52 protein-coding genes and 1 tRNA gene (1 of these 53 running past the window's edge) are annotated in these 56,040 nt (G+C 72.0%); 27 read left to right on the top strand and 26 right to left on the bottom strand.

Going from position 1 to position 56,040, the window contains the following annotated elements; all coding sequences use genetic code 11:
• Positions 1–789 precede the first annotated feature (789 nt).
• A complete protein-coding gene (locus tag O7626_RS17145) occupies positions 790–1,854 on the top strand; it encodes a site-specific integrase (RefSeq protein WP_278062170.1) in 1,065 nt (354 codons plus the stop codon).
• Positions 1,855–1,950: 96 nt separating this feature from the next.
• On the opposite strand, the gene O7626_RS17140 is transcribed toward O7626_RS17145, so the two are convergent.
• The 3 genes from O7626_RS17140 to O7626_RS17130 all read right to left on the bottom strand — a co-directional run bounded on the left by O7626_RS17140 (position 1,951) and on the right by O7626_RS17130 (position 3,649).
• Positions 1,951–2,979, bottom strand: a complete 1,029-nt coding sequence (locus O7626_RS17140) for a site-specific integrase (RefSeq protein ID WP_278062169.1) — start codon at positions 2,977–2,979, stop codon at positions 1,951–1,953.
• Positions 2,976–3,302, bottom strand: a complete 327-nt coding sequence (locus O7626_RS17135; protein WP_278062168.1) for an AbrB/MazE/SpoVT family DNA-binding domain-containing protein — start codon at positions 3,300–3,302, stop codon at positions 2,976–2,978. Before O7626_RS17135 ends, O7626_RS17140 begins: the two co-directional genes overlap by 4 nt.
• 263 nt (positions 3,303–3,565) lie before the next feature.
• Positions 3,566–3,649 (bottom strand) — tRNA-Leu (locus tag O7626_RS17130).
• Between the two features lie 153 nt (positions 3,650–3,802).
• On the opposite strand from O7626_RS17130, the gene O7626_RS17125 reads away from it, so the two are divergent.
• From O7626_RS17125 to O7626_RS17115, 3 genes are all read left to right on the top strand, one after another.
• Positions 3,803–4,207 (top strand): RidA family protein, encoded by a 405-nt coding sequence (locus O7626_RS17125; RefSeq protein WP_278062167.1) that lies wholly within the window; start codon positions 3,803–3,805, stop codon positions 4,205–4,207.
• A gap of 296 nt (positions 4,208–4,503) precedes the next feature.
• On the top strand, positions 4,504–5,238 hold the full coding sequence (locus tag O7626_RS17120; RefSeq protein ID WP_278062166.1) for a PIG-L deacetylase family protein: 735 nt from the start codon (positions 4,504–4,506) through the stop codon (positions 5,236–5,238).
• Positions 5,235–6,044: a 4-carboxy-4-hydroxy-2-oxoadipate aldolase/oxaloacetate decarboxylase gene (locus O7626_RS17115; protein WP_278062165.1), complete on the top strand. Its 810-nt coding sequence runs from the start codon at positions 5,235–5,237 to the stop codon at positions 6,042–6,044. Before O7626_RS17120 ends, O7626_RS17115 begins: the two co-directional genes overlap by 4 nt.
• Position 6,045: 1 nt before the next feature.
• Here the strand turns inward: O7626_RS17115 and O7626_RS17110 are convergent, their stop codons facing one another.
• Genes O7626_RS17110 through O7626_RS17085 form a run of 6 tightly spaced genes read right to left on the bottom strand, consistent with a single transcriptional unit; the run spans position 6,046 to position 12,585 of the window.
• Positions 6,046–7,179 carry an endonuclease/exonuclease/phosphatase family protein gene (locus O7626_RS17110; protein ID WP_278062164.1) on the bottom strand — a complete coding sequence of 378 codons (1,134 nt, stop codon included), beginning with the start codon at positions 7,177–7,179 and terminating at the stop codon, positions 6,046–6,048.
• The gene (locus O7626_RS17105; protein WP_278062163.1) at positions 7,176–8,234 is read right to left on the bottom strand and encodes a glycosyltransferase family A protein; all 1,059 of its coding nucleotides are present in this window, start codon (positions 8,232–8,234) and stop codon (positions 7,176–7,178) included. Before O7626_RS17105 ends, O7626_RS17110 begins: the two co-directional genes overlap by 4 nt.
• Positions 8,231–9,244, bottom strand: a complete 1,014-nt coding sequence (locus O7626_RS17100) for a glycosyltransferase family 2 protein (protein WP_278062162.1) — start codon at positions 9,242–9,244, stop codon at positions 8,231–8,233. The genes O7626_RS17105 and O7626_RS17100 overlap by 4 nt, the downstream gene beginning before the upstream one ends.
• Positions 9,241–10,224: a UbiA prenyltransferase family protein gene (locus tag O7626_RS17095; protein WP_278062161.1), complete on the bottom strand. Its 984-nt coding sequence runs from the start codon at positions 10,222–10,224 to the stop codon at positions 9,241–9,243. The genes O7626_RS17100 and O7626_RS17095 overlap by 4 nt, the downstream gene beginning before the upstream one ends.
• A gap of 37 nt (positions 10,225–10,261) precedes the next feature.
• A complete protein-coding gene (locus O7626_RS17090) occupies positions 10,262–11,281 on the bottom strand; it encodes an NAD-dependent epimerase/dehydratase family protein (RefSeq protein WP_278062160.1) in 1,020 nt (339 codons plus the stop codon).
• Entirely contained in the window at positions 11,275–12,585 is a 1,311-nt protein-coding gene (locus O7626_RS17085) for an aspartate aminotransferase family protein (RefSeq protein ID WP_278066193.1), read from the bottom strand. Before O7626_RS17085 ends, O7626_RS17090 begins: the two co-directional genes overlap by 7 nt.
• A gap of 270 nt (positions 12,586–12,855) precedes the next feature.
• On the opposite strand from O7626_RS17085, the gene O7626_RS17080 reads away from it, so the two are divergent.
• The 3 genes from O7626_RS17080 (at position 12,856) to O7626_RS17070 (ending at position 15,486) form a co-directional block, all read left to right on the top strand.
• Positions 12,856–13,857 (top strand): glycosyltransferase family 2 protein, encoded by a 1,002-nt coding sequence (locus tag O7626_RS17080; protein WP_278062159.1) that lies wholly within the window; start codon positions 12,856–12,858, stop codon positions 13,855–13,857.
• Positions 13,854–14,585, top strand: coding sequence for a polysaccharide deacetylase family protein (locus tag O7626_RS17075; RefSeq protein WP_278062158.1), 732 nt, complete (start codon positions 13,854–13,856; stop codon positions 14,583–14,585). The genes O7626_RS17080 and O7626_RS17075 overlap by 4 nt, the downstream gene beginning before the upstream one ends.
• Positions 14,586–14,679: 94 nt before the next feature.
• Positions 14,680–15,486 (top strand): AfsR/SARP family transcriptional regulator, encoded by an 807-nt coding sequence (locus O7626_RS17070; RefSeq protein ID WP_278062157.1) that lies wholly within the window; start codon positions 14,680–14,682, stop codon positions 15,484–15,486.
• On the opposite strand, the gene O7626_RS17065 is transcribed toward O7626_RS17070, so the two are convergent.
• From O7626_RS17065 to O7626_RS17055, 3 genes are all read right to left on the bottom strand, one after another.
• A complete protein-coding gene (locus O7626_RS17065) occupies positions 15,446–16,300 on the bottom strand; it encodes a class I SAM-dependent methyltransferase (RefSeq protein WP_278062156.1) in 855 nt (284 codons plus the stop codon). The two genes, O7626_RS17070 and O7626_RS17065, sit on opposite strands and share 41 nt — an antisense overlap.
• A gap of 82 nt (positions 16,301–16,382) precedes the next feature.
• A complete protein-coding gene (locus O7626_RS17060) occupies positions 16,383–17,411 on the bottom strand; it encodes a lysylphosphatidylglycerol synthase domain-containing protein (RefSeq protein WP_347404794.1) in 1,029 nt (342 codons plus the stop codon).
• Positions 17,405–18,517 (bottom strand): glycosyltransferase family 2 protein, encoded by a 1,113-nt coding sequence (locus tag O7626_RS17055; RefSeq protein WP_278062155.1) that lies wholly within the window; start codon positions 18,515–18,517, stop codon positions 17,405–17,407. The genes O7626_RS17060 and O7626_RS17055 overlap by 7 nt, the downstream gene beginning before the upstream one ends.
• A 219-nt stretch (positions 18,518–18,736) precedes the next feature.
• Here O7626_RS17055 and O7626_RS17050 point away from each other — a divergent pair, with 219 nt between their 5' ends.
• The gene (locus O7626_RS17050) at positions 18,737–19,195 is read left to right on the top strand and encodes an SAM-dependent methyltransferase (protein ID WP_278062154.1); all 459 of its coding nucleotides are present in this window, start codon (positions 18,737–18,739) and stop codon (positions 19,193–19,195) included.
• Positions 19,196–19,263: 68 nt separating this feature from the next.
• Here O7626_RS17050 and O7626_RS17045 read toward each other — a convergent pair whose 3' ends face one another.
• Positions 19,264–20,679 (bottom strand): glycoside hydrolase family 6 protein, encoded by a 1,416-nt coding sequence (locus O7626_RS17045; protein WP_278062153.1) that lies wholly within the window; start codon positions 20,677–20,679, stop codon positions 19,264–19,266.
• Positions 20,680–21,027: 348 nt separating this feature from the next.
• Here O7626_RS17045 and O7626_RS17040 point away from each other — a divergent pair, with 348 nt between their 5' ends.
• Positions 21,028–21,468 (top strand): hypothetical protein, encoded by a 441-nt coding sequence (locus tag O7626_RS17040; protein ID WP_278062152.1) that lies wholly within the window; start codon positions 21,028–21,030, stop codon positions 21,466–21,468.
• A 20-nt stretch (positions 21,469–21,488) separates the two neighbouring features.
• Here the strand turns inward: O7626_RS17040 and O7626_RS17035 are convergent, their stop codons facing one another.
• Positions 21,489–23,240, bottom strand: a complete 1,752-nt coding sequence (locus tag O7626_RS17035; RefSeq protein ID WP_278062151.1) for a DEAD/DEAH box helicase — start codon at positions 23,238–23,240, stop codon at positions 21,489–21,491.
• 284 nt (positions 23,241–23,524) lie between these two features.
• Here O7626_RS17035 and O7626_RS17030 point away from each other — a divergent pair, with 284 nt between their 5' ends.
• Positions 23,525–24,325 carry an SDR family NAD(P)-dependent oxidoreductase gene (locus O7626_RS17030; protein ID WP_278062150.1) on the top strand — a complete coding sequence of 267 codons (801 nt, stop codon included), beginning with the start codon at positions 23,525–23,527 and terminating at the stop codon, positions 24,323–24,325.
• A 15-nt stretch (positions 24,326–24,340) separates the two neighbouring features.
• Here O7626_RS17030 and O7626_RS17025 read toward each other — a convergent pair whose 3' ends face one another.
• Positions 24,341–24,847, bottom strand: a complete 507-nt coding sequence (locus O7626_RS17025; RefSeq protein WP_278062149.1) for a DinB family protein — start codon at positions 24,845–24,847, stop codon at positions 24,341–24,343.
• Positions 24,848–25,111: 264 nt separating this feature from the next.
• Between O7626_RS17025 and O7626_RS17020 the strand changes: the two genes are divergently transcribed.
• The 8 genes from O7626_RS17020 to ptsP all read left to right on the top strand — a co-directional run bounded on the left by O7626_RS17020 (position 25,112) and on the right by ptsP (position 31,979).
• Positions 25,112–25,873, top strand: coding sequence for a DeoR/GlpR family DNA-binding transcription regulator (locus O7626_RS17020; protein WP_278062148.1), 762 nt, complete (start codon positions 25,112–25,114; stop codon positions 25,871–25,873).
• Complete coding sequence (gene pfkB, locus O7626_RS17015; RefSeq protein ID WP_278062147.1) at positions 25,870–26,814, top strand: 1-phosphofructokinase; 945 nt, start codon at positions 25,870–25,872, stop codon at positions 26,812–26,814. Before O7626_RS17020 ends, pfkB begins: the two co-directional genes overlap by 4 nt.
• 123 nt (positions 26,815–26,937) lie before the next feature.
• Positions 26,938–28,152, top strand: coding sequence for a PTS mannitol transporter subunit IICB (locus O7626_RS17010; RefSeq protein WP_278062146.1), 1,215 nt, complete (start codon positions 26,938–26,940; stop codon positions 28,150–28,152).
• Between the two features lie 69 nt (positions 28,153–28,221).
• Entirely contained in the window at positions 28,222–28,530 is a 309-nt protein-coding gene (locus tag O7626_RS17005) for a PTS lactose transporter subunit IIB (protein WP_278062145.1), read from the top strand.
• 1 nt (position 28,531) lies between these two features.
• Positions 28,532–28,981 carry a PTS sugar transporter subunit IIA gene (locus tag O7626_RS17000; RefSeq protein WP_278066191.1) on the top strand — a complete coding sequence of 150 codons (450 nt, stop codon included), beginning with the start codon at positions 28,532–28,534 and terminating at the stop codon, positions 28,979–28,981.
• Positions 28,978–30,018: a zinc-dependent dehydrogenase gene (locus O7626_RS16995; RefSeq protein ID WP_278062144.1), complete on the top strand. Its 1,041-nt coding sequence runs from the start codon at positions 28,978–28,980 to the stop codon at positions 30,016–30,018. The genes O7626_RS17000 and O7626_RS16995 overlap by 4 nt, the downstream gene beginning before the upstream one ends.
• Positions 30,019–30,049: 31 nt before the next feature.
• On the top strand, positions 30,050–30,334 hold the full coding sequence (locus O7626_RS16990; RefSeq protein ID WP_278062143.1) for an HPr family phosphocarrier protein: 285 nt from the start codon (positions 30,050–30,052) through the stop codon (positions 30,332–30,334).
• The gene (gene ptsP, locus O7626_RS16985) at positions 30,327–31,979 is read left to right on the top strand and encodes a phosphoenolpyruvate--protein phosphotransferase (protein ID WP_278062142.1); all 1,653 of its coding nucleotides are present in this window, start codon (positions 30,327–30,329) and stop codon (positions 31,977–31,979) included. Before O7626_RS16990 ends, ptsP begins: the two co-directional genes overlap by 8 nt.
• Positions 31,980–32,585: 606 nt before the next feature.
• Here the strand turns inward: ptsP and O7626_RS16980 are convergent.
• On the bottom strand, positions 32,586–32,810 hold the full coding sequence (locus O7626_RS16980; protein WP_278062141.1) for a DUF2188 domain-containing protein: 225 nt from the start codon (positions 32,808–32,810) through the stop codon (positions 32,586–32,588).
• A 175-nt stretch (positions 32,811–32,985) separates the two neighbouring features.
• Between O7626_RS16980 and O7626_RS16975 the strand changes: the two genes are divergently transcribed.
• Both O7626_RS16975 and O7626_RS16970 read left to right on the top strand, forming a co-directional pair.
• Entirely contained in the window at positions 32,986–33,804 is an 819-nt protein-coding gene (locus tag O7626_RS16975) for an SRPBCC domain-containing protein (RefSeq protein WP_278062140.1), read from the top strand.
• A 185-nt stretch (positions 33,805–33,989) separates the two neighbouring features.
• On the top strand, positions 33,990–34,862 hold the full coding sequence (locus O7626_RS16970; protein WP_278066190.1) for a pentapeptide repeat-containing protein: 873 nt from the start codon (positions 33,990–33,992) through the stop codon (positions 34,860–34,862).
• A 57-nt stretch (positions 34,863–34,919) separates the two neighbouring features.
• Here O7626_RS16970 and O7626_RS16965 read toward each other — a convergent pair whose 3' ends face one another.
• Positions 34,920–36,206: a multidrug effflux MFS transporter gene (locus O7626_RS16965; protein WP_278062139.1), complete on the bottom strand. Its 1,287-nt coding sequence runs from the start codon at positions 36,204–36,206 to the stop codon at positions 34,920–34,922.
• Between the two features lie 212 nt (positions 36,207–36,418).
• Here O7626_RS16965 and O7626_RS16960 point away from each other — a divergent pair, with 212 nt between their 5' ends.
• Together O7626_RS16960 and O7626_RS16955 are read left to right on the top strand one after the other, a co-directional pair.
• Positions 36,419–37,516 carry a DUF2332 domain-containing protein gene (locus O7626_RS16960; protein ID WP_278062138.1) on the top strand — a complete coding sequence of 366 codons (1,098 nt, stop codon included), beginning with the start codon at positions 36,419–36,421 and terminating at the stop codon, positions 37,514–37,516.
• Between the two features lie 5 nt (positions 37,517–37,521).
• Positions 37,522–37,878, top strand: coding sequence for a metalloregulator ArsR/SmtB family transcription factor (locus tag O7626_RS16955; protein ID WP_278062137.1), 357 nt, complete (start codon positions 37,522–37,524; stop codon positions 37,876–37,878).
• 229 nt (positions 37,879–38,107) lie between these two features.
• On the opposite strand, the gene O7626_RS16950 is transcribed toward O7626_RS16955, so the two are convergent.
• The 3 genes from O7626_RS16950 to O7626_RS16940 all read right to left on the bottom strand — a co-directional run bounded on the left by O7626_RS16950 (position 38,108) and on the right by O7626_RS16940 (position 42,497).
• Entirely contained in the window at positions 38,108–39,145 is a 1,038-nt protein-coding gene (locus tag O7626_RS16950; protein ID WP_278062136.1) for a hypothetical protein, read from the bottom strand.
• A 96-nt stretch (positions 39,146–39,241) separates the two neighbouring features.
• Positions 39,242–39,781, bottom strand: a complete 540-nt coding sequence (locus O7626_RS16945; protein WP_278062135.1) for a suppressor of fused domain protein — start codon at positions 39,779–39,781, stop codon at positions 39,242–39,244.
• Positions 39,771–42,497 carry a polymorphic toxin-type HINT domain-containing protein gene (locus O7626_RS16940; RefSeq protein ID WP_278062134.1) on the bottom strand — a complete coding sequence of 909 codons (2,727 nt, stop codon included), beginning with the start codon at positions 42,495–42,497 and terminating at the stop codon, positions 39,771–39,773. Before O7626_RS16940 ends, O7626_RS16945 begins: the two co-directional genes overlap by 11 nt.
• Positions 42,498–42,776: 279 nt before the next feature.
• On the opposite strand from O7626_RS16940, the gene O7626_RS16935 reads away from it, so the two are divergent.
• Entirely contained in the window at positions 42,777–43,889 is a 1,113-nt protein-coding gene (locus O7626_RS16935) for an ISAs1 family transposase (protein ID WP_278060713.1), read from the top strand.
• On the opposite strand, the gene O7626_RS16930 is transcribed toward O7626_RS16935, so the two are convergent.
• Complete coding sequence (locus tag O7626_RS16930; protein WP_278066189.1) at positions 43,852–46,527, bottom strand: hypothetical protein; 2,676 nt, start codon at positions 46,525–46,527, stop codon at positions 43,852–43,854. The genes O7626_RS16935 and O7626_RS16930 overlap by 38 nt on opposite strands.
• On the bottom strand, positions 46,467–47,303 hold the full coding sequence (locus tag O7626_RS16925; protein ID WP_278062133.1) for a DUF6531 domain-containing protein: 837 nt from the start codon (positions 47,301–47,303) through the stop codon (positions 46,467–46,469). The genes O7626_RS16930 and O7626_RS16925 overlap by 61 nt, the downstream gene beginning before the upstream one ends.
• Positions 47,304–48,292: 989 nt before the next feature.
• Between O7626_RS16925 and O7626_RS16920 the strand changes: the two genes are divergently transcribed.
• The 4 genes from O7626_RS16920 (at position 48,293) to O7626_RS16905 (ending at position 51,977) form a co-directional block, all read left to right on the top strand.
• Positions 48,293–49,405 (top strand): sugar kinase, encoded by a 1,113-nt coding sequence (locus O7626_RS16920; RefSeq protein ID WP_278062132.1) that lies wholly within the window; start codon positions 48,293–48,295, stop codon positions 49,403–49,405.
• Positions 49,390–50,142, top strand: a complete 753-nt coding sequence (locus O7626_RS16915; protein WP_278062131.1) for an IclR family transcriptional regulator — start codon at positions 49,390–49,392, stop codon at positions 50,140–50,142. The genes O7626_RS16920 and O7626_RS16915 overlap by 16 nt, the downstream gene beginning before the upstream one ends.
• Positions 50,139–50,765 (top strand): bifunctional 4-hydroxy-2-oxoglutarate aldolase/2-dehydro-3-deoxy-phosphogluconate aldolase, encoded by a 627-nt coding sequence (locus O7626_RS16910; protein WP_278062130.1) that lies wholly within the window; start codon positions 50,139–50,141, stop codon positions 50,763–50,765. The genes O7626_RS16915 and O7626_RS16910 overlap by 4 nt, the downstream gene beginning before the upstream one ends.
• Positions 50,766–50,876: 111 nt before the next feature.
• Positions 50,877–51,977: a CapA family protein gene (locus tag O7626_RS16905; protein WP_278062129.1), complete on the top strand. Its 1,101-nt coding sequence runs from the start codon at positions 50,877–50,879 to the stop codon at positions 51,975–51,977.
• Positions 51,978–52,011: 34 nt separating this feature from the next.
• On the opposite strand, the gene O7626_RS16900 is transcribed toward O7626_RS16905, so the two are convergent.
• The 4 genes from O7626_RS16900 to O7626_RS16885 all read right to left on the bottom strand — a co-directional run.
• The gene (locus O7626_RS16900; RefSeq protein WP_278066188.1) at positions 52,012–53,091 is read right to left on the bottom strand and encodes an ABC transporter permease; all 1,080 of its coding nucleotides are present in this window, start codon (positions 53,089–53,091) and stop codon (positions 52,012–52,014) included.
• Between the two features lie 56 nt (positions 53,092–53,147).
• The gene (locus tag O7626_RS16895) at positions 53,148–54,032 is read right to left on the bottom strand and encodes an ATP-binding cassette domain-containing protein (protein WP_278062128.1); all 885 of its coding nucleotides are present in this window, start codon (positions 54,030–54,032) and stop codon (positions 53,148–53,150) included.
• A gap of 158 nt (positions 54,033–54,190) precedes the next feature.
• On the bottom strand, positions 54,191–54,961 hold the full coding sequence (locus tag O7626_RS16890; RefSeq protein WP_278066187.1) for a response regulator transcription factor: 771 nt from the start codon (positions 54,959–54,961) through the stop codon (positions 54,191–54,193).
• 10 nt (positions 54,962–54,971) lie between these two features.
• Positions 54,972–56,040 carry the 3' portion of a sensor histidine kinase gene (locus O7626_RS16885; protein ID WP_278062127.1) on the bottom strand. Its footprint extends 308 nt past the window's final position, so 1,069 of the gene's 1,377 nt are visible here — the last part of the coding sequence; its start codon lies beyond the right edge, outside the window; its stop codon occupies positions 54,972–54,974.

Below are 56,040 nucleotides of genomic sequence, written 5' to 3'. Positions count from 1 at the left end.
CAAAACCCCGCTCCACGCCGAACGGCGTGGCCCGTCCGAACCCGTTTCACCACGAGGCACGACAGCACGACAACGCCATTCTCGTCGGTGTCGACGTCCCGATCGCCGTCTGGCGGCTCGAACGGGTCTGCCACATCGACCGCCCGCAGAGCCCCGGGAGGTCATCATGACCGACCGAGACTCACGACAGGTCGGGAGCGGCGGGTCACGGCGTGCCGTCCCCCGCTGCGGCCACGGCAGCGACCCAGCACAGATCCCGGGCCTCGGCCCTACCGCTCCGGCAAGAGACAGGACCACCGTTTGGCGCGATGTCGGGGACGTATCGTTCGAAGGCATCAGGCCGACCTCCCTGCGGCAGCCGGGCACGGGCCCGGGAATGCGGGCCATGCTGGGACTGCCGATCCCCGAGCCGCCAGGCGCCGCGGACAGCGCTGGAATCCGCTGCGTGGTCACGCCCGTCGACCGCGATGGGAGGCTGGCCGATCGATCAGCGCTCAGGTTTATGGGTTGGGCTGCCGGACATCCGGTCGAGTTGGCGATTGAGCCTGGCCCGAACGGCTCGATTGTGGTGGCCCGCACCGGTCGTACAGTCCGCATTAACCCGCGTGGCCATTTACGGCTTTCCCTGACGGTACGGCGCGCGTGTCGCATCGCCGCCAAAGATCGGGTGCTCCTATTCGCGAACCCGCGACGAGACGAGCTGCTGGTAGTTCCGATGGCCGCCGTGCACGACATGGTCGTCCGCTACCGCCAGCTAGACGACAGCCGGGCCAGCCGATGACCGGGCCAATGGAACTGCGCGCCGCGCTGAAGACGCTACGCAGCCTGCTGAAGCAGCTTGGTATCACCCCTGAACAACTGCTCGCCGAAACGACGGCAGCGCCCGTGGCGGTGCCGACGTTCGACGAGTACGTATGGCAGGTCGCCGAGGCGGTCTCGCCCGGTACCCGTCGGGTATACCACTCGTACTGGCAACGGATCTGTCAGCACTGGGGCGCCCGGCGGATTACCGAGCCGACGCCGTTGGAGATCAAGCGGCTCGCCGAGGAGATCCGCAGCGGGGTGGTCGTGCGCCGCAACGCCCGCGGTGGCCGTACCGCCGCCGAACACCTGATAGCCGCTATGCGCTGCCTCTACCGGCACGCGGTCATGGATGGACTGATCCGAGAGGTCGATAACCCTGCGGCCAAGGTCGCCAAGCCCCGCCGCCTGGCCAGCACCCGACGCGCCATCCCAGAGGCGCAACTGGCCGCGATCATCCACATCGCGGCAACCACCGGCAACGACCCACACCTGGACAGCCTGCTGATCCGGCTGCACCTGGAGACCGCCTGCCGCCGCGGTGGGGCGTTGGCGCTGCGTCCACGAGATCTGGATCCAGACCAATGCCTGATCTATCTACAGGAGAAGGGTGGTACTTCCCGCTGGCAGCCGGTCTCACCGACCCTGATGCGGCACCTGCGGGCCCACCACGCCGAGCGGGGCGACGGCGACCGCAACGGCAGCTTGCTGCGCTACCGCAACGGCCGGCCGCTGACCTCCCGCCGCTACGACCACCTGTGGCACCGCATCGGTACCCATCTGCCCTGGGTAGCGGCACAGCAGGTCAGCACCCACTGGCTGCGCCACACCACTCTGACCTGGGTCGAACGCGCCTGCAGCTACGCTGTGGCCCGCGCCTACGCCGGCCACAGCGGCAGGAACGATATCGGCACGACCATGACCTACGTGCGCGCCGAGGTCCAGGACATTGCCGCTGCTCTGGCCCAGCTCAGCGGCGAGCCGCATCCTCTGGCCGGATCCGAGGGCAGCGCACACGATCGTCGAGCCACGGACGGCTCCGCTTCCGTTTGACCATTCGCACGGCTCGCTGGCGGCTTGCAGCGGTGCCGGTTCCTCACGACGAGCGGGTGGCCTCCCTCGTGCGATCGAGGGAGGCCACCGGAGGATCTACGCTTCTGTGGCGAGCGGATGGTCCTCGCCGGTCAACCCAGCCAACGCGATCGCGACCTCCTGCAACGTCGCCCGTACATAAGTGGCCGTCGCGCCGCTTCCGCCGCCGTCGGTGTGGCCCGCGTAGGCGCGGGCCACGGCATGACCGTACGTGCGCTCCACCCACGTCAGCGTGGTGTGCCGCAGCCAGTGTGTACTGATTTGCTGGGTGTGCACCCACCGCAGATGCTGCCCGATCCGCGCCCAGAGAGAGTCGTACCGCCGGTAGGTCAGCGGCCGACCATCGCGGTAGCGCAGCAGGCTGCCGTCCCGGTTGCCGTCACCTCGTTCCGCGTGGTGCGCCAGCAGGTGCCGCGTCAGCGTCGGTGAGACCGGCTGCCACCGGGACGTGCCGCCCTTCTCCCGTAGGAAGATCAGACACTCGTCGGTGTCCAGGTCCCGTGGGCGCAGCGCCAGCGCCCCGGCGCGGCGGCAGGCGGTCTCGGTGTGCAGCCGGATCAGCAAACTGTCCAGCCCCGGGTCATCACCCGTGCGGATCGCCACCTCGTTGATTTCCGCCAGGCGGGCATCGCCGATCGCCCGCCGTGTACTGGGCAGGCGGCGCGGCTTGCTCACCTTCAACGCCGGGTTGTCGGCCGCGTCCAGATACCCGTCCGCCACCGCCCGCCGGTACAGGCAGCGCAGCGCGGCCACCACGTGCTCCGCCGCGGATCGCCCGCCCCGGTTGTTGCGTCGCGCCACCACGTTGGCCTGCACCTGGGCGCGTAATTGCTCGATCTCGGAAGGGAGAGGTTCGTCGATGCGGCGGTCACCCCATGCCTGCACCACCTTCTTCCAGTAGGTGCCGTACGCCCGGCGGGTGCCGGGCGACACCGCGGCGGCGACGACCGGCACGTACTCGGCGAACGTCGGAGCCGGCGGACGGGCCGGCCGTACCTCCAGCAGATCGGCGGGGGAGATGCCCATCCGCTCAAGCAGCAGCCGGGCGGCCTCCAACTCGGGCCGGCCGGCGATGCTCTGACTCACGCCCCCTCACCCCCTGCCACGGCTTCGTGTGCGCCCGCCAGCAGCCGGTCAAGCGTCGCCAGGGGATGCGCCGCCAACACACTGTTGATGGGGTCGGCGGCAAGCAGAACCCGGTCCCTGGCCGTGAGCCGGCACCACCGACGCACCGCCAACGGCAGGACCAGGTAGCCGCGAATGTCGATGCGGTGGACGCCGTCGAGGGCCGCGCGGACCATGATGATCCCGGCCCGTTCGCGAATGTCCAGGCGAGTTCCCGGCGCCCAACCAAGTACCTGGACGATGCTGCGATCACCGATCCGACCGCGCTTGTCGACCGCGCTCAAGGCGTAGACGGTGTCGGTCGCTCGTGTGAACTGGGCATCCGAGGCTGGCACGGGAAGTGGCTGTCGAGTGCGGCCCGGTGTCTCCGGGTCGGCAGTAGCACCTCGGGGAATCGATTTGGGAAGCACCGGCGGCACGGACGTGGTCATCGCGACCACCTTCGCCCCTGCGCGGCGGTTACCGACAGTGATGAAATGCAGTGAACTGGGTGTTCAAGGGGACTTGAACACCCACACGAGGATTGCGCACCGATGCGTAAAATCTGTGTCCGAGGGGGGACTTGAACCCCCACGCCCTATACGGGCACTAGCACCTCAAGCTAGCGCGTCTGCCATTCCGCCACCCGGACCTGCATTACGTCGCCACCTTCGGCCGAGGACGATTACTCGCCCGTCGGCCGCTCGTGGCGCCGCACGGGGGACAACTGTACACGGCCCCGCTAGATCACGCACAGCGGCCTACCCGGTGCCGATCGGGTCGCCTCGTCCGGAGAATCGGAGCCATGATGATCTCCCGCAGCAGTCCGGACGACCTGCATGTCACCCCGGGCTACCACCACGTCACGGTGGTCTCCGCCGGGCGGACGGCCTATATTGCCGGGCAGTGTCCGTTGGACGCCGAAGGTGTCCTGGTCGGCCCGGGGGACTTCGACGCGCAGGTGGACCGGGTTGCCGCGAACCCCGTGATCGCGCTCGGCTCGGTAGGCGCGGATCCCGAGCACGTGGTCCGGACGGTGATTTACGTCGTCAGCGCGGACCGGGGCGTGCTCGCCAGCGTGTGGCGGCGTTTCCTGGAGTCCCCGCTCGCCCCGGCGTTCACCACTGCCAGCACCCTGCTCGGAGTTGCCCAGCTCGGCTTCCCGGGCCAGTTGGTCGAACTCGACGTCACGGCAGCCCTGCCGGCGTGACCCGGCAACGGCGCCCAGCGTCGGTGTGAGCTGAGCGCCGTCGTTGCCGACGGGTCGTGGCTGCCAGCCGGGCGGAGGCGCCGCCCGCCGTCCGCCAGCCGGGGGAGGCAGCCACCCGCCGTTGGTGGTACCGAGCGTCGTCCCGGTGGCGGTGCCCGCGGGCGCATCGAGATTGTTGACAATGTTATTGGCAATCACATTGGTGCACACCTATGATCGGTCTGCCTTCGACGAGCATGGCGGCCTCCGCCGGGACGTACGGACGCACTCGCGGAACCGCCCGGAAAGGATTGTCGATGACAGCGTCTCCGGTCGGTCGTGGCCCGATCCTCGTGGTGAGCGCCCATGCCGCCGACTTCGTCTGGCGGGCCGGTGGCGCCATCGCCCTGGGTGCCTCCCGGGGCCAGCAGGTGCACGTGCTGTGCCTGACCTTCGGCGAGAAGGGCGAGTCGCAGGGGCTCTGGAAGCAGCCCGGGATGACCCTGGAACGGGTCAAGGAGGCCAGATGCGACGAGGCGGGCCGGGCGGCGAAGGTGCTCGGCGCCGAGATCGAGTTCCTCGACGCGGGGGACTATCCGCTGCGGGCCACCGACGAACTGCACGACCGGGTGGTCGCGACCATCCGCCGGATCGATCCGGCAGTGATCCTCACCCATCCGGCGAGGGACCCGTACAACCTGGACCACTCGCTGACCCACGAGATCGTGTTGCGGGCCCGAATGGTCGCCGAGGCCGCCGGGCACGATCCGCAGAACCCGCCGATCGGGGCGCCGAACGTGTTGCAGTTCGAGCCGCACCAGCCCGAGCAGTGCGGCTTCGTGCCGAACCTGCTGCTGGACGTCAGCCCGGTCTTCGACCGCAAGGTCGAGGCGATGCGGATCATGGGAGCCCAGGGGCACCTGGTCGGGTACTACACGGATCTCGGCGTACGGCGCGGGGTGCAGGCGGTGCGCAACGGCGGCGACCGGTCGATCACGCACGCCGAGGCGTACCAGCGGGTCTTTCCGGTGGTCGGCGGAGAGTTGCTGTGACCGGCCACGTCATCGTCCGGACCGACGTCGGGCCACCCGCCGACGCCGTGGCGCTGCTCGCCCGGCAGGGCGTGTCGACGGTGCACGAGGCACAGGGCCGGACCGGTCTGCTCGGGCACCTGCTCCGGCCGATCTACCCGGGCGCCCGGATCGCCGGCCGGGCGGTCACCGTCTCGGCCCAGCCCGGCGACAACCTGATGATCCACGCGGCGGTCGAGCAGACCCGGCCCGGCGACGTACTCGTGGTCGGTTTCACCTCGCCCAGCACGGACGGGGCCTTCGGTGAACTGCTGGCCACCTCGCTGCGGGCCCGTGGCGTCCTCGGCCTGGTCATCGACGCCGGCTGCCGCGACGTCGCCGCGCTGACCCGGATGGGGTTTCCGGTCTGGTCCCGGGCGGTCTGCGCGCAGGGCACGGTGAAGGCCAGCCCGGGATCGGTGAACGTGCCGGTCGTGCTCGGCGGCGCCTACCTGCGGCCCGGCGACGTGGTGGTGGCCGACGACGACGGGGTAGTGGTGGTGCCGCGCGAGCGGGCCCGGGAGGTCGCGGCGGCCGGGGTCGAACGCGAGGCCGCCGAGGAGGAGAAGCGCCGGCTGCTCGCCGACGGCGTACTCGGGCTGGACATGTACCAGCTCCGCCCGCTGCTGGCCCAGCTCGGCGTCCGGTACGTCGACGCGCCCGAAACGGCCAACCCGACCGACGCGCCGCCCAACCCGACCGCAACGGCCGAGACGCCCGAGACGCCCGACGGGACCGGAACGACCGGCGCGCCCGACCAGGGTGACGCCTCGACCCCCGAACGCTGAGTCATCGCAGCGAGAGCAGCAGTTGTTGCGGGCGGTGATCCGAGACGCCGTTCGTCGGGCCGCCGAACCGGTAGGAGTGCACCCGGACCCCGGCCGAGACGAAGGCCCAGTCCAGCCGCCACCAGCGCGGCCAGCCGGGCGCGTCCGACCAGGTTGCCGGATAGCGCGCCGAGGAGGCGTAGCCGGCGTCCCGCAGGCGCTCGGGCACCTTCGCCAGGTCGCCCATCGCCGGGCTGGTGTTCAGGTCACCGGCGACCAGGACCGGGTGCGGATTGGCCGCCACGTCCCGGTCCAGCGCCCGCCACTGCGGCTCACGCTGCGCGTGCTGCTCGCGGACGACCCGGTAGAACTCGCCGCCCAGCGGGCTGTGGTCCGGCACCAACTGGACCGGCAGGTGCAGGTTGTAGACCGACAGCACGCGTCCCGACCCGAGGTCGAGATCGGTACGCAGCACCTTGTACCGCCAGTGGTCCGGGCTGCCCCACCGGGGCGGCGGCATGTCCGGGGCGTCCAGCGGCAGGGCGCGCAGCACGGGATGGCGGGAGAGCGTCACCAGCTCGCCGGCCACCGCGACCTGGAAGCCCGGGAACTCGGCACGCAGTCGGGCCAGCTCCGCCTCGCCCGGCCCGGCCGAGTGCTCGTACCAGTATTCCTGGAGCAGGTAGACGTCCGCGTCCGCGGCCCGGAGGAGGGCGTACATCTGGTCGGTCTGGCCGCCCTCGTCCCAGTACCCGGTGTTCCAGCTGAAGACCCGGACGGCGTCGGCCGGCGGCGGGCCGTCGCCGCCGGCCAGGCCGCGCAGGTTCAGCCCCGCCAGCGGGCCGCCGAGGAGCAGCGCGGCGGCGGCCAGCAGCGCCACCGGCCGGCGCGACCGGCGGCACGGCGCGGCGGCGGCGGCCAGCAGCAGCGGTACGCCGAGGAAGGCCGGCGGCGGCACGGCGTCGACGGCCAGCCAGAACCACCACCGGCCGCTGACCACCAGATGCGCCACGGTGAAGGCCAGCCAGACCGCCGCCGCGCCGACCAGCCCGGTGTAGAGCCACCACCGCCACCCACGCCGCCCCCGAGCCCTCCGCGGACCGTCCGACGGCTCCGCGTCGGTGCCCGGCCGTGCAGCGGAAACGGCGACGGTCACGCCGGGCCTCGCAGCGGGGTCGGGTCGACCGGGAACGAGGCGTCGTAGAGCCGCCGGAAGGTGCCGGAGGCGAGCCACTGCACCGCACCGGTGGCCACCCCGGCGGTGATGGTCACGTTGACCAGGAAGTGCATGCCGGCGAAGAAGACCAGGAAGGGTACGCCGTGCCGGCGCCGGACGAAGCCGTACATGCCGGCGTCGCAGCCGAGCGAGGCGGCCAGCAGCCCGGCCGGGACCACCAGCCCCCACGGGCCGAGCAGCAGCGGCACCGCCAGCGCCGGCAGTACGCCGAACGCGGCCAGGCTGCCCCAGGCCCGGGCGGCGGTCTCGAAGCCCTGCCCGAAGCGGCGTGCCCGGGCGTAGAGCGGGATGCGTAGCCGGCCCCGGTGGAACAGCTTGCGGAGCAGCCCGCGCAGTTCGTGGTCGTGGTCGTGCCGGCCCCGGACCAGCGAGGTGAGCACCAGCCGGTAGCGGCGGCTCAACCGGTAGCCGTAGTCGACCTCCTCGGTGTGCCGCAGCCCGGGGTTGAACGGGCCGATCTCCTCGAAGACGTGCCGGCGCAGCACGCAGACGGCGGGGAAGAGGAACGACACGTCACCTTCCGAGCTGATCGACCAGTAGTGATATTGCAGGCCACGGTACCGGGCCACCGCCGTGTCGTGCAGCAGCGGCTCGGGGTCCTCGATCCCGCAGACCGCACCGATCCGGGGGTTGCCGAGGAGCAGCCGGACGGCGTTCGCGACCGCGTCCGGGGCCAGTACCAGGTCCGAGTCGACGTAGCAGATCAGCTCGCCGCTGCTGTGCGCGGCGCCGATGTTGCGGGCCCGGCCGCAGCCGCCGTTGCGCCCGGTGCTCACCACCCGGACGCCGAGTGCCTCGGCCACCGCCACCGAGTGGTCGGTCGAGCAGTCGTCGACGAGCAGGATCTCGATGTCCGGGTACGTCTGGTCCAGGATCGACCGCAGGCAGAGGTCCAGCGACTCGGCGTAGTTGTAGTTCGGCACGATCACCGAGACCAGCGGGCCGTCGCCCGGCGGCACACCGTGCACCGTCATCGGGTGGCCACCTCCGGCCGGTCGTAGAGGCCGCGGAACCGGCCCGAGACGAGCCAGGCGGTCGCGCCGGCCAGCGCCGCGACCGCGATCACCAGGTTCAGCAGGAAGTGCATCGCGACGAAGTAGCCGAGGAAGAGCGGGCCGCGTTCCCGGTGCACGAACCGGTACATCGGCAGGTCACCGGCGAGGCAGGCGGCGAGCGCGGCCAGCGGCACCGCCAGGAACGCCGGGCCGAGGAGGGCCGGCAGCGCGCACGTCAGCACGGTCAGCAGCGCGGCCACGCTCACCCAGGCGCGCGGGCCGCTGCTCAGCCCGCCGGGGAACTCCGGCTTGCGGGCGTACATCGGGATGTGCAGGGCGGTGCGGGTGAAGACCTTGCGGACCAGTACCCCCAGGTCGGCGTCGTGGTCGTGCACGCCGCGCACCCGGGGGGAGAGCCAGATCTGGTACCGCTGGGCGAGCCGCATCCCGTAGTCGGCGTTCTCGGTCTCCCGCAGCCGGGGGTTGAACGGCCCGATCTCGGCGAAGACCCGGGCCGGGATCGCCAGCAGCGCCGTGTAGAGGGTGAAGATCCGTCCCTCGTCGGCGATCAGCCAGTACGACTGCTGGAGGCAGCGGTACTCCTCCAGCAGGCTGTCCCGGACCAGCGGCACCGGGTCGTAGTTGCCGCAGATCGCCCCGATCTCCGGGTCGGCGGTGAGCAGTTCGACGGCGTTCGCCACCGCGTCCGGCTTGGCGGCCACGTCCGAGTCGACGAAGAACAGGATCTCGCCGTGCGCGTTCGCCGCGCCGAGGTTGCGGGCCGCCGCCGGTCCGGAGTTGACCGGGGTACGCAGCACGCGCGCCCCGTACGCCTGGGCGACCGCGACCGAGTCGTCGGTGGAGCAGTCGTCCACCACGATCAGTTCCAGGTTCGGATAGCTCTGCGCCCGCAGCGCCCCGAGGCAGAGCCCGAGTGCCCCGGCGTAGTTGTAGTTCGGCACGATGACCGAGACGAGCGGTGTGTTCATTGTTCCATCCAGTTCAGCAGGTTGGGATAGCGGGCACCGAGTTCCGCCAGGGTCAGCGTGGTGCCGATCAGGACGGCGCTGGCCACGATCATCCGGTCCCGCAGCAGGGCCCGGATCGGGTCCCCGCCGGACTGCCGGACCAGTACCGCCTGGAGGTAGCGGAACGCGGCGAGCAGGCCGAGCGGCACCACCACGGCGAGGGTGACCGGGCGCCACGGCCCGAGCGGGGCGTCGGTGTTCAGGTAGAGCAGGAAGGTGGTGGCGGCCAGCGCGGTGTTCAGCCCGAGCAGGTGGTCGGCGAGCAGCACGTTGTAGCCGGCCAGCGCCGGCCGGTGCGCCGGGCCGGCGGCGGCCAGTTCGTGCCGGCGCTTGCCGAGGATCAGCACCAGGCAGCCGGCGAAGACGGCGGTGAGCAGCAGCCCGGACGGTGCCGCCCCGGTGGCGGCGTACCCCTGGAGGACCCGCAGCACGAAGCCGGCGGCGACGACGCAGATGTCCAGCATCGGCAGGTGCTTGAGCCACCTGCTGTAGGCGACGCTGAGGCAGAGGTAGCCGGCCAGCGGCCACCACGGCAGGGCGGGGCCGGCGACGACCATCCCGAGCAGCAGCCCGGCCAGCCCGGCCGCGAGCAGCCAGGCCAGCGGCACCGGCACCAGGCCGGCGGCGACCGGGCGGTCCCGCTTGACCGGATGGGTACGGTCCAGCCGCCGGTCGACGATGTCGTTGACGACGTAGATGCTCGACGCGGCGACCGTGAAGACCAGCACCGCCCAGCCGGTACGCAGCAGCGCCGCCATGGTCCACAGTGGTGTGTCGAGCAGCGCCAGCGGTACGGCCAGCAGATTCTTGACCGCGTGGCCGGGCCGGGTCAGCACCAGCAGGTGCCGGGCGAGCCGGGGCACCCGGAGGCTGCCACGGCCCGGCACGGCGGCCGGTGCGGCCGGTACGGCGGCTTCGATGGCGGTCTCGACGGCGGTCACCGTCGACTCCGCTGGGGTGGGAACACGTCGACTCCGATCAGAACAAGATCTTCGCGAGGGAGAGCGCGCCCTGCCGCCACGGGTCGCGGCTGGTCCGCCCGTCCCGGGACGGGCGCGCCAGGTGGCGTTGCCCCCGCCACCACTCGTAGGTGCGCAGGATCGCGTCCTCGTTGGAGAGCTTGGGGCTGAAGCCGAGCCGCTCGACGGCCTTGTCGATGCTCACGTACGAGTCGTGCCGGAGTTTGTGCAGCAGCCGCCCGTACACCGGGGAGAGGCCGGTCCGTTCCAGCAGTTCCAGGGCGAACAGTGCGGGCCGGGCGGGGATCCCGACCACCCGCCTGCCGTGTCCGGCGGCGTCCAGCACCGCCTGGAAGTCCTCCCGCAGGGTGCGGAACCGCTCGGCGGCGAGGTTGTAGGTGTCGTTCGCCAGCTCGTCCGGCGCGGCAAGTACGGTGAGCACCGCCTCGACCAGGTCGTCCACGGCGAACATCTGGATCCGCACGTCGCCGGAGCCGAGCACCGGGAAGTTCCGGCCCTCCTCGGCCCACTCGAAGAGCATCGCGAACAGCCCCATCCGGCCCGGCCCGAGGAAGGTCTTCGGCCGCAGGATCGCCACCGGCAGGCCACCGGCCCGGTACCGTTCGGCGATCTCCTCGGCCGCCACCTTCGCCGCGCTGTACGTGTCGACCGGCTCCCGGGGGTGCTCCTCCGGCGTCGGCACCTGACGGGGCAGCCCGTACACGGCGGTCGACGAGACGTGCAGCACCCGGCGTACCCCGGCCTGTCGGGCGGCCCGGAGCACGTTCTCGGTGCCGTCGGCGATTATCGAGCGGATCTCGGCGGCCGGATAGCTGGGCAGCGCCGCCGCGCAGTGCAGCACCGCCGTCGCGCCGTCGGTGGCCCGGTCCATCACCCGCCGGTCCCGGACGTCACCGACCACCTCCACCCCGGGCCCGGCCCGCAGGTCCACCCCGCACACCTGGTGCCCGTCGGCGGCCAGCCGCTCGACCAGCCGGGAGCCGAGCATCCCGGCCGCGCCGGTCACCGTGATCACCACAGCGAACCGACCTTCTGCGCGACGAACCGGGTGACCAGCCTGGCCAGGCCCTGCTCCAGCACCTCGCCGAGCGCGTCGGCGGCCCGCTGCACGTCGGCCGGGTCGGTCACCAGGGACGGCCCGAGGATCAGCGGGTTGCGGCCGTTGAGGGTGTAGTAGGTGAAGATGTCGTGGTCCCGGTAGAGCGCCTGGATCACCGCGCAGGTCACGAGCTTCGCCTTGAACCTCGGGTCCCGGGCCATCCCGGCGGGGGCGAGCCGGGCCACCAGGTCGAGGATCTTCGGGCCGCCGTCGATCTGCACCCCCCAGAGCGCGCCCGCCCCGGCGACCCGGCCGACCGCCTCCGGGTACTCCTTAGCCAGCCGGTTCAGCGCCGGTTCGAGTACCCGTTCCAGCTCGCGGGCCCGGGCCGGATAGTCGTCCTCGACGACGATGTTGAGCGCCTCCAGCGCGGTGACGCACTCCTCGCCCATGCCGTAGTACGTGGTGCTGGTGCTCTGCAGCAGCGCGTCGGTGAGGTTGTCGTACGCCTTCCGGAACACCTTTTCCCGGGCGACGAATGCAGAAATCGATGACTTCCCCCCGCCGAATGACTTCGATGTGGTAAGGACGTCCGGCACCAGGCCCGGATACCGCATGAAGTAGAAGAGGCTGCCGGTCTTACCCCAGCCGGTGTAGATCTCGTCGAAGATGAGCACGATGTCGTGCCGGTCGCACAGCTCGCGAATCCCGCGGAGGAAGTCTTCGTCGCACCATGTCACGGTGGAGGCGCTGAACGGCTCCACGACAAGAGCGTAGACATCGCCGGGGTGCGCCTCGACGGCCTGCCGGACGGAATCCAGATTCCCATAGGTAAATGGAACTATGCCGGGAATGGTGGGAAAGCTGAACGACGGTTGTCCGGTCAGCCCGCCCGATCCGAGCAGCTTCCCGTGGAACCCGCAGTCGGCCCGCAGGATCGTCCCCCGCCGGCCACCGTGGTACTTGTAGGCCAGCTTCACCGCCCCCTCGACCGCCTCGGCACCCGAGTTGGGCAGGAAGGACATTCGCAGGTCACCGGGGAGGAGTTGGGCCAGGTTGTGTCCCAGCGCCGCCAGGTACGGCGAGAAGTACGTCTTGTGCACCTCCATCCGCCGCTCGGACGCGAACCGTTGCCGGGCGGCCAGGATGCGCGGATGGTTGTGCCCGTGGTTGAGTACGCCCACGCCTCCGGTGAGGTCGAGGACGCGGCGGCCGTCGCGGAGCACCAGGTGTGCGCCTTCGGCGTGGTCGACCAATTCCCGGCCGAACCCGAACGAGGTCATCAGGTTGACCTGGCTCGCGTTGACGTAACGGCGATAGAGGTCGTGCACCTCGCGAACGGTGAGCCGCTCGCAATCGGACAGGCTGACCAGATTGGGCATGTCGGAACGCTATCGATTGGTACGGGATCTTCTCTGGATCGGTGCTGTACGCAACCTTGACTACGTAAGGCAACGCTTGCCAGTCGACAAGCGACTGGATAGCTTGGTCGCGACGGAGTAGATCTCGGAATGTCAATGTCCCGCACGTTGATCCCGCTGAGGTGGGTGAACATGTCGCCGACGGTGTCGGTCATCATCCCCGTACACAACGGGTCGAAGACCCTCCGCGCGTGCCTGACGGCCGTCTACGCGCAGCGACGCCCGGTCACCGAGGTGATCGTCGTCGACGACGCCAGCACCGACGACACCCGCCGGATCGCCGCCGAGTTCCCGTGCCGGCTGCTTGTCACCGACCGCAACACCGGGCCGGCCGCCGCCCGGAACCGGGGCATCCGGGCCAGCAGCGGCGAGCTGCTCCTCTTCGTCGACTCCGACTGCGCGCCCGAGCCGGACGCTCTCGGCAACGCCCTGGCGATCCTCGCCGCGCAGCCGGACGTCGCCTGCGTGCACGGGATCTACGCGCTCCGACCGCTCTTCGACGACGGGCCGGTCGAGGCGTACCGGCTGCTGCACGGGCACTGGTGGCGGCTGCGCCACGTCGGTCGGGTCCGCACCACCCTCTTCGCGGTCTGCCTGATCCGCCGGTCGGTCTTCGCCGACGTCGGCGGATTCGACGAGCGGCTGCGCGCCTCCGAGGACGTCGAACTCGGTGACCGGATGGGGGACCGGTACGGCATCGTGCTCACCGACACCGTGGTCTGCCGGCACGACGACGACGACCACCTGGGCCGGCTGCTGCGCAAGCAGTTCAGCCGTTCCCAGCTGCTCGTCCCGGTCGCCAGGACCGAACGCGGACCGGCCGGCATCCGGGCCAACACCCCGGCCGGGCTGCTCGGCGCCGCCCTGGTGCCGCTGACCCTGCCGCTCGCCCTGTACACACCCGGGCTGCTGACCGTCCCACTCGCCGCACTCGTGCTCTTCGTCGCCGCCGACCCCGGACTGCTGCGCTTCGTACTGCGTCGGCGCGGCCCCGGCTTCACCGCCTTCTTCTACGCGGTCCACCTGCTCGTCCAGCTGACCGTCGTGGCCGGTGCCGTCGTCGGCGGACTGCGGCACCTGGTGGACCGGAACTTCGGGCCGGCCGGGCCGGCCACCGCGAAATCGCCGCGATGACCGGCCCGGTCCCTCCGCGAGTCCGGTACTCCGGGCGGATCCGGCTGCCGTACCTGTCAGCCCAGGCGCTGCACTACCTGCTGTTCGCACTCCGCGCCCAGCAGTTCCGGGCCCGCCGGCCGATGCTCGGCGACGGGCACCGGCCGGTCTTCGGGGTGGCCGGGCACAGCGTGGCGCTGACCATCGATGACGGCCCGCACCCCGAGTGGACGCCCCGGATGCTCGACCTGCTGGACCGGCACCGGGTGCGGGCCACGTTCTTCCTGATCGGCGCCCGGGTCGCCGAGCATCCCGAGCTGGCCCGTCGGATCCGCGACGCCGGACACCTGATCGGCAACCACTCGATGTCGCATCCACAGCCGTTCGCGGCGTTGCCGGCCGCGCGGCTGCGTACCGAGATCGAGGCGGCGCAGCGGCGGATCTCCGACGCCGTCGGCTGCGCACCCCGGCTGTTCCGGGCGCCCGGCGGCAACTGGTCGCCGACGGTGCTGCGGACCACCGCCGACCTCGGCCTGCTGCCGGTGGACTGGACGGTCAACCCGAGCGACTGGCGTCGCCCGGGAGTGGACCGGATCGTCCGGCGGCTCTCCCGGAGCCGGGCCGGGCACGTCCTGCTCTGCCACGACGGCGGCGGCGACCGGTCGCAGACCGTGGCTGCCCTGGAAACCGTACTTCCCCGGTTGCTCGACCGGGGGCTGCGGTTCGTCGTACCCGGTGCCGACCGGTAGGTGACGACGTGCCGTGTTGTCGTACGACGACGCCGGGCAGTGCCGCCCGGCCGTGCGGGGGGAAGCTGCGATGCCTGTCTAGGGGGAAGCGAAGATGTCGGAAGACGAGCTGAAAATCCTGCTGCTCGGCCCGATCCGGGCCGAGCGGGGCGACACCAACCTCTACCTGGGTACTCCCCGGCAGCGGGAGGTGCTCGCCGTACTGGCGCTGCGCTGCGGGATGGTGATGTCGGTACCGCAGATCGTCGACGCGATCTGGAACGGGCGCCGGCCCGACTCGGTGGAGAACATGGTGCACACCTACATCGGCCGGCTGCGCCGGGTGCTGGAACATCCGGGCCGGCCGCCGGCGCTGGCCCGGGTGCTCCGCTCCACCCGGCCGGGGTACACCCTCGACATCCCGCCGGTCGCGGTCGACGTCACCCTGTTCGAGCACGACGTCAGGGTGGCCCGGTCGGCGCGGGCGCAGGGCGAACTCTCCCGGGCGCTCGGCCTCTTCCAGCAGGCGCTGGCCCGCTGGTCCGGGCTGGCGCTCCAGGAGGCGGCCGGACCGCTCGCCGAGGCGGAACGGATCCGCCTCACCGAGCTGCGTCAGGACGCGGTGGAGGAGGCCACCGGGGTACGGCTGCTCCTCGGCGACGTGGAGAACCTCGTCTCCGAGCTGCGCTGCATGCTCGCCGAGCAGCCGATGCGGGAACGTCTCTGGGAGTTGCTGCTTGTCGTCCTCGGCCAGACCTCGCGGCGGGCCGAGGCGCTCACCGCCTTCGAGGACGCCCGGATAACCCTGGCCGACCGGCTCGGGGTGGAGCCGGGGCACCGGCTCCAGGACCTGCACCGGCGGTTGCTGCGCAGCGAACCGGTCAGCGTGCGGCCGTGGTGGGAGCGGCGGGTCCCGGTCTGACCCCGGCGCCCGGTTCGACGCGACCCGGCGGGACAGCCGGCGTGGTGTGAACCGGCCCGGTCCCTGGCGCGACACGGCCCTGGGCCTGCTCGGTGGGATCCATCCCGGCGGATCCGCCGCGCACCCGGCTCTCGGCGCCACCGGTCGTCCCGGTCGTCGACCGGCCCGAGCGGCTCCCGGCCCGCCCGGTCCCCGGCCGGCCGGTGAGGACGAAGAAGGCGCCACCGGCAACACCGTCCCCGAGGCGCGCGGGGGCCTCCTCGGCGACGGAGAGTCCACAGTCGCGGACCACCCTGGCGAACTCCTCGGCCGGGGTCTCGGCGTAGATCTGCACCACGATCCGGCCCCGCGGTGTCAGCATCGCCGGCAGCCGACGGAGCAGGTCGGCGGCCTCGGCCGGGCTCAGGTAGTAGACCACCTCGCGGAGCAGGATCGCGTCGTACCGCCGGTCGGTGTGGAAGCCGCGGATGTCGGCCACCTCGAACGACGTGTCCGGCCTGCCGAGCGCGCGGGCCGCCTCGATCGCCCGGGAACTCAGGTCCACCCCGTGGTAGTGGCGGTAGCGGCCCGGCACCAGCGGCAGGTTGGCACTCGTGCCGCAGCCCAGGTCCAGGATCGTCGGCCGGGGCGCCCAGGTCTCGATCAACGACAGCGGCAGCTCCCCGTCGGACATGTCGTCGAGATAGCGCCAGAACCCCAACGCGTACTGCGCGTTCCACCAGGCCGTGTTGATCCGCCTGTTGGACCGGACCAGCACCCGGACGGGAAATCGGATCAGCCGTGCCACCGAGGTACGGACGAACGAACTCGACATGCTGTCACCGACATTCTTCGACTAGGGACAGGATCGGAGCTGTGCGGCGCCGTTCCGGCGCTGTGTGGCGATCGGGCCCGGGTCAGCCGGTCAGCGCGGGGTCGGCGTTCCGGTGGGGGCCGGGCCGCCGTCGGTGCAGGTACTGGGCGAGCAGCAGGCCGCCGGCACCGACCGCCACCTCGCTCAGTGCGCAGACCAGCCGGCTGGTCAGCACCACCGGAGCGGCGACCGGGACCGGTAGCACGGTGGCCAGCCCGACCATCAGCACGGCTTCCCGGACACCGAGCCCGTCCGGCACGACCATCACCAGCAGGCCGGCCACGGTCGCGGCGGCGAAGCCGGCCACACAGACCAGGTAGGAGCGGGCCGGCGGGGCACCGGCGGTCACCGCGAGCAGCCAGAGGTGGTGGCCGGACACCACCCAGGACAGCGACTGGGCGGTGATCGCCCGGCGTACCCCGGCCCGGGAGGCGGCGACCTGTGGCGGTGGCCGACGCAGCAGACGCGCCGTAACGGCGAGCCCCCGGTTGAGCAGGTCCGGACGGACGAAGAGCGCCACCAGCGGCAGTACGGCGAGCAGCATCCACCCGGTCGCGCCACCGAGCACCGCCGGGCCGGCCGCGAGACCGACGGTCATCCCGGTCAGCGCCACCACCACCCAGCTGAGCAGGAAGACACCGGCCAGCCGGACGGCCCCGACGTCGATCTCCCGGCCCATCCGCAGCAGCACTGGCAGCGCCACGAACCGGCCCGGCACGAACTTGGCGAGGAACCCGACGAAGAAGAGCCGGGCGGCGGTCCACCGGTTCACCGCCGCGCCGAGGTCGATGAAGAGCGCCTGCCAGGAGTGGTATCCGAGCAGCAGCCCGACCGAGTTGACCAGCAGCGCACCGCCGACCACCAGCCCGACCTGGACCGGGTCGAGCCGTCGGGCCAGTTCGCGGACCGGCGCCCAGTCCTGGTCCCGCAGGAACAGCGTCAGGCCGACGGCCAGTGCCGCCACGAAGACCACCACGAGCAGTTGGTTGGCCCGCCGCCACCAGCCGGGCCGCCGCCGCACCGCCGCCCGCACCGCCTCGACCGCCGCGCCGGCCCACCGCGGCATCACCACCGGGTCGATCCCGGGGTCAGCGGGGCGACCCGGCCGGGCCGGGGGCGCCGGAGCAGCGCCCGGGTCAGCCCGAGCGCCAGCCCGGCGAACTCGCTCAGGTGGGTCAGGAACCGCATCCCGACGGCGAAGAGCAGGAAGCCCGGCCCGCGTTGCCGGAACGCGAACCCGAGCAGCGCCCGGTCCGCCCCGAGGAAGCCGACCAGCCCAGCCAGCGGCACCGCCAGCAGCCACGGCGACCGGGCGGTCAGCGGCAGCCCGGCGACCGCGACCGCGCTGCCCAGCAGCCCGACCACCGAACCGACGTCGATCCGGTGCGGCGCCCGCCGACCGCTGTTGGCGCGGCCCGGGGCGCCGACCGTCGACCCCGGGGTGCCGGCCGACGGTCCCGGGACCCAGCGCGCCGCGACGACCGCCCCGGCGTACGTGCGGGCCCGGCGGAAGTGCTCCGACAGGTACGGCCCCAACCGGTCCACGTCGTCGTGCCGGCCCAGCACCCGGTCGCTGGTACGGATCTCGTACGCCGTCGGCAGCCGGGTGCCGAACTCGATGTCCTCGGCGTCGCGCAGCCCTTCGTCGAAGCCCCCGACCAGCTCGAACACGGGGCGGGGGAGTGCGGTCAGCGCGAACATCGTGGTCGCGGTGACCCCGACGTCACGGCGCCGCCAGAAGTGCTCGAAGAGCGTCTTGTAGGACTCCACCGGCCCGTCGGCGAAGAGCGGGGTCATCTCGTAGATCCCCTGCACCACGCCGCATTCCGGATGGGCCCGCAGTTCCGCGAGGGCTTCGGCCAGTGCGTCGGGGGCGAGCGCGATGTCCGAGTCGACGAAGAAGAGCACGTCCCCGCCGGCCCGGGCCGCTCCGGCGTTCCGGGCCGCCGAGACGCCCCGGTTCACCGGGAACGCCAGCAGGGTGCAGGGGAACTCGGCGGCGATCCGCGGCGAACGGTCGGTGCTCGCGTCGTCGACGACGATCACCTCGGCCGGCGGGAAGCTCTGCGCGTAGATCGCGGCGAGACAGGCCCGGAGGGTCTTCTCCTTGTTGTAGTTCGGGACGATTACCGACACCCGCGCCGGTCGCGGGTCGACGGTGTGGTCGAGTGGAGACAATGTGCCTGGTCACCCCCCTTTTCCACGGGCCGGTAAACGGTAGCAACCGGCGTACCGCGGTTTCTGGAACCGGCCTGGATTACCGAGTGCGACGGCGTTGCCGCACCGGTCGGCGCTGTCCTGGACGGCTCCTCGGGCGGCACTGTGGAACCCTCGCCACGAGCCCGGCGGTGGCTCCTCGGAGAATGGTGCGGCAGTGCGGAGCCGGGGAAGGTGGAGATGAGCTATCAGGTGGAACCCGTGGCCCGGGTGGTCGGCGGCCGGGGCGAGGCGTTCGAGGACAACTGGCAGGACGTCCGGTCCGTGATCCGGATCGGCGGGCACCTGCCCGCCGACGCGGCGCTCGGGCTGGCCGACTTCTCCCACCTGGAGGTGGTGTTCCTGTTCGACCGGATCGCTCCCGAGCGGGTGAACCCGGCGGCCCGGCACCCGCGCGCCGACTCCCGGTTCCCGGTGCTGGGCATCTTCGCCTCCCGAGGCCCGAACCGGCCGAACCGGCTCGCCGTCTCCCGCTGCCGGCTGATCCGGGTCGACGGGCGGGATCTGCACGTCGCCGACCTGGACGCCCTGGACGGCACACCGGTGCTCGACATCAAGCCCTACCTGCGGGAGTTCGCCCCCCGTACCCCGGTGGTGCAGCCGAGCTGGGCGGACGAGCTGATGCGCGACTACTACTGACCGACGTTCGTCTCCGCCTGTGCGGAGGCGCTGCCGCAGCTGTCGGGACCCGACGACCGACGGGTTCTCTACAGCGGCGGCCAGGCGTTCTGCAGCAACTGCCGGAAGTGCGGCGGGAACCACTCGCCGAACATCGGGGCGTTCGGCATCGCCCCGCTGGTCACCGTGGGGAACGGGGCCGGGCGGTAGGTCGGGTCGCACATCGGCTCGTACCGGCGGTCGGGGTTGAGTACGCTGCTGCCCCCGTCGGACTCGCCCGGCGGCTTGATCCAGGCGTACGCGTGGACACCGGGCGCCGGTGCCGCGACCGGGCGCTCGCCGAGCCCGGCGCCCACCTGGTTGCACCAGTTGCCGAGGTAGCCGCGCCGGTCGGTCCGGCCCGCCTCGACGTACTCCTCGGCGGTTGTCGACGGTCCGGGGCCGGTGGGCCGGTCCGGGCCGCCCCAGCCGTTGCGGGAGGTGTCGACGACCATGCCGACCCGGGAGGAGAAGCCGGCGGCGACCAGCAGCTGCCGCAACCGCTGGGCGTACGGCAGCTCGTCGACGTAGCCGTTGCCGGCGATCCAGGAGGTGTCCCGGACCGGCTGGCCGTCGACCACGTCGTCGACGTCGAGGTAGGGCTCGCGCAGCACGGAGTAGTTGGCGACGTTGACGGTGAAGCCCTGTACGGCCCACTGGGTGCTGCCGGCGGTGTTTGCCGCCTGGTGGAGCAGCGAGGCGGCGGCGGCGCCGTCAGTGGACCAGCCGAGCTGGCCGTGGTGGCTGGCGTCCAGGTAGGCGTAGACGTTCGGCACGGTGGCCAGCCGGGCCAGCGCGTACCCGATGGCGGTGAGGTAGCTGCCCCGGGCCTTGGCCTGGTCGCAGCCAGCGGTCGCGGCGGGTCGGGGCGAGGTGTGGGTGACCAGGTTAGGCAGCGAGTTCGGCTCCACGACGACGACGATCCGCAGGTTCTGGTAGCGCGGGTCGGCGAGGATCTCGACGATCGGGTCGACGAACTCGGTCCGGTACCGGTCGACCTCGTCGACGGCCAGTTCGCCGAAGCTCACCCGGCGTTCGCAGTCCCGTCCCGGCAGGTTGTAGAGGGTCAGCTGCACCAGGCCGGCGCCCTGGTCCAGGGCCGCGCCCAGGTGGGCGTCCAGCCCCATCCGGTCCGGCGTGCCGGCGATGGCGGCGATCTGGTCCAGCCACACCGCGGTCGGCTGGTTGGCGACGGCCGCCCCGCCCGGTTCGGCGGCAGCTCGGGCGGACCACTCCGGATTCACGTACGCCCGGGTGCCGAGGTAGGGGTTGGCGACCCGGATCGACTGCCGGGTGCCGTCCGCGTCCCGGCCCGCCGCCGGTGCGCCGGTCGGGTCGCTTCCGGCGGCGGCCCGGCCCGGCGCGACGACCGGCCCGGCCAGCAGGGCGAGCAGGGTCAGCGCGGTCGTCGTGGTCCGGGCACGACGTGCTCCCGCCGACCCGGGCACGGGTAGCCGTAACGTCATTCCACTCACCCCGCGAGATCCGGCCGTCCAGGGACAGTAATCGATGAACGTGAATAGATAGTACCTCTCCGGAGCCGCCTCGCGCGGCGCTCCGTCAGCCCGGTCGGCGAGGGCGCCGGGGGTCGTCCGGTCGGGGCGGCCGGCGGGTCGACGGCGGATGCCCGGGCCGCCGGCGAGTCCATACCGGACGGTCGGGCTCGGGGCACGCCGGACGGCCGGTGAGCAGGCCGCTCGATCGGCTCCGGCCCGCGCACGGAAGACGCGCAGGACGATCCGAGCGTACGACGAGCCGGCTGCCGTACCCGGGAATGATGGCGGCAAGAGCCGGCGGACCCCAGGGTGGCGACGATGACGAAGCAGTGGGAAGGCACTACCCAGCCGCCCCGGGCCGCCGCGGTGGCCCGGTTCCTCGGCGTGCTCAGCGCGGTCGGGGTGTTCGTCATCTACCTGGCCGGCCTGGCCGTCTCCTACCGGGCCGCGGGCGGGTTGAACGTCGAGGTCTCCGACTCGCCGGCCTGGCTCTATCCGGTGGTGGTGGTCGGCCTGGTGATCGTCGGCAGTCTCGGACTCGTCGCGGCCACCATCGACCCGAGGCGGACGTCCCGGGTCTACCCCTGGATCCTGGTCGGCATCGGCACGATCACCCAGATCGTCTTCGGCCTGGTACTGACCGAGCAGGCGCTCGACCCCCGCAACATCGCGGTGATCGTGCTGCCGCCGTTCACCGCCGCACTCTCCATCGCGGAGTTCGCCCGGGAACTGCGCAACCTGCTCCGCCAGCAGAACTGAGCCCAGGCGCAGGCGCCCGCTCAGCGGTCGTGCTGCCCGGGGCCGGGTTCGCGGTCCCGGCGTACCGTCGCCTTGCGGCCCTTGATGGTGCTCTGCCGCAGCCGGGTGATCACCTCGTTCGCCGCGGACCTCGGCACCTCCACCAGGGAGAACCGGTCGGCGATCTCGATCGAGCCGATCTCCCGACCGCTGACCTGGGTCTCGCCGGTGATCGCGCCGACCAGGTCCTGCGGGCGGATGCCGGCCCGCCGGCCGACCCCGATGAAGAGGCAGGCCATGTCGCCGGAGCGGGGCCGGGCGCCGCGCCGGTCGTCCCGACCGCCGTCCCGTCCGCCGTCGCGCCGGGTACGGCCGTCCCGGTCGGCCCGGAACGCCAGCTGCGGGATGTCCTCCTCCTCGTCGACCGGGCCACCCGCCGACTCGTGGGCCAGCTTCACCGCCGCGAGCGCCACCTCCATCACGTCGAACTCGTCGGTGAGCGTCTCCACGATCACCCGGTACGGGTCGAGGTCGTCCTCCAGCAGGCTCTCGTGCAGCGCCGCCCGGGTCATCTCCAGTCGCCGGGCCCGCAGGTCGGCCACGGTCGGGATCCGGCCGATCGAGATCCGCTGCCCGGTGGTCCGCTCGATCGTCTTGAGCATCCGGTGCTCACGGGGCTCGGCCAGGGTGATCGCCACCCCCTGCCGGCCGGCCCGGCCGACCCGCCCGATCCGGTGCACGTACGACTCCGGAGCCGACGGCACGTCGTAGTTCACCACGTGGGTGAGCTGCTCGATGTCCAGTCCCCGGGCGGCCACGTCGGTGGCCACCAGCAGGTCGGCGGTGCCGGCCCGCAGCCGCCCCATCACCCGGTCCCGCTGTTCCTGGGTCATCCCGCCGTGCAGCGCCTCGGCCCGGTAGCCGCGCCCGTTCATCGTCTCGGTGAGCCGGTCGACCTCCTCCCGGCTCCGGCAGAAGACGATCGCCGCGGTCGGCGCCTCGACGTCGAGGATCCGGCCCAGCGCGGCCGGCTTGTGCGCGCGGGCGACGACGTAACCGGTCTGCCGGACCAGCGGGGCGGTGCCGGTGGGCGACGGCTGCCGGCCGATCTCGATCCGGGCCGGGTCCCGCAGGTACTGCCGGGCCATCCCGTCGATCCGGGCCGGCATCGTGGCGGAGAAGAGCACCGTCTGCCGCTGCTCGGGTACGTGTTGCAGGATCGCCTCGATGTCCTCGGCGAATCCCATGTCGAGCATCTCGTCGGCCTCGTCCAGCACCACCGTGCCGAGGCCGTCCAGCCGCAGGGTGTCCCGGGCGATGTGGTCCAGCGCCCGCCCCGGGGTGGCCACCACCACGTCGACCCCGCCGTCCAGCGCCCGCAACTGCCGGGCGATCGGCTGGCCCCCGTAGATCGGCAGCACCCGTACCCCGAGGTCGCGGCCGTACCGGTGGATCGCCTCGGAGACCTGCACGGCCAGCTCCCGGGTCGGCACCAGGATCAGCGCCGCCGGTGCCCCGGAGCGCCGGTCGGCCGGCAGCCGGTGCAGCAGCGGCAGTGCGAAGGCGGCGGTCTTGCCGGTCCCGGTCGCGGCCTGGCCGAGCAGGTCCTGGCCGGCCAGCAGGGGCGGGATGGCGGCCCGCTGGATGGCGGTCGGCTCCTCGTAGCCCAGCGTGCCGAGCGCGTCCAGGAGTTCGGTCCGCAGCCCGAGGTCGGCGAAGGTGCCGGAGTCCTCGTCGGGGTCGTTCGGGCTCGTGCTGACCGGCGGAGCGGGCGGTGCGCTGTCGGAACTCATGCCCAACAGCTTTTCACCACGCCCGACCGGGCGTTGCGGCGACCGGCGATCCGGGCCCCGGGCCCCGCCCGCCGACCGGGTCCGGCTGGGCCACTGTGGCCGTGGTCACCTGCGTCGTGGTGGTTCCGGCCAGCGAGGCCGCGAGGTCGACGGACACCCCCGGCACGTTAGCCCGCACCCCGGGCGCCGTGCCGCGCGATTCAGCCGGCCTGCTGCCCACCCCGGCCCGGTCGGGTGCGGGCGGCGCTACCCGGCAGGGCGGGTTCGGCGATACCGTCTGCGTCGTGCCTGCGGAAAACTCGGGACTCGCCCTGCCCGGCGCGGCCGTGGTGGTGACCGGGGCCGGGTCCGGCATCGGTGCGGCGCTGGCCACCCGGTTCGCCACCGAGGGCGCCCGGGTGCTTGTCAACGACCTCGACGCGGACGCGGCCCGGTCGGTCGCGGCCCGGATCGGCGGCGAGGTCTTCCCGGCCGACGCGGCGGACCCGGCGGCAGTGGCCGCGCTGGTCCGGTACGCCCGGCAGCGGTTCGGCCGGATCGACCTGTTCTGCGCCAACGCGGGGGTGCCGGGCACCGGCGGGCTGGACGCCGCCGACCAGACCTGGGAACACGCCTGGCGGGTCAACGCGATGTCCCCGGTGTACGCCGCCCGCGAGCTGCTGCCCGACTGGCTGGCCGCCGGGCGCGGCCGGCTCCTCGTCACCGCCTCGGCGGCCGGTCTGCTCACCCTGCTCGGCGCCGCCCCGTACTCGGTGACCAAGCACGCGGCGGTGGCGTTCGCCGAGTGGCTGCGGGCGAGCTACGCCCATCGGGGCGTCGTGGTGCAGGCGCTCTGTCCACAGGGGGTTCGCACCCCGATGCTGGAGCGGGGCGAGGGACCCGGGGCGGCCCTGCTCGCCGCCGGGGCGGTCGACCCGGAGCAGGTCGCCGAGGCGGTGCTGGCGGCGCTGGCCGACGACCGCTTCCTGGTGCTGCCGCACCCGGAGGTGGCGACGTACTACCGCCGCCGGGCCGCCGACCCGGACCGCTGGCTGCGAGGCATGAACCAGGTGCAGCGCGACCTCGAACGGCCCGCCGGAGACTGAACCGCCGGGTTGCCGCTACTCGCCGACCTGGCCGTCGATCGCCTCCCTGATCAGGTCGGCGTGCCCGTTGTGCCGGGCGTACTCGTCGATCATGTGGTTGAGCACCCAGCGGAGCGAGAGGGACTGTCCGGTGATCACGTGGGTGCTGAGCGCCTCCAGCGGACGCTCGGCGGTGATCCGGCGGGACGTCTCGACCTCGGCTCGCCAGATCGCGAAGGACGCCTCGCCGGTGGCGGAGTCGAGGTCGTCGAAGTCCTCCCCAAGCTTGCCGGTGGCCGTGTAGAGGCTGCCGGGATAGTTCTCGGCGATCCCGCCCTGGAAATACCACCGCTCGACGCCGGCCAGGTGCCGCACCAGGCCGAGCAGGGTGAGGTTGGAGGTGGGGACCGCCCGTCGACGGAGTTGCTCGTCGGGAAGTCCGGCGCAGGTGCGGACCAGCGCCTTCCGGTGCCAGTCGAGGAAGCAGGTCAGCAGGGTCCGCTCGTCGGCGTCGGCCGGGAGCTGGAAACGGTCGTCATGCACGGCCCGGATGGTAGGCGGCGGGTGTGTCATTGACTCCCCACCCGACACGAACGGACATCGTTGTCGGTTTGGGTCTGGCTCGGTGACGAGCCGCAGGCTCACCGTGTTCGGCGAGGGTGCACCTCTTCACCTGGTCGTATTGCACCGGATCATGCCCAACTGCGTCGTCGGGATGACCAGACTGTTACGTCTGGATGTTGACTCACCACAGCAACGGGCGTAAACAGAAGAGAATCAAAAGCAATCGGGCGGGAGATTTTCCGGATGTACGCCGAGGAACGTCAGCAGGAGATCCTGCGCCTGGCCCGCGAGGCAGGCCGGGTCGACGTGGTGACGCTGGCCGAGGGCCTGAACGTGACCGCGGAGACGATCCGTCGCGACCTGACCGTGCTGGAGCGGGCCGGGGTGCTCCGCCGGGTGCACGGCGGGGCGATCCCGGTCGAGCGGATCGGCTTCGAGCCCGCCCTCGCCGCCCGGGACGCCGTGCTCATCAGCGAGAAGGAGCGGATCGCCAAGGCGGCACTCGCCGAACTTCCCGACGAGGGTGCGGTCATCCTGGACGCCGGCACCACCACCGCCCGGCTGGCGCACCTGCTGCCCCTCGACCGCGAGCTGACCGTGGTGGTCAACTCGCCGGTGCTGGCCTCCGCGCTCGGCCTGAAGCCCAACCTGACGGTGCTGCTGCTCGGCGGCCGGTTGCGCGGCAAGACACTGGCCACAGTGGACGACTGGGCACTGCGACCGCTGGCCGAGCTCTATGTCGACGTCGCCTTCATGGGCACCAACGGCTGCTCGGTCGAGCGCGGGATGACCACCCCGGACCCGGCCGAGGCGGCGGTGAAGCGGGCGATGATCGGTGCCGCCCGCCGGGTGGTACTGCTCGCCGACCACACCAAGATCGGGAACGACTACCTGGCCCGGTTCGGCACCCTGGCCGACCTCGACCTGCTGATCACCGACAACGGGCTCGACCAGGAACTCGCCGACGAGGTGGAGGCGGCCGGCGTACGGGTGGTCCGGGCATGATCCTCACCGTCACGCTCAACCCCAGTCTGGACCGGGCGATGGAGATCGACCGGCTGGAGCGGGGTGCGGTGATCCGGGCCGCCTCCACCCGGCTGGACCCGGGCGGCAAGGGCGTCAACGTCTCCCGGGCGCTGCTGGCCAACGGGATGCCCTCCCGGGCCGTGCTCCCGGTCGGCGGCGAGGAGGGCGCCCAGCTCGTCCGGCTGCTGGAGAGCGAGGGCGTCGAGCCGCTGGTGGTGCCGATCGCCGGGCGTACCCGGTCGAACATCACCCTCGCCGAGCCGGACGGCACGGTAACGAAGATCAACGAGTCCGGCCCGGTCCTGGCCGGACCGGAGTTCGCCGAGATCACCAGGGCGGTGCTGGCGGCGGCCGACTCGGCCGACTGGGTGGTGGCCTGCGGCAGCGTGCCGCCGGGACTGCCGGTGGCGGCCTTCGGCGACCTCTGCGCCCGGCTGGTCGACGCCGGGGTCCGGCTCGCGGTCGACACCAGCGGGCCGGCGCTGCGGGCCGCCGCGGAAGCCGGGGTGGCGCTGGTCAAGCCGAACCGCGAGGAACTGGCCGAGGCGGTCGGCGCCCCGCTCCGGTCCCTCGGTGACGTGGTCGACGCCGCCGCCCGGCTCCGGAGTTGGGGTGCCGGCAGCGTACTGGCCAGCCTCGGCGCCGACGGCGCGGTGCTGGTCGACCCGACCGGCGTGCTGACCGGCGAGTCGCCGGTGGCACAGCCGAGGAGCACGGTCGGGGCCGGGGACGCGCTGCTGGCCGGCTTCCTGGCCGCCGGAGCCGACGGCCCGGACGCCCTCGCCGAGGGGCTCGCCTGGGGGGCGGCGGCGGTCAGCCTGCCCGGCAGCCGGATGCCCGGCCCCGCCGACCTGGTCCGGAACGCCGTCCGACTCCATCCCCGGCCGGACCTGGTCCGGCCGCTGCTGCCGCAGGGGTGAACCGGTGAGCCCAGCGACGCAACCAGGAAACCGCCGGTCCCGGCCGATCCGGGCCGGCGGCACGACATCCGAACCCGGCCGCGTTCGGTAACGCGGGCCATACCTCTGCGAAGGAGTCCCCCAATGGCCATGTCGTACACCCCGGAGGTCCAGGGCACCGGCTTCAAAGCCCGGGTCCAGCGGATCGGCGGGCACCTGGCCGGGATGGTGATGCCCAACATCGGGGCATTCATCGCCTGGGGCCTGATCACCGCGCTCTTCATCCCGACCGGCTGGCTGCCCAACGAGGACCTGGCCAAGCTGGTCGACCCGATGATCTTCAGCCTGCTGCCGATCCTGATCGGCTACACCGGCGGCCGGATCGTGCACGGCCAGCGCGGTGCGGTGGTCGGCGCGGTCGCCACGGTAGGCATGATCGTCGGGGCGGACATCCCGATGTTCCTCGGCGCGATGATCATGGGTCCCGCCGCCGCGTACCTGGTCAAGCTCTTCGACGGGCTGGTCCGGAACCGGATCCGCCCCGGCTTCGAGATGCTCGTCGACAACTTCTCCGCCGGCATCGTCGGCGGCGGGATGGCGCTGCTCGGGGTCTGGCTGATCGGCCCGGTGGTGGCCCGGCTCAGCGACTGGGCCGGTGCCGGGGTGGACTGGCTGATCGGACAGAACCTGCTGCCGGTCGCCTCCGTACTCGTCGAACCGGCCAAGGTGCTCTTCCTGAACAACGCGATCAACCACGGCGTACTCTCGCCGCTGGCCGTGGCGCAGGCGCAGGAGACCGGCAAGTCGATCCTGTTCATGATCGAGTCGAACCCCGGCCCGGGCCTCGGCCTGCTGCTCGCGTTCTTCCTCTTCGGGCCGCGTTCGCTGCGCCCGAGCGTGCCGGCGGCCGGCATCATCCACTTCCTCGGCGGCATCCACGAGATCTACTTCCCGTACGTGCTGATGAAGCCGCGGCTGATCCTCGCCACCATCGCCGGTGGCGCCGCCGGGGTCGCCACCTTCATGGCCACCGGTGCCGGGCTGGTCGCCACCCCCTCGCCGGGCAGCATCTTCGCCTACGCGGCGGTCACCCCGCGCGGCGGCTGGTTCGGCATGGTGCTCGGCGTCCTGATCGCCACCGCCGTCTCCTTCGTGGTCGCCTCGGCGCTGCTCGGCTTCGGCCGGCTCAACGGCGAACCGGAGACCGCCGACGCCGACGGGACCGGCCGGGCTGCCGACGCCGACGAGGCCACCGCAGACGGGACCGTCCGGGCCGGTGCGCCGGCCTCCGCCGGCACCGCGGCCGGGGACCGCGAGAGCAGCCCGGCGGTGGCGCGCTCGGCCACCGCCGAGAGCTGAACCGGAAGGTGAGCGCCGCGACCGGCCGGAAGCCGACCGGACCAGCGTACGAACGGAAGGGGTAACGCCATGGGCAGCATCAACGGTAGGGACATCCACAAGGTCGTCGTCGCCTGCGACGCCGGGATGGGCAGCAGCGTCATGCTCGCCAGCCAGCTCCGCAAGCAGCTGAAGAAGTACTCGGTCGCGGTGGAGCACACCCCGGTCAACTCGATCCCGGGTGACGCCGACGTGGTGATCACACACAACGGGCTGGCCGCCCGCGCCCGGGCCGCCGCCCCGGGCAAGATCGTCGTGCCGTTCCAGGTCTTCCTCGGCGACCCGGCGGTGACCGCGGTGGTCAAGGCGATCGAGTCCGGCGGTGAGGTCAGTGGCTGAGCTGACCGGCGACCTGCTCGACCGGCGGGCGATCCTGCTGACCGAGACCGCCGCCGACCGCGACGACGCGATCCGGCGCTGCGGCGAGGCCCTGGTCGAGATCGACGCGGTGCATCCGGAGTACGTGCGGAGCATGCTCGACCGGGAACGCTCGGTCTCGACGTACGTCGGCGAGGGGGTGGCGATCCCGCACGGCACGCTCGCCGGCAAGGACCTGGTGCACCGGGACGCGCTGGCGGTGCTCCGGTTTCCGGCTCGCGTGGACTGGGGCGGCCAGCCGGTCACCGTCTGCGTGGCGATAGCCGCCCGCGGCGACGGCCACGTCGAGCTGCTGGCCAGCCTCGCCGAGATCCTGCTCGACACCGACCGGGCCCGCGCGCTGCGCGAGGCCACCGATCCCGAAGACGTGCTGGCCCTGCTCACGCCGGCACCGGAGGACAGCAACCGATGAAGGCCGTTCGATTCCACGCCCCCGGCGACGTACGCATCGAGGACGTCCCCGAGCCCACCCCGGGCCCCGGCGACGTGAAGATCCGGGTACGCAACTGCTCGACCTGCGGCACCGACGTGAAGATCTCGAAGTTCGGGCACCACCACATCCACCCGCCCCGGGTGATGGGGCACGAGATCGCCGGCGAGGTGGTGCAGACCGGTGCCGGGGTGACCGGCTGGGCGGCCGGCGACCGGGTGCAGGTGATCGCGGCGATCCCGTGCGGCACCTGCGCCGAGTGCCGCGGCGGCCGGCTGACCGTCTGCCCGAACCAGGAGTCGATGGGCTACCACTACGAGGGCGGCTTCGCGCAGTACCTGGTGGTCCCGGCGAAGGTGCTGGCGGTCGACGGGCTGAACCGGATCCCGGACGGGGTCGGGTACGCCGAGGCGTCGGTGGCCGAGCCGCTGGCCTGCGTACTCAACGGGCAGGAGTTGGCCGGGGTCGGCGCCGGTGACGACGTAGTGGTGGTCGGCTCCGGGCCGATCGGCTGCCTGCACGTCCGGCTGGCCCGGGCCCGGGGCGCCGGTCGGGTCTTCCTGGTCGACCTGAACCGGGAACGGCTGGAGCTGGCGGCCGGACTGGTCCGGCCGGACGCGGCGATCTGCGGCGCCGAGGTGGACCCGGTCGACGAGGTGCTGAAGCTGACCGACGGGCGCGGCGCGGACGTGATCATCACGGCGGCGGCCTCCGGCGCGGCCCAGGAGCAGGCGGTGCAGATGGCCGCCCGGCAGGGCCGGATCAGCTTCTTCGGCGGCCTGCCAAAGGACGACCCGGTGATCTCGCTCGACTCGAACCTGGTGCACTACCGCGAGCTGACGATCGTCGGCGCCAACGGTTCCAGCCCGGCGCAGAACGCCGAGGCGCTGCGGCTGATCGCCACCGGCGCGGTCCCGGTGGCCGATCTGATCACCCACCGGCTTCCGCTGGAGCAGGCCATCGACGCCTTCGGCGTGGTCGCCCGGGGCGAGGCCATCAAGGTCACCATCGAACCCTGACAGATCGAACCTGCGAGAGAGGGAGGCCAGCATGGCTACCCGTACGGTGACTGTCGGTTCCGCCAGCGGTCTGCACGCCCGCCCGGCGGCGCTCTTCGTCGCGGCGGCCGGCGCGGCACCGGTGCCGGTGACCATCCGGACCGGTGAGCGGCGCCCGGTACCCGCGAACAGCATGCTCTCGGTGCTCGCCCTCGGAGCCAAGCAGGGTACCGAGGTGGTGCTGGAGGCCGACGGCGAGGGCGCCGAGGCGGCCCTGCACGGTCTCGCCGAGCTGCTGGCCCGGGACCTGGACGCCGAGGAGCCGGCCGATGCCTGAGCCCGCCGCCCCGGCGGAGCTGCGCGGCATCGGGGTCAGCCCGGGGCTGGCCGGTGGACCGGTGCTGCGGGTCGCCGGGGTGCCGGCGCTGCCCGCGCCTGTGCCGGTGACCGATCCGGCGGCCGAGGCGGACCGGGCGGTGGCGGCACTGCGTGAGGTGGTCGCCGAGTTGACCCGCCGAGCCGACCGCTCGGGGGAGAAGACCCTTGTCGACGTACTCCGGGCCCAGGCGATGATGGCCGAGGACCCGGTGCTGCTCGACGCCGTACGCGAGAAGGTGCTGGCCGGTTCCGACGGGCCGCACGCCATCGACGCGGCCTTCGCCACCCACCGGGCGGCGTTCGAGGCGGCCGGCGGATACCTCGCCGAGCGGGTCGCCGACCTGGACGACCTGCGCGACCGGGCGGTGGCGGTCTGCCTCGGCCGGCCGATGCCCGGAGTGCCCGCCCCGGGGCACCGGTACGTGCTCGCCGCCTGGGACCTGGCCCCGGCCGACACCGTCGACCTGGACCCGGAGCAGGTGGTCGCGCTGGTCACCGAGTCCGGCGGCCCGACCAGCCACACCGCGATCCTGGCCCGCGCGCTCGGGCTGCCCGCCGTGGTCGCCTGCCCCGGGATCCGCGACCTCGCCGACGGCACGACGGTACTCGTCGACGGCGCCAGCGGAGTGGTCCGGCTCGATGTCGACCCCGCCGAGGTGACCGCCGCCGAGCACGCCGACCGGGAACGGCGGGCGGCGGTGGCCGCGGTCTCCGGCCCGGGGCGGACCGCCGACGGGCACCCGGTGGCGCTGCTCGGCAACGTCGGCTCGGTCCGGGATGTGGCGGCGGCCGACGGTGCCGAGGGGGTCGGGCTGTTCCGCACCGAACTGCTCTTCCTGGACCGTGCCCGGGAGCCGTCGGTGGACGAGCAGGCCGAGGCGTACCGGGAGGTCTTCGCGGCGCTCGACGGGCGCCGGGTGGTGATCCGCACCCTGGACGCGGGCGCGGACAAGCCACTGCCGTTCCTCGGCCAGGCAGACGAGCCGAACCCGGCCCTCGGGGTACGCGGCCTGCGGCTGGCCCGGCAGCGTCCCGAGCTGCTGCACCGCCAGTTGGCGGCGATCGCCCGCGCGGCCGGGCAGACCGGGGCGGAGGTCTGGGTGATGGCGCCGATGGTCGCCACCCGGGCCGAGGCGGCCGGCTTCGCCGACGCGGTGCACGCCGCGGGGCTGCCGAAGGCCGGGGTGATGGTCGAGGTGCCGGCGGCGGCACTGCGCGCCGCCCAGTTGCTGGAGGTCGTCGACTTCCTCAGCATCGGCACCAACGACCTCAGCCAGTACGCCTTCGCCGCCGACCGGCAGTCCGGACTGCTGGCCGAGCTGCTGGACCCGTGGCAGCCGGCCCTGCTGCGGCTGGTCGCCGAGGTCGGCGCGGCCGGACGGGCCGCCGGCAAGCCGGTCGGGGTATGCGGCGAGGCGGCGGCCGATCCGCTGCTCGCCCCGGTCCTGGTCGGCCTCGGCATGGCCAGCCTCTCGATGTCCGGCCGGTCGCTGGGCCCGGTACGGGCGGCGCTGGCGCAGCGCACGTACGCCGACTGCGTACGGCTGGCCCGGCTCGCCCTGGACGCCGACGACCCCGAGCAGGCCCGCAAGGCGGTCACCTGACCGGCACCGGGTCGGCCGCCGCGCCCGGTCGGCCGGGTCCGTCCGACCGTCACCCGCGCCGTCGGGTGAACCGCCCAGAACCCGGCTAGCGCGGTACCGGCGGCCTCGGGCCGCGTTGCCGCCTGCCCGCCTGCGTGCTCACCCTGCCTGCGTGCTGACCCTGCCTGCCCGCCTGCGTGCACGCCTGCCCGCCTGCGTGCACGCGTGCCTGCTTGCCCGCCTGCCGGGCCATACCTCGCGTGCGCGACTGTCGAGCTGGGTGCACAGGCGGGGCGCGACATTCCGGGCATGGTCGCGGACCTGTTGGGCGCGCAGGCGGGGCAGCTCGACAGTCCCCGTCCGGGGACCCCTGGCCGGTCGCTGATCGCGATGAGAGCCCCGGATCCACGCGATGAACGGTCCGGAACTACCGGGACCGCGGGACCGGGGCGTCCGTCCGGCGGGACCCGGGGGGTCCGTCCTGCGAGACCGGGGCGCCCGTCCGGCAGGGAACCGGGGGCCGCCGGGCGAGGCCGGGGCACGGATCGGCCCACGCCTGCGGATGCTGGCGTGGGCCGCTGTGCGGGGGAGGAGAGCACCGGGTGCCGGTGCCTCCGGCGGCTGCTCTCAGCCTGCGGGCGGGAACGGGTCGTCGCGGTAGGTGTACTCGGTCTCGACCTGGCCGTCCTGCTTGTGCACGACGAGCTGGCTCGGCGGGTCCGCCTTGGCCGCCTCGCGACCGGCGCCGAGCGCGCTCTCCTTGGTGTCGTAGTGACCGTCCACCGTGGAGCCGTGCTCCACCTTCCAGCCGTTGCCCTCGGGCACGACGTGGTACTGCGTCCGCGCGGTCATCTGTCCCTCCTGTCCGAGTCGCTTATGGCTGGAAGTGCTACCCGGAAGCCCGAATCGGAAACCCACGATCCCGGGGGACAAGCTTTGTGATCTTCGATCGAGTTGACATGCAGCCGGCTGGCTGCATATGCTTCAGGCAACCAGATGGCTGCATGTTTCTCGTGGGGTGACGGGGATGGATGAGGTGTTCAGGGCGCTGGCCGACAGCAGTCGCCGCCGGCTGCTGGACAGCCTCAACGTCCGCAACGGGCAGAGCCTGCGGGAACTCTGGGCGGGGCTGGCGATGACCCGGCAGTCCGTCAGCAAGCACCTCGCGGTGCTGGTGGCGGCGAACCTCGTCAGCACGCTGTGGCGGGGCCGGGAGAAGCTGCACTACCTCAACGCCGAGCCGATCAACGCCATCGCGGACCGCTGGATCCAGCAGTACGACCGGGGGCGGGTGCGAGCGCTCGCCGAGCTCAAGAGCGCGTTGGAGCAGGAACCCATGAGCGAGCGCGAGTTCGTCTACACCAGCTACATCAACACCACTCCGGAACGCCTCTGGCAGGCGCTCACCGATCCCGCCTTCACCAGTCGCTACTGGGGGGTCACCTTCGAGACGGACTGGCAGGTCGGCTCGGAGATGGTCTGGGTGCACAACGGCGTACGGGTCGCCGGGCCGGAGCAGGTCGTGCTGGCGGCGGAGCCCTACCGGCGGCTGTCGTACGCCTGGCACGACTTCGGGCCGGAGTTCGCCGAGGCGTACGAGATGGATCCGGCCGAGGTGGCGAAGTTCGCCGCCGAGCCGCGCAGCAGGGTGACTTTCGAGATCGAGCCTCGGGGTGCGGCGGTGCGGCTGACCGTCGTACACCAGGGTTTCGCGCCCGGCGGCGCCCTGCTGGAGAGCGTGAGCGAGGGCTGGGCGGAACTGCTCTCCAGCCTCAAGACGCTGCTGGAGACCGGCGAGCCGCTGCCGCAGGCCGAACCGGAACCGGCCGCCCCGGTCGCCGGCTGACCCGGCCGCCGGCTGGTCGGGTTGGCGGCGCCGGTCCGATAGGTACCCTTTAGCCAGCTCGACCACCAGACCAGACCTGCCCGGCGTCGACGACCCGGGGACCGGCTGGTGCACCCGCTGCTAGGAGATCCACTGTCGTGTCCGGCACCCCCGAGTCCGCAGCCCCGCCGAACGCCACGACCGACCTGCAGGCGGCGCCGGCTGGACGGCGGCGGGAGCTGCGGGCCGACTGCGCACGCTGCTTCGGGCTCTGCTGCGTGGTGCCGGCCTTCGCCGCCTCCTCGGACTTCGCCATCGACAAGCCCGCCGGCCGGGCCTGCCCCAACCTGCGCTCCGACCACCGCTGCGGCATCCACCGTGACCTGCGACAGCGCGGCTTCGCCGGATGTACGGTCTTCGACTGCTTCGGCGCCGGCCAGCAGGTCGCCCAGGTCACCTACCGGGGGCGTGACTGGCGGACCGACCCGGAGGTCGCGGCCGGGATGTTCGAGGTGTTCCCGGTCATGCGACAGCTCCACGAACTGCTCTGGTATCTGACCGAGGCGCTGGCGCTGCGTCCGGCCGAGCCGCTGCACGCCGAGCTGGCCGCCGCCCGCGTCGCGACCGAGCTGCTCGCCGACGGCGATCCGGCCTCGCTCGTCGTACTCGACGTGGCAACCCACCGGCGGGCCGTCAACGAGCTGCTGCGGCGGGCCAGCGAGCAGATCCGCGCCCGGGCCGACCGTGCCGGGCGGGGCGTCGATCGGCGGGGGGCCGAGTTGATCGGGGCCGACCTGCGCCGGAGCGGTCTGGTCGGGGCGAACCTGCGCGGGGCGCTTCTGATCGGGGCCGACCTGCGCGGCGTCGACCTGACCCTGGCCGACCTGACCGGTGCGGACCTGCGCGGAGCCGACCTGCGCGGCGCTGACCTGCGCCGGAGCATCTTCCTCACCCAGGCGCAGCTCGACGCGGCAAAGGGAGACCCGCGAACGGCCCTGCCGCGAGCGCTACGCCGCCCCGCACACTGGCCCGCTCCACCCACCGCCGCCCGCCGCCCCCACCCCCGCCGAACCAAGTGATCAGGGAGCGTCCGGCCGGTCAGGACGAGCCGGACGCTCCCTGATCATGAAAGCTGCTCAGTGCGCGGTGGCGGGGGCGACGTCGGGGGTGGCGGTGGTGAGCTGGGCGGGGCGGACCACCAGGAAGAGCACGGCCAGCGCGGCGAGCATCCCGGCGGCGATCACCAGGCCCATCCCGACACTGCCGTTGCCGAGTACGCCGACCAGGGGCGCCAGCAGCGCGCCGATGCCGAACTGCACCGCACCGAGCAGCGCCGCCGCCGTGCCGGCCGCCTCGCCGTGCCGGCTCAACGCCAGCGCCGGGGCGTTCGGCATGGCCAAACCCGCGGCGGCGAGCACCACCCAGAGCGAGACGAGTACGGCGGGCAGCCCGCCGAGCCCGGTCGAGGCGAAGGCGAGCAACGTGAACCCGGCCAGCGTGCCGACGGCCAACGCGGAGACCAGGATCCGCTGCGGGGCGTACCGGCGCAGCAGCCGGACGTTGAACTGGGAGGCGCCGATCAGCCCCACCGCACCAGCCCCGAAGACGATCCCGAACTGCTGCTCGTCGAGGCCGTACTGCTCCTGGAAGACGAAGGACGACCCGGAGACGTACGCGAACAGTGCCGCCATCGACAGCCCGGCGACCGCGACGAGGCCGACGAACGTACGGTCCCGCAGCAGCGAGCGGTAGACTCGGGCGGTGCCGCGTACGCCGCCACTGCGCCGACGGTGCACCGGCAGTGTCTCGGGGAGCTTGACCGCGGCGAGGGTGACCAGCACGATCCCGAAGACGCCGAGCGCGACGAAGACGCCCCGCCAGTCCGTCCAGCGCAGCACCGCGCTGCCCAGCGTGGGTGCCAGCACCGGTGCGGCGCCCATCACCAGCATCAGCCGGGAGAAGATCCGGGCGAACGCGGTTCCGCTGAACAGGTCCCGGACCACGGCCATCGCCACCACCGCGGCGGCGGCGGTGCCGAGCCCCTGCAACACCCGCAGTACGCCGAGCACCCCGACGTTCGGGGCGACGACGCAGAGCGCGGAGGCGACCACGTGCAGCACCAGCCCGGCGAGCAGCGGGACCCGCCGGCCGACCGCGTCGGAGAACGGGCCGATCACGAGCTGGCCGAGGGCCAGGCCGGCCAGGGTACCGGTGAGGGTCAGCTGGACCGCGGCCTCGGCGGTGGCGAGGTCGGCGGTGATCGCCGGCAGCGCCGGCAGGTACATGTCGATGGTCAGCGGCCCGATCGCGATCAGCGAACCGAGCACCAGGACGAGCCGCAGCCGTTCCCGCCCGGTCATCAGGTCGCCGGGCGTGGCGGGCGGCGGCACGGGCGCCTCGACCGGCGCGGCGGTGGTGGTCATGAGGTCTTTCCCGGCTGCTCGACGTACGTCTGGACGCGGACTGCGAAGATCACACCTGCCTCCAACCACTGGCGCTCTCGGGCATTCCCGCCTGATCAACAGGTGCTCCAGTTCACAGCCGCCGGACCGGCGCCGCCCGATACTGGTACGACGTCCCGGCCCGACGGCGACCCAGCGTCGGGGACCACAGGCGGGACCAGGGACGGGGGGACATGGCGGCGGGGCGGGAGATCGACCAACTGGCGGGGCATTTCGCCGCCGCACCGGCGACCTTCACCACCTCCCCGCTCTACCGGGCGCTCTGCCCGGTGGTGGCGGAAGACCGGCCGACCCTCGAACTGCTGACCGGCCGGCGGCCGGGGCAGCAGGCGTCGTACCTGTTCTTCGGGGCGGCACACTACCTGCTGCTGGCCGGGGTACGGCATCCGCTGCGCGACTTCTACCCGTCGCTGGTCGGCCCGGCCGCCGCCCGGCCGGCGGATGCCGGACCGGTACTGCTGGACTTCTGCCGCCGCTACCGGGCCGACCTCGGTGAGCTGATCCGCACCCGGCTGGTGCAGACCAACGTGGTACGCCGGGCGGTCGCGCTGCGCTACGCGCTCCGGATCGTCGGGCAGCACTGCGCCGGGCCGGTGCACCTGGTGGAGGTCGGGTCGAGCGCGGGTGTGCACCTGCACGTGGACCGCTACCGCTATCTGGTCGGCGGTCGGGCGTTCGGTCCCGCCGATGCCGTGGTCAGTCTGGACAGCCGGTGGCTGGGCCGGACGCCGCCGCCGGACCTGGACGACGTACCGCCGATCGCCAGCCGTACCGGGGTCGACCTGAATCCGGTGGACGTCACCGACGAGACCGCGCGACGCTGGCTGCGGGCGCTGGTCTGGCCGGAGAACCGGGACGCGGCGACGCTGCTCGAGGCGGCCCTCGACGTGGTCGCGGCCGACCCGCCGGCCGTCGTCGCGGGTGACGCGGTGGAGGTCTGCCCGGAGGTGGGCCGGGCGCTGCCGCCCGGTGAGCCGAGGGTGGTGTTCCACGCGGCGACCCGGATGCACGTACCGGCCGAGCAGCGGTCCGCCTTCGACCGGGCCATCGACTCGATCGGCGACGGCGGCCCGCTCTACCACGTCTGGCAGGAGCCGCCGTCGGCGCCGCACGGCGGGCAGCTCGCCGACGCGCGTGCCGAGTTGGCGATGCACGGCCCGGACGGCGTGGTCCTGCCGCTGCTCCGGGTCGACGGCCACCTGCGCTGGCTGGGCCCGCTGGAACCGCCGGGCCGACCCGTGGACGGGTCCGGGGTCGCGGCAGCAGACTAGTGCTCGTGTACGCACCCGACGAAGCGCCAGCTGCCGCCAACGAGCCGGAGTTGCCGACCGAGGCCCAGATCGAGACGGCGGTGACCGCGCTGCGGATGCTCGCCGAGCCGACCCGGCTCCGCCTGCTGTGGCTGCTGCGCGACGGGGAGTACGACGTCGGCAGCCTGGCGCTGGCCGTCGGTGCCGCCCGGCCGGCGGTCTCCCAGCACCTGGCGAAGCTGCTCCTCGCCGGCCTGGTCGGGGTCCGCCGGGACGGGCGGCGGGCCGTCTACCGGGCGCGCGGCGGCCACGTCCGGCGGCTGGTCGCCGAGGTGCTGTACGCCGCCGACCATCACCTCACCGGCGCCCCGGACCACGACTGAGTCCGGACCTGTCGGGAGGAGTACGCACAGGTTCCTGGCGATCATCCGGTGCTCCCGACCAGAGTCTGAGCAGGTACGTGAGCCTGACGAATGGTGTGGACGAACCGGCGAACCAACTGCCTACGACCGCGCCGTCCGGAGCAGGGTAGTGGTCGTTCCCTGACCCCGGACGCCGACGGGCCGGCCGGTGCGCCGACGGCGGCATTCGGCCGGGCCCGCCGACCTCGGCTCAGTGGGTCGGCCGGGAGACCACCTCCAGTGCCGGGACGCTGCTGGTCGCCTGCTGGGTCACCACGAACAGGTACCTCAGGTCGGCGGACCAGGCCAGGCCGCGGGTGGCCGCCACCTCGCCGCTGTCCAGGTCGACCTTCCTCTCCGGCAGGATGCCGCCCACCTCGTAGACCAGAACGTCCTCCCGGCCACTGGTGTTGCGGCCGACGGCGAGGTACCGGCTGTCCGCTGAGACGGTCACCGAGTTCGGCCGGAACCCGGTGGCGTACGCCCCGCGCCGGGCGAGATCGGCCGGGGCGAACGCCTCGGCGTGGTCCCGCGATCCGGAGGCGGTGAACAGGGTGGCCCCGTCCGGGCTCAGGGCCAGGTCGGCGAGGCTGCTGCCGACCACGTCGCCGGTCGCGCCCTCGGTAAGCTCGACGCCGGCCACCGAGAAGACCCGTACCGTCGACAGGCTCAGCGAGAGCTGCCCGGCGACCAGCGGTCCAGCGTCGGCGGACACCGCGCCGAGCAACGGCGCCCGCTGGAAGATGGCGCCGCCCTGCCGGTCGAGCGTGATGGCCGGCGGGGTCGCGGCGGTGTCCAGCGCGCCGATCTTTCCGGTCCAGTCGGTCTCGCAGCCGTACCCGAACCAGATCGTGGTGCCGGTCCGGGCCAGGTGCGTCGGGCAGGTCTGCGACCCGACCGGGTAGCGGGCCGTCTCGGCGTAGGTCGTGGTGTCAATCGCCGAGATGGCGTCGCCGCTGGCCAGCGCGGCGTAGAGGGTGGTGCTGTCGGCGCTCAGCGCCAGGCCGGTCGCCCCGGACTGGCCGGTGATGGTCTTCTTCACCCGCCCGGAGAAGTCGGTCACCACGATGCCGTTGGTGGTCGGGCCGCCGCTGACGAACACCCGGTCGTGGACGTCGTCGACCACGATGTCTCCGTAGTTCGGCAGCGGTAGCCGGTTGTCGTCGGCCTGGGCGGGTGCCCCGGTGGCGGCTATCACCATCGCCGCGACCGCCGACCCCGCTATGGCCCTGAGAGGGAATCTTCGCATCCCGTCACTCCTCTTTCCGTCATCGACAGATGTGCGTCGTGCTTCATGCAGCTCCCACGTCCCGCCATGTCGGAACCAGCGGGTCAACCGAAGAACTCAAACGAGGCTGGCGCGCGACGGGTTCAAATAGTCGAGACTGCGACTCTCAAACAGCGTTTCGAGAGCTTCGACGCCATTCTCCTTCTTGTAGTCCCGCTCGCCCGACGTGATAGGGATCAGCCAGGCAACGGTCGTGCTCCCATTGTCGCAGTCGAATGAATCGAACCCGACCGACTCCACGTAGGGGAACGAGAGGAAACCATGATCCAGACTCGACCCGTCCCAGAGCTCCTTGCCGAAGTTGACCGTGTGCCCGAGCTCCAAGCGCGCTCCGGTCAGGTGGAAGTGGGCCAGCGAATAGAGAAACTCCACTGCCCGCAGGTTCTGCTCCGGTGTGACTATGAAGGTTTCGATGCCGTCTGGGTCACCGCCGCTCATGCCGACAGTGGCGTAGCACCAGGTCCGTTTGCGCTGGAATTCCAGCACGCTGAACCAGGACGGCAGTTCGCGGAACCGCCCGGTGCTGAGTCGACGCGGCTGAGGCGTGGCCTTCCAGTGATCAACGAAATGCGCCTTCGCGCACTGCTCAAAACTCACAAACCTCACCTCCGAAGAACTCCTCGCGCATGTCCATCGAGTACTGTTGCATCTGGCGCCCCTGTCGATCCGATTCTGTGCGATTCTGGAGCGCCATTCTGGACCGGTCCTTCGCGCTCGCTCGGAGCTCGGCCTCCGTCATTTCAATCCCCGGCTTCTCCCCAATGCTCGGATCACCTTCGTAGTATCGCTGCACGAGCGGCGGATTATGGTCGACGACCTGCCCGGGTCCGGCCCCGAATGCCCGACGATCGGCTCTGGACGGGGTCCGGCCGTAATGTCCGCGCCTGCTGTACGGCCCGCCGCCATCCTCGTTGTGGACCAACACCGGGGTGTTGCCAGCGATCACATAGTACGTATGGATGTCGGACACGGTCAGGTTGTGCACCCGTTGCTGCTGGCTCCAGGCCCGTACGGAGAGGACCCGGACCAGTTCCCGGTCGTCCGCACGGAGCCAGTCGTCGGTCGCCAGGTCGTCGGCGTCCGCCCAGCGCTCCTCGGCTGCCAGCCAGAATGGGTGTTCGGCGGTGGCGATGACCGTGCCGGTGGCGTCGCCCCGGGCTCCGTCGGTGTCGACGGTGACCTCGACCAGGTCCTTTGCGCCCTCGCCGACGATCAGCGCGACAACTGGGCGGGACTCGGTCAGCCCGGTGACCGGGTCGGTCGCCAGTACCTGGTCGCCGACCCGGACGTCCTCGATCGGCTTGCTGGTGCCGTCGGCCAGCACCACGCCGGTTCCCGGCGCGAAGCTGTTGCGGCAGCCCGGCGGCTTCGGTGCGGCCGGCGGTGCCGGCGGCGCCTGGGGTGGCGGCGGGGGCTTGGCCGGTGCGGCTGGCGTGTTCCCACCGGCCGGCGCGTTGCCGGCGGGTGGCGTGTCGCCGCCGCCCTTGGCCGGGGGAGCGGGTGGTGCGTCGCCACCGGTCTTCGCCGTAGGTGTCCCCTTGGCGCCCGCGGCGACCTCGTCGGCGCCTTTGGAACCGGCCTGTACCGCGTCGACGCCGGCCTTGCCGTACTTGCCGGCCTTCACCGCCGTCGCCGCGTATCCCGCGAGCGGGATCGCCGAGGTGAACGAGAGCGCCGCGTCGACGTAATTGCCCTCGGCGGCGTACCAGATGCCGTTGGCGATGTCGGCGACCTCGCCGACCACCGGCACCAGCCCGACCACGTCGAGCGCGGCGTGGCCGATGTCGCTCCACGACGGCCAGTGCCCGGTCAGGTCGATCATGCTGATCGGGTTGCCGCCGCCGAACGAGTACCGGTTCATCGTGAACGGGTTCGTCGACAGTGACAGATCCGACAGTGCGCCGTTGTAGAGGTCGAGGGAGAGGAACCGGTTCTCCCCGGGGCTGTAGTCCCGCAGGCCCATGTCGTAGTTGCCGGAGGTCGAGTCCCAACGGGCGGTGTTGAACCGGTAGACATTCTCCGGCTCGGCGTCCGGGTTGCCGGCGTCGGGCTTGTCGGCACCGGTGAAGGAGTCGGTGTCGTCGCCGCCGTACGCGGTGTAGCCGTAGGTGGCCCGGTTGTTCCCGTCCTCGTCGGTCAGGCTCTCCACGTCGGCATGCGCGTTGTAACCGTGGAACGACTGCTCCCGCTCGCCGTCCTTCGGCACGCTGAGCTGCCCGAGCAGCTCCCCGAAGGGGGAGTATTGGTAGGACTTGCGCAGTTCGCCGCCAACCCGCTCGGTGAGCACCTGCTGGGTCAGCCCCAGGTAGTCCAGCGTGGTGGTCTTCGCGTCGTCGCCGCCTGCCTTCGCGGTCCGGCTCACCGTCCGGTCCAGCGGGTCGTACGCGTACCGGGTGCTGCTGGCGACCGCTCCGGTGCCCCGGCGGTATTCGACGGTGCGGTCGAAGCCGTCGTAGACGTAGCGCTCGGTCTGCGCGCCGCCGATGCTGATCCGGCTGAGCCGGCCGAAGGGGTCGTAGCCGTAGACGAAGGTGGTGGCGTCGACGGTGGACGAGGCCAGCCGGTTGCGGTCGTACCGGAAGGTGGTGGTGTCGTCCTTGATTTTCTGCTCGATGACGTTGTTGTTGGCGTCGTGCCGGTAGGTCTCGGTGGACTTCTCGGCGCCGTCGGTGCCGGACTTGGTCACCTTGCGGATCCGGTCACGCGGGTCGTACTCGTAGCTGAATACGTCGTTCAGGTACGCGCTGTGGTCGTCGGCGTTCTGCCGTCGGGCGGTGTCCTTGGTCTTGTGCGAGTTGGCGTTGTATTCGAGCGTGTGCTCGTTGACCACCGTCCCGCCGGACTTCTTCTCCACCTGGTGCCGCAGCAGCCCGTCGAGGTAGTACTCGAAGTCGACGGTGTTGCCGTTCGGCTTGACCTGCTGTCGCACGTGGGACCGGGCGGTGTAGCTGAACGTGGTGACCTTGTCCTCGGCGCCCTCGCCGGAGGCCCGGTTGGTGACCCGCGCCACCAGGTCCCGGGCGTCGTAGCCGAAGCTGGCGGTCTGGTCGTCGTGCCGCCACTGCTCGATGTTGCCGTTCGGGTCGTAGTCGTAGCGGGTGGTGTTGCGCAGCGCGCCGTCCTTGCGCTCCTCGATCGAGGCTGCCCGGTCCAGCGCGTCGTACCCGATGGTGTACTCGTCGGTCCGGGCTCCGGAACTGGCGTCGGTGATCTGGATGAGGTTGTCGTTGACGTCGTACCGGTGGTTGAAGGTCTTCCGCTCGGTGTCGACGTCGCCGCTGTTGTCCCGGACCAGCCGGACCGCGTCGGCCACCACGGGGTTGTCGGCGTCGCCGGAGAGGGCAGGGCTATTGCGTGTTTGGTCGAGTGGCCGTTGAACTGGGGATTCCCGGGGTGGGCGGACCCTTGCGGGGTTGAGGAAGGCGGGTGAGGCCTGTAGGTGATCATGGAGTTCTCGACGCTCCCGGACACCTTGAGGACCTCACCCGCGATGTCAGCATGCCCGATTCAGGTACTGTCCGCAGTTCGCACCCCCACCGACTCGCCACCGCGCCTTGTCACCGAGGGTGAAGAAGCTGGGCTCCAGCACTCGTTGGCCACCATCGCGGACCCCCGGTCCCCGCGTGGGGCGCGTTACCCGCTCGTCGGGCTACTGACCGTCGCGGTGTGCGCCGTGACCGCCGGCGCATCATCGTTCGCGGCCATCGCGGACTGGCTGCACGACCTCGATGACCTCGCCAGGGCCCGGCTCGGGTTCATCCGCGCCGTCCCGGCCGCGACCACGATCTGGCGGCTGCTGACCAGGTTGGACGCTGACCTGCTGGCCACCGTGCTCGCCGACTGGCTGCGTACCCGCGTCCCGCCTCCGGTCACGCCCCGACCTCGGCGGTACCGGATCGTCATCGCCATCGACGGCAAGACCATGCGCGGCGCCCGCCGCGCCGATGGCAGCCGGGTCCACCTGCTGTCCGCGCTGGACACCAGCACCGGCATCGTGCTCGCTCAGGTCACCGTGGCCGCGAAAAGCAACGAAATCCCCGCGTTCACCCCACTGCTGGACGCGGTCGAACAGGTTCTGGGTAGCCTGGACGGCCTCATCTTCGTGGCCGACGCCCTCCATACACAGACCAGCCACGCGACCGAGGTCGCCGCTCGCGGCGCCGACCTGCTCATCCCGGTCAAAGGTAACCAGCCGACCGTGTTTGCCCAGCTCAAGGCCTTGCCCTGGGCCCAGGTCCCGGTGGGTGACCGACGCCGCGAAACCGGTCACGGCCGGCGGGAGACCCGCACGGTCAAGGCGCTCACCGTAGCCACCCCCGGCGGTCTGCTGTTCCCTCACGCCGAGCAGGCCGTCCGGATCACCCGCACCCGCACCCTCAAGGGCAAGACCACCAGGGAAACCGCCTACTACACCATCTCCCTCCCCGCCGAGCACGCCCAACCCGCGGACCTGCAGTCCTGGGCCCGAAACGAGTGGCTGATCGAGAATCAGGTCCATCATGTCCGCGACGTCACGTTCCGTGAAGACCTCCACCAAGCCAGAACCGGCACCGGCCCCGCAATCATGGCGACGCTACGTAACACCGCGGCCAGTTACCACCGCACCAACGGCGATACCAACATCGCCCGCGCCACCAGACGCGCCGACCGTCGCCCGCACGACCTCATCACTGCAATGACCAGCAGCTACCCCAGAACGCAATGACCCTGCCGGAGAGGGTGATGTTGCGCAGGTTGTCCTCGGTGAAGGCGAAACGGCCGAGGCTGACCCACTCGCCGGCGTTCTGGGTCTGGTCGACGGTGCGGGTGGTGCTGCCGCCGTTGTGCTCGACGGTGTAGCGGGCGGCGGTCGCGGCGCCGCGCGGGAACCGGACGGCGACCTCGTAGGTGCCGCTGGCCGGGATGTCGGCCTTCCAGGTGAAACTGCCCTCGGTCGCGGTGGCGACCCGGTAGTCGTATCCCTCGTGGTCGGCGCCGTTGCCCTCGACCGCCTGCCAGCCGCCGGCCAGCTCGGTGTGGTTGGCGTCGGAGTTGTCCACCAGCACGACGTGTTGGCCGACCGGCACCCCGTCGTCGGAGCGGGACTTCAGCTTGCCGTTGAGGAAGTACTCCCAACTCATGGTGCGGCTGGAACCGCCACCCGCGCTGAGGAAGGTGCGGGAGGTCTGCGCCCCGACCGCGTTGTAGTCGTAGTTGGTGCGGATGCCGAACGGATCGATTGAGCTGCGCAGCCAGCCGTTGTCGTAGTAGGTCTGCCGGGTGACGTTGCGGACGCTCTGCCCCTCCGACGGCGGGGCGCTGACCTCGGTCAGCTGGCCGACCTGGTCGTACCCGTAGAAGATCTTGTCCGGCACGTTGACCGTCTCGTCGCCCGGGTCGAACGGAAGGCGCTTCTCCTTGATCCGGTTCAGCTCGTCGTATACGACGGTCTGCACGAAGTCGTTCGGGTCGGCGGTCTCCGTCCCGCGCGGCATCGTGGTCCGGGTCGGGTTACCGACCTGGTCGTACTCGTAGCGGCTGGTGAAGTAGCGGATGTCGGCGCCGTCGCGGGAGTGCGGCGTGCGGGTCTCGACGACCATGGCCCGCTCGTCCAGGCGGGTCAGGCTGGTGTTGCCCTCCTGGTCGGTGGTCTCGACCACGTTGCCGTCCCGGTCGTACCGGACGCTGGCCCGGTGCCCGGCCGCATCGATCACGGCGGTGACCCGGTGGTTCAGGTCGTACTCGTACTTCGTGGCGTAGTCGTCCGGGTCCGGGGTCTGGCTCTTCTTCGGGTCGACCTCGGTCACCAGGTTCCCGACCGTGTCGTACACCGCCGTGCTGCGCTGGCCGAGCGCGTCGGTGACGGTCAATCGCCGGTTCAGCTCGTCGTAGGTGTAGCGGGTGACGAAGTCGTCCGGGTCGTCGCGGGTCAGGGTCCCCTTGGGGCGGGTCTCCGCCAGCAGGTTCCCGACCGGGTCGTACCGCAGTGTGCTGGTCTTCTCCGGCTCCCCGGTCGACTCCCGGGGTGCGGTCAACGCCACCAACTGGTCGTTCTCGTCGTACGCCGCAGTGGTCACCGCCCGGTTGGCGGCGGTCAGCTGGATCATGTTGTCGTTCGCGTCGTACTTCGGGCCGGGCGTGACGATGAACTCGCCCGCCGCCGCGTCCTTCGGGATCCGCGTGGTCAGGGGGCGATTGAGGATGTCGTAGGTGAAGATGCGGGTCTTCTGCCTGGCGTCGACGGTCGACACCACGTTGCCGGTCGCGTCGTAGCTGAAGAAGCTGGAGCAGCCGAGCGCGTCGGTGATCCGCCGCGGGTAGCCGTTCGCGTCGTAGTCGGCGTACGTGGTCGGGTTGCCGTTCGCGTCCGTGGTGGTGATCAGGTGGCCGAACTCGTCGTAGACGTACCGGCTGGTGTAGTCGCCGTCGGCTTCGGTAGCCGTCCCCTTCGGGTCGGTGACCGCGACCAGGTTGCCCCGGTCGTCGTAGACGAACTGCCAGCGCCGGCCCTCCGGGGAGGTCTTCTCGGTCAGGTCGGCGACGTGCCCGTCCAGCGCGAACCGGTAGCCGAGCCGGGTCGGCGGGTGGTCGTGCGCGTTCGCCTCCGCGTCCCGGATCTCCAGCGGGTAACCGGTCTTCTGGTCGTAGACCCAGGTGCTCAGCGCATCGTTGTGCTCGCGCAGCCGGACCACGTTGTTGTCGGCGTCCCAGACGAGATGGGTGGCCTCGCCCTTGGCGTTGGTCAGCCGCTCCACCCGGCCGTAGCCGTCGAGCAGGAACTCGGTCGGGTGACCGTTGGCGTCCGTCACCGTGGCGGTCAGCTTCGAGCCGTTTGCGCCGTCGGCGTCGGCGTACCCGAAGTCGGTGCCGTGCCCCCGGCGGTCGGTGAGTTCGGCGACCCGACCCCGCAGCAGCGACCCGGCGCCGCTGTCGTGGTATCCGATGTCGGTGTGGTTGCCGTTCGGGTCGACCGCCCGGACCAGCCGGCCGTCGTCGTAGTGGAAGCCGAAGGCCCGCGCCTGCGGGGTGCCGACGCCGTCGACGATCTCCTGGAGGTCCCCGTCCTCGTTGTAGGTGAAGGTCAGCGTGCGGCCGGAGACGTCGGTGATCGAGCGGAGCTGGTGCACGATGTTGGCGTTGGCCAGGTTCCGCGCCAGCCGCTTGACCGTCCCGTCGAAGTAGGCGTAGTCGTCACCAGGCTGGTGGTAGTCGAGGGTGAGGGTGCGCCGCCCGGTGGCGTCGACCAGCCCGGTGAGCAAACCCGTGTGCCGGTTGCCGATACTGGCCTGCGCGTATTCGAAGATCAGCTCGTTGCCGTTGCGGTCGACCGTCGCGGTCTGGTAGCCGCGCTCGTCGAAGTACATCCGGGTCCGGTCCGGGCCGGTGATCGACCAGCGGCGCGCGTCGTCGTCATCCCCGGTCCGCTGCAACAGCAGGTGCACGCCGGCCGGGCTGTCGTAGGTCCACTTCGCCCGGTCGAGGCTGCGTGGCGGTTCAGATCGAAGTGGTGGCCGGTGCCGTCCCCGTCGACCAGCGTCACCCGCTCCGGGTCACCGAGCAGGCCACCCTGGAACTCCAGCGGCGAGCCGAGCCGGGTCAGCGTGGAAGTGGCCAGCGACCAGCCGGGGCCGAGCGAGGAGGTCGAGCCGTCCTGGCTGTTGTAGGCGAGCCGGACAAAGGTGACCGGCCCCCGACTGGGGTTGGCGATCGGGCTGTAGTCGAGGACGGCGTTGCCGGAAAAGGCGTTGACCGAGAGACCGGCGCCGGCCCCGATCGCGGTGCCGGCGTACTGGTAGAAGCTTTCCAGACCGAGTTGGTCGGAGGTGGGGTGCTCGACGGTGACGTCCTGGCGCAGCGGCGCCACGCCGGCGGTCTCGGAGAGCCAGCGGCGGCGATCCCGGTCCCGCAGGTCCCAGGCAAGGACGTACCGCTCGCGATCCTGCCCGAGCAGGCTCTCGCTCGGGGCCTTGACCTTCGCCTCCACCAGCACCGAAGCCCCGGGCGCCAGGTCCGCCGGTAGCACGGTCTCCAGCCGGTTCGACCCTGTGGTCCGGTCCCGGCCGTCCGCGCTGTACCAGCGGTACGACAGCGCATAGCTGCTCTTCGGCAGGGTGCCAGCGGTGGTGTTCCGCACGGTCACCTGGATCGGGTACTCGTCGGAGGGAATCATTCGGCGCGGCGCGTCAGGCGCCGAGTAAGCGCCCTCGATCTGGAGCGCGGTCGCGCGCAGCGGCCGGGGAGCCGGGGCCTGCCGGCTGGCGGTCGTCGCCGGTGAACGGGTCGGCGCCGGACACGACGCGACCGCCGGCCGGGGACCGTCAGAGCGGGGTTGACCGTCCGGCCGTGTCTCGGCGGGGGGTGCCGCCCTGGCGACCGGTGTCGCTGGGATGGCCGCCAGGGCCAGCACCAGGGTGGGCAACAATCCGAAGCTGATGAATCGTCTGAAACGCGCCACGCCACCCGTACCCTTCGTCAGAATGTCCTGGCCGTATCGACCGGCCAGATCGGTCACCAGGAAGCGATCAGGGCATGACAGGATCAGTGCCCGAAAACTCGGCACACTACGAATTCGAGACATGCCAGATCAGCGCATGGCGAAGAATGTGCGGTGAACAGCAGGCACTGCGGCCGAATGCTGCGGTCGGGAGAGCGAAATGATCGTCTTATCGGCGCCGAAGCGCCCGAATCCGCAGTGGTCGGAATTAGTGTCGCGATCATCGGCCCTCAGATCGACCGGGCCCCCGTGTCCCCTCCCATCGCCCCCGGACATCTGGGTGAAAGACTATCGATGGATACAACACTTTTCGACCCCGTCTACTGTCGGGTATTCGCACCTTCTGATGCGCCGTCGCGAGGGCGGGGTCGGTTCAGATGAACCTCTGGACCATGAAATCGACCTTTAACGCGACGCCTTCGCCGTCGCCGGAGTTGTCGTGGCCACCGGCCGCTACCTGGTCGACAACCCCGAGTCCGGCTACGACCGTGCCGAACGGCAAGTAGCTCGGCGGAGACTCACCCGGCCCACCCACCCCGGGGCCGGCCGTGCCGCGGGCTGGTCTAGGGTTGGGTTCCGGCAGGTGGTGCAGATATCGCGTTGTTGATGCAACATCTGCATCAGATTGGAGTGCGATGCCTCAGGTCGCTCCGCTCGACGGCCGCTCGACACCGCTCGACGCGGTCTGTGTCGGCGAGACGATGGCGATGGTGACGCCGACCCCGGGTGGGCGGCTGGACGCCGAGTCGACATTCGTGCTGCGGGCCGGCGGTGCCGAGTCCAACGTCGCGATGTTCCTCGCCGCGCTGGGCCACCGGGCCGGCTGGGCGAGCCGGGTCGGGGCCGACCCACTCGGTGAGCTGGTCGTCGGGCAGATCCGGGCGGCCGGGGTGGACACCTCGCTGGTCGAGGTCGATCCGGACCGGCCGACCGCCGTCTACCTCAAGGACCCCGGCCCGGACGGCACCAGGGTCTACTACTACCGGAACGGATCCGCCGCCGCCGGCATGGATTCCGGGTACGCGGCCAGGGTCGGGGCGGTCCCGGCGGCCGTACTGCACCTGAGCGGGGTGACGCCGGCGCTCTCGGAGAGCTGCCGGGCGCTGGTCGAGCACCTGATCACCACCCGACCGCCGGGACGGCGGCTGGTCTCCTTCGACGTCAACCACCGGCCCGCCCTCTGGCCCGACCGGTCCACCGCCGCCACCGAGCTGCTCCGGCTGGCCCAGGCCGCCGACGTGGTCTTCGTCGGGCTGGACGAGGCGGCGCGGCTCTGGAAGGTCGAGGAGCCGGAGCAGGTCCGGGCGCTCGTCGACCGGCCCGGCACCCTGGTGGTGAAGAACGGCTCGGTGGACGCGGTGGCCTTCTCCGCCGGTCGGGTCACCGTCGAGCCGGCCCGTCCGGTCGAGGTGGTGGAGCCGGTCGGTGCCGGTGACGCGTTCGCCGCCGGTTGGCTCTCCGGTGCGCTGCGCGGTCTCCATCCGGCCGCCCGGCTGCGGCTCGGGCACCTGGTTGCCGGTGCCGCGCTCGGCTCCGTCTCGGACTTCGCCGCACTGCCGCCGGTGCAGACGATCTGCGCGGCGCTCGGCATCACCCCGGACGACTGGCAGCAGACCGCAGAGGACCGGCAACAGATCCCGGACGAAACACACCGGTCACCCGTCGATCCGGTCCGGTCCGTCGATCCGGATCGGTCCGCCGGTCCGGCGGCACTGAGCGGGGAGGCCGGAGGATGTCCCAGACCGTAGAACGCGCGCTGCGCATCATCGAACTCTTCGCCGAGCGGCCCCGCTCGCTCGGCGAGATCGCCGACGACCTCGGGGTGCACAAGTCGACCGCCTCACGGCTGGTGCAGACCCTCGAACGCGCCGGGTTCGCCCGCCCGGTCGACGGCCGACACACCATCGGATTCCGGATGGTGGCGATCGCCCAGCACGCGGTCGAGCAGCTCGACCTGCATCCGGTCGCCCACCCGCACCTGGTCCAGCTCGGCGACCGGTACGGCCACACCGTGCACCTCGCCCAACTCGTCGACGACGAGATCGTCTACGTGGCCAAAGTGGACGGTCGCGGAGCGCTGCGGATGCGGTCCCGGGTCGGCCAGCCCGTCGACCCGCACACCTCGGGGGTCGGCAAGGTGATCCTGGCCCACCTCGACGAGCCGGCCCGGGAACGCTTCCTGGCCCGGCTGACGTACCCCCGGCACACCGACACCTCGATCACCGACCCGGCGCGGTTCCGGGCGGAGCTGGCCCGGATCGCCGAGCGCGGCTGGGCCGAGGACGACGGCGAGTTCGAGGACTTCGTCACCTGCGTCGCCGTGCCGGTCCGGGACGCCCGGGGTCGGGTGGCGGGCGCGGTGTCCGTCACCGCGCTGCGCGCGCTGGCCCCGCTGGAGCGGCTCCGCGAACACCTGCCGGAGCTGACCGCGACCTGTGCCGCGATATCCCGGGACCTCGGCTGGACCGGGGAACACCGACAATGAACGGAGCGACCGTGCCCAACCCGTCGACGAGCTACTTCGACACCCTCTTCGCCGACCAGCCGGTGATGGCGATCCTGCGCGGCTTCGCCCCGGACCGGACGGTCGAACTCTGCCGGCGGGCCTGGGACGCCGGCATCGACGTGGTCGAGGTGCCCGTGCAGAGCCTGGACGCGCTGCCCTCGCTGCATGCCGCCATCGCGGCCGGGCGGGAGCGGGACCGGCCGGTCGGCGCCGGCACGGTGACCACCCCGGAACAGGTCGCCACGGTGTACGAGGCCGGCGTCGCCTTCACCGTCGCCCCCGGCTACGACCCGGAGGTGGCCGCCGAGTGTGCCCGGCTCGGCCTGCCCCACCTGCCCGGGGTGGCCACCTCCTCGGAGGTCAACCAGGCGCTGCGCACCGGGCACGACTGGCTCAAGGCGTTCCCGGCCAGCGAACTAGGCACGGGCTGGCTGCGCGCCCAGCGCGGCCCGTTCCCGACGGTGAAGTTCGTGGCCACCGGCGGGGTGGACGCGGCGAACGCCGCCGACTTCCTCGCGGCCGGCGCCCGGGTGGTGGCGGTCGGCTCCGCGTTGCAGGACCCCCGCCAGCTCGACCTGCTCGGCCGCCTCCTCCGCAGCTGACCCGGCCACCACCGCCCACGGGCCGCCGCGTCACCGGGCCACCGCGACACCGCGACACTGTGGCGGTGCGGCGGGCGGCGCCAGCGGCGGATGGTTGCGTACCCTCGGCGAATGAAGCGCGGGGTGGTGCGGGCGTGGCGGGCGGCGTTGGCCGGGATCACGGCCGGGGCCGTGCTGCTCGGCTGCTCCGACCAACCGGGGGCCGAATCGCCGTCCCCGGAGTCCCCGGCCGGCGCGTCGACCCCGGCCACCCCGAGCGGCGCGCCGACGGCGTCCACCCCGGCCGCGCCGGTCGAACTGCGGCTGGCGTTCGCCGGGGACGTCCACTTCACCGGACGTACGCTGCGGCTGCTCGACGAGCCGGCGACGGCGTTCGGCCGGATCGCCCCGACGCTGCGGGACGCCGACCTGACCCTGTTGAACCTGGAGACGGCGGTGACCGACCGGGGCACCCCGCAGCCGAAGCGGTTCCACTTCCGGGCGCCGGAGAGCGCCTACGCCGCGCTGCGCGCCGCCGGGGTGGACGCTGCTTCGGTCGCCAACAACCACGTGCTCGACTACGGGCAGGTCGGGCTGCGGGACACCCTGGACGCGGCGGCGGAGGCGGAGTTCCCGGTCTTCGGCGCGGGGCGGAACGCCGATGCGGCGTACGCACCCTGGCTGGTCACGGTGCGCGGGGTGCGGATCGCCGTACTCGGCATGTCGCAGGTGCACGAGCTGGCCGCGCCGTGGAAGGCGACCGCCACCCGGCCCGGCGTGGCGATGGCCTTCGACACGGCGCGGGCCGACGCCGCCGTCCGGGCCGCCCGGCAGCGGGCCGACCTGGTGGTCGTCTTCCTGCACTGGGGGATCGAGGGGAACTCCTGCCCGAGTAGCGAGATGAAGAGCTTCGCCGCCCGGATGTCCCGGGGCGGCGCCGACATCGTGCTCGGTACGCACGCGCACACCCTGCTCGCCGACGGCTGGCTGGGCCGGACGTACGTGCACTACGGGCTCGGCAACTTCCTCTGGTACGGCGACTCGAAGAGCACCGACTCGGGAGTGCTCCGGCTGACCGTCCGGGGCCGTACGGTGGTCCGGAACGAGTTCCTGCCGGCCACCGTCTCCCGGACCGGTCAGCCGGTACCCGTCTCCGGAACGGCCCGGGAACGCATCGAGGACCGGATCGCGGCGGCGAGGCGCTGTTCCGGCCTCGCCGCCCGACGATCCTGAGCCCCCGGCTCCCGGCCCCGGCGGCCCGGGTGGGTCAGGAGACCCGGGTCTCCCGCTCCTGCCAAGCGGCCCGCAGCGAGGTCTTGCCGTTGGTGCGCAGCAGCGACCCCTCGTAGAGCCGCGCGGCGAGCGCGATGCAGAGCGCGGCGGCGGCGAGCAGGATCAGTAGGGCCAGCACCGGCTCCCAGGTGGCGGCGTCGCCGAAGAAGAGCCGCAGCGGCATCGCGGTCGGCGCGGAGAACGGCACGTAGGAGAGCGCCGTCATCGCCGTCGGGTTGCTGTTGAAGAAGATCACCAGGAAGAACGGCACCATGATCAGCAACTGGATCGGCCCGGACGCCCCGCTGATGTCCTCCTGCCGGCTGACCAGCGCCCCGGTGACCGCCCAGAGCGAGGCGAGCAGTACGAAACCGACGACGAAGAACGGGATGAACCAGGCGATCGCCGGGCCGAGCTGTCCCAGCAGCGCGGTGTCGCCGCCGACCGCCTGCATGGAGACCACCGCGACCAGCGCGATCAGCATCACCTGGCCGAACGCGAGCGCGCCGTTGCCGAGTACCTTGCCGGCGAGCAGGGCCCGGACCGGCACCGCCGTCACCAGGATCTCCACGATCCGGGTCTGCTTCTCCTCGGTGACGCTCTGTGCGATCTGCACGCCGAAGCTGATGGAGAGGAAGAAGAAGACCATCGAAAAGGACACCGGCACCAGGAAGGCCAGCATCGGGTCGACCGTGTCCGGGTCGAGCAGCTGCACCGGGGGAGCGCTGCTCAGCGCCCGGACCACCGAGTCCGGGGTACGGTCCATCGCCAGCACCCGGACCCCGCCGCCGTCGTCCGGCACCACCGCGGCGTCCACGTCGCCGTCCCGGATCAGCCGCTCGGCCGCCGCCACGTCGGTGGCGGACACCACCTCCATGCCGGCCCGGTCCAGTGTGCTGGCGGTGTCGCCGGAGCCGACCACCGCCACCGTCGAGCCGCTGTTGGCGAAGATCGCCGGCAGCACGGTGCTGGCCGCCGCGATCAGCAGGAAGAGGACGGTGCTGATCAGGAACGTCCGGTCGCGGATCTTGACCGCGATCTCCCGGCCGGCGACCAGCTTGGTCGCGGCCCACAACGAGGTGCCGCTTACCGGTCCGGCCTCGGTCCGGGCGGGCGGCGGGGCGAGCGTCGTCACTGGGTTACCTCCCGGAAGATCTCGGCGAGCGAGGGTACGACGGGACCGAAGGCGCGTACCGGGCCCCGGGCGAGGGCGGCCCGCAGCACCGTCTGGTCGTCGCCGGGGTCGGCGAGTTCGAGCACCACCCGGGCGCCGTCGAGGTCCACTATGGAGACGCCGGGCAGGTCACGGACCCAGCCGGCGTCGCCGTCGAGCACCAGCTGGTAGCGCGGGGTGGCGTACCGGGTGCGCAGGTCGGTGCGGCTGCCGGCGGCGCGTACCGCACCGGCGGCGATGATCACCAGGTCGTCGCAGAGCCGTTCCACCACGTCGAGCTGGTGGCTGGAGAAGAGCACCGGCGCGCCCGCGGCGGCCCGCTCCCGGAGTACCCCGGCGATCGCCTCCACGGCGATCGGGTCGAGCCCGGAGAAGGGCTCGTCCAGGATCAGCACCTCGGGATCGTGCACCAGCGCCGCCGCGATCTGAGCCCGCTGCTGGTTGCCGAGGGAGAGCTTCTCCACCGGGTCGTCGGCCCGCTCGGTCAGGCCGACCCGGTCGAGCAGGTCGTCGACGCTGCGCCGGGCGGCCGGCGCGGTCAACCCGTAGAGCCGGCCGAGGTAGACGAGCTGTTCGCGTACCTTCATCTTCGGGTAGAGGCCGCGCTCCTCGGGCATGTAGCCGAAGCGCTGCCGGACCGCCCGGGTGATCGGCCGACCGTTCCAGGTGACCGTGCCCGCGTCCGCGGCGAGCAGGCCGAGGATGATCCGCATCGAGGTGGTCTTGCCGGCACCGTTGGCACCGACGAAACCGGTCATCCGACCCGGGGTCACCACGAACGAGATGTCGTCGAGCACTCTCCGGCCGCCGAACGACCGGTCGACGGACGCCACGCGCAGCATCCGGCCTCCTTCGCCAGGATCTCCGCCGCTGCACCCCGCACCGGCGGAGCCGAGGCTAGTCCGGCCCGGCTGCGCCGGCGTCCGTCGCGCGGCGGAACCGCAGGGATGATCCACTTCCCGAGCGGGCGAGCCGGCTCCGCACCCGGCGGCCGGGCCGGTCAGCCGCCGGCACCGCCCGGGGTCACCACCCCGTGCTCGTACGCGAAGACGACCGCCTGGGTACGGTCGCGCAGTCCGAGCTTCATCAGTACCCGGGAGACGTGCGTCTTCACTGTCGCCTCGCCGAGCAGCAGCCGCTGGGCGATCTCGGCGTTGGAGGCGCCCCCGGCGAGCTGCACGAGTACCTCCCGTTCCCGCTCGGTCAGCTCGGCCAGCCGGCGCCGGTCCAGCTCGGCCGGCCCGCCGCCGCCCGGACCGGGCTGCCCCGGCGTCGGGGCAGCCGCGCCGGCCCGGGCGGCGAAGGTCGCGATCACCCGCCGGGTGATCTGCGGGGCGAGCAGCGCGTCGCCCCGGGCCAGGATCCGGACCGCCTCGATCAGCTCCTCCGGTGAGCCGTTCTTCAGCAGGAAGCCGCTCGCCCCGGCCTGGAGCGCGGCGAAGAGGTAGTCGTCCCGGTCGAAGGTGGTCAGGATCAGCACCGCCGGGCCATCCGCTCCGGTGGCCGCCACGATCTGCCGGGTCGCCGCCAGCCCGTCCAGGTGCGGCATCTCCACGTCCAGCAGCACGACGTCGGGCCGCTGGGCCAGGGCGAGCTCGACCGCCTGTCGGCCGTCCGCCGCCTCGCCGACCACCTCGAAGTCCTCCTCCGTCTCCAGGATGATCCGCAACCCGGCCCGGACCAGGTGCTGGTCGTCGGCGAGGAGCACCCGGACCGGCGGGTTCGGATCCGGCCCGGTCGGGTTCGGCACGGTCGGGTTCGGGTTCGGCACGGTCACGCCCTCACGCCCGGTCCCCGGCTGGCCGCAGGCCGTCGATCCCGGCCCCGGCGGCACCGCCCTCGGCGATCGGGAAGCGGGCCCGTACCCGGAAACCGCCGTCGGTCCGGGCACCCACCTCCAGGCTGCCGTCGTGCGCGGCCACCCGTTCCCGCATCCCGATCAGCCCGAGCCCGCCACCGCCGTCCCCGGACCGGGCTCGTGACGGGGCCGGTGCGGTACGCCCGTCGTCGGTCACCTCCACCTCGACCTCCCGGCGCAGATACCGGACCCGTACGTCGACCGCGTTCGCCCGGGCGTGCTTGATGGTGTTCGTCACCGCCTCCTGGACCACCCGGTACCCGGCCAGCGAGATCGACTCGGGCAGCGGTACCGGCGTGCCGTGCACGCTGTACTCCACGGCGAGCCCGGCGTCCCTGGCCCCCTGGAACAGGCTGTCGACCTGGTCCAGCCCGTAGCCGAGGGCGGCGTCGCCGGCACCCGCGTCGCGCAGTACGCCGAGCATCCGGCGCAACTCGTCCACGGCGGTACGCGCGCTCTGCTCCACCGCGGCCAACGCGATCTTGGCCTTCGCCGGGTCCTTGTCCATCACCCGCCGGCTCGCGCTGGCCTGCACGCCCATCACCGAGACGTGGTGCGCGACGACGTCGTGCAGTTCCCGGGCGATCCTGACCCGTTCCCTGGTGACGGCCCGCTCGGCGTTCTCGGCCCGGGACCGGCGCAACTCCTCGGCCTGCACCTCCAGCTCGTGCTGCCGCAACGCCGAGGTCCAGGTGCGGTTGCCGAGCAGGTAGGCGATAAGGAAGAAGGCGAGGTTGAACAGCACGGTGGTGATGGCGGCGGCGACCAGCGGGGAGATCGGGCCTGCCGCGCCCGGAAAGTTCGACTCCGCCGAGGCGATACTCAATCCGGCTGCGATCACCAGCCAGGTGAACATCGCGACGATGATCCCGATCCTGATCCTGGCCGAGAGCCGGCGGTCCCGCCCCCAGGCGCCGAGGGTGTAGACGGTGACGAAGAGCGACGCGGACGCGACGAACACATCGGGATTGTGTCGTACCTGGGCGGCGATG

The sequence above is a fragment of the Micromonospora sp. WMMD1102 genome (assembly GCF_029626265.1).
In the GTDB taxonomy this organism is placed as follows: domain Bacteria; phylum Actinomycetota; class Actinomycetes; order Mycobacteriales; family Micromonosporaceae; genus Plantactinospora.
Note: the sequence above shows the minus strand (reverse complement) of the source record. Positions and strands in the feature narration are given on the sequence as shown.

What these genes read in the sequence shown, in the direction of transcription:
- O7626_RS17145 (WP_278062170.1), top strand. Translation starts at nt 790, where the DNA reads ATGGAACTGCGCGCCGCGCTGAAGACGCTACGCAGCCTGCTGAAGCAG.
- O7626_RS17125 (WP_278062167.1), top strand. Translation starts at nt 3,803, where the DNA reads ATGATGATCTCCCGCAGCAGTCCGGACGACCTGCATGTCACCCCGGGC.
- O7626_RS17120 (WP_278062166.1), top strand. Translation starts at nt 4,504, where the DNA reads ATGACAGCGTCTCCGGTCGGTCGTGGCCCGATCCTCGTGGTGAGCGCC.
- O7626_RS17105 (WP_278062163.1), bottom strand. Translation starts at nt 8,234, where the DNA reads ATGACGGTGCACGGTGTGCCGCCGGGCGACGGCCCGCTGGTCTCGGTG.
- O7626_RS17100 (WP_278062162.1), bottom strand. Translation starts at nt 9,244, where the DNA reads ATGAACACACCGCTCGTCTCGGTCATCGTGCCGAACTACAACTACGCC.
- O7626_RS17085 (WP_278066193.1), bottom strand. Translation starts at nt 12,585, where the DNA reads ATGACCTCGTTCGGGTTCGGCCGGGAATTGGTCGACCACGCCGAAGGC.
- O7626_RS17080 (WP_278062159.1), top strand. Translation starts at nt 12,856, where the DNA reads ATGTCGCCGACGGTGTCGGTCATCATCCCCGTACACAACGGGTCGAAG.
- O7626_RS17075 (WP_278062158.1), top strand. Translation starts at nt 13,854, where the DNA reads ATGACCGGCCCGGTCCCTCCGCGAGTCCGGTACTCCGGGCGGATCCGG.
- O7626_RS17070 (WP_278062157.1), top strand. Translation starts at nt 14,680, where the DNA reads ATGTCGGAAGACGAGCTGAAAATCCTGCTGCTCGGCCCGATCCGGGCC.
- O7626_RS17065 (WP_278062156.1), bottom strand. Translation starts at nt 16,300, where the DNA reads ATGTCGAGTTCGTTCGTCCGTACCTCGGTGGCACGGCTGATCCGATTT.
- O7626_RS17050 (WP_278062154.1), top strand. Translation starts at nt 18,737, where the DNA reads ATGAGCTATCAGGTGGAACCCGTGGCCCGGGTGGTCGGCGGCCGGGGC.
- O7626_RS17045 (WP_278062153.1), bottom strand. Translation starts at nt 20,679, where the DNA reads ATGACGTTACGGCTACCCGTGCCCGGGTCGGCGGGAGCACGTCGTGCC.
- O7626_RS17040 (WP_278062152.1), top strand. Translation starts at nt 21,028, where the DNA reads ATGACGAAGCAGTGGGAAGGCACTACCCAGCCGCCCCGGGCCGCCGCG.
- O7626_RS17035 (WP_278062151.1), bottom strand. Translation starts at nt 23,240, where the DNA reads ATGAGTTCCGACAGCGCACCGCCCGCTCCGCCGGTCAGCACGAGCCCG.
- O7626_RS17020 (WP_278062148.1), top strand. Translation starts at nt 25,112, where the DNA reads ATGTACGCCGAGGAACGTCAGCAGGAGATCCTGCGCCTGGCCCGCGAG.
- pfkB (WP_278062147.1), top strand. Translation starts at nt 25,870, where the DNA reads ATGATCCTCACCGTCACGCTCAACCCCAGTCTGGACCGGGCGATGGAG.
- O7626_RS17010 (WP_278062146.1), top strand. Translation starts at nt 26,938, where the DNA reads ATGGCCATGTCGTACACCCCGGAGGTCCAGGGCACCGGCTTCAAAGCC.
- O7626_RS17005 (WP_278062145.1), top strand. Translation starts at nt 28,222, where the DNA reads ATGGGCAGCATCAACGGTAGGGACATCCACAAGGTCGTCGTCGCCTGC.
- O7626_RS16995 (WP_278062144.1), top strand. Translation starts at nt 28,978, where the DNA reads ATGAAGGCCGTTCGATTCCACGCCCCCGGCGACGTACGCATCGAGGAC.
- O7626_RS16990 (WP_278062143.1), top strand. Translation starts at nt 30,050, where the DNA reads ATGGCTACCCGTACGGTGACTGTCGGTTCCGCCAGCGGTCTGCACGCC.
- ptsP (WP_278062142.1), top strand. Translation starts at nt 30,327, where the DNA reads ATGCCTGAGCCCGCCGCCCCGGCGGAGCTGCGCGGCATCGGGGTCAGC.
- O7626_RS16980 (WP_278062141.1), bottom strand. Translation starts at nt 32,810, where the DNA reads ATGACCGCGCGGACGCAGTACCACGTCGTGCCCGAGGGCAACGGCTGG.
- O7626_RS16975 (WP_278062140.1), top strand. Translation starts at nt 32,986, where the DNA reads ATGGATGAGGTGTTCAGGGCGCTGGCCGACAGCAGTCGCCGCCGGCTG.
- O7626_RS16965 (WP_278062139.1), bottom strand. Translation starts at nt 36,206, where the DNA reads ATGACCACCACCGCCGCGCCGGTCGAGGCGCCCGTGCCGCCGCCCGCC.
- O7626_RS16960 (WP_278062138.1), top strand. Translation starts at nt 36,419, where the DNA reads ATGGCGGCGGGGCGGGAGATCGACCAACTGGCGGGGCATTTCGCCGCC.
- O7626_RS16950 (WP_278062136.1), bottom strand. Translation starts at nt 39,145, where the DNA reads ATGCGAAGATTCCCTCTCAGGGCCATAGCGGGGTCGGCGGTCGCGGCG.
- O7626_RS16930 (WP_278066189.1), bottom strand. Translation starts at nt 46,527, where the DNA reads ATGTACTTCGACGAGCGCGGCTACCAGACCGCGACGGTCGACCGCAAC.
- O7626_RS16920 (WP_278062132.1), top strand. Translation starts at nt 48,293, where the DNA reads ATGCCTCAGGTCGCTCCGCTCGACGGCCGCTCGACACCGCTCGACGCG.
- O7626_RS16915 (WP_278062131.1), top strand. Translation starts at nt 49,390, where the DNA reads ATGTCCCAGACCGTAGAACGCGCGCTGCGCATCATCGAACTCTTCGCC.
- O7626_RS16910 (WP_278062130.1), top strand. Translation starts at nt 50,139, where the DNA reads ATGAACGGAGCGACCGTGCCCAACCCGTCGACGAGCTACTTCGACACC.
- O7626_RS16905 (WP_278062129.1), top strand. Translation starts at nt 50,877, where the DNA reads ATGAAGCGCGGGGTGGTGCGGGCGTGGCGGGCGGCGTTGGCCGGGATC.
- O7626_RS16895 (WP_278062128.1), bottom strand. Translation starts at nt 54,032, where the DNA reads ATGCTGCGCGTGGCGTCCGTCGACCGGTCGTTCGGCGGCCGGAGAGTG.